Genomic DNA, 57,671 nt, shown 5'->3' on the forward strand with positions numbered 1-57,671 from the left:
TGTGAATTGATCAATAGAAAGATCAGATTTTCTGGTTTTGTGATATTCTTCTAATAATATCTCATGCTGATTTTTCATACCAAGGGCGGATTTTATTTTGTAGCCTAAAGATAAAACTGTTTGAATACATACCACACTTTTAATGAAGTAACCTTACGATTTTTCAAGCAACGGGTGCTACTATTGAACAATGGCTTCAATCACACTCCCCTGGTCCAAGATTTCTTTATAGTTCTGATAGATGTCAAATATCTGAATTACATATTCAACTGGCTCAGAGCCTCTGCAATAGCCATATTCTACGACCGGATCATTAAAATACTTGGACCTTGATTTTTTTAATAGAAAGCCGCTTACATCTTCCCAACTTTGAATATTCCCACCATACTTTTCCGTCAATCTTACGGCATCTTGTAAGTGTCCAAGACCGACGTTGTATGAAGCTAAAATAAATTTCATTCGCTCATCTTCATCATCAATTTTCTCTTTCCATTGGTTCTGAAGCCATTCTAAGTGCTCTCGCCCAGCATATATATTTTGAACCGGATCATACAGATTTTTCACACCATAATCCCGACCTGTCCTAGGCATCACCTGCATAAGTCCAATTGCTCCTGCCCAGGATTCGGCGTTTTCATCAAATTTAGACTCGCGATATATCTGTGCTGCAAGCAGTAGCCAATCCCAATTTAACACATCTGCTGCTTCTTGAATTAAGGAGTCATAAGGGGAAATAGCTTCCCCTCTGATGGAGGAATATTTACTTTTTGAACGTCTCAAGGCGGATTTAGAGCTCCTGAAATATTTATCATAGATAACATAATAATCTGTTGTTTTCCGCATCCTTTCAATCCAGTCATTTAGCGCTTTCAATAATCCGTCTGCGTTTTTCCTAACACCCCAGGCAATTTGAGTTGGGAAGCTCACTGGTGTTCTAATATCCAGATTTCGATAGTACGTGGAATTAACCAGTGCAATGTCTTCCTCAGCTACTGTATAGTCGATTTTACCTTCAGCCACCTGCTTGATCAATGTCTCTGTTTCAACATTTGTATCTCCCGGGACAATTAATATATCTCCTCCTATTTCATCAGATAGATTGACCATTCGATCATAGTAGGAAGAATGAGGACGTACAACTACTTCTTTTCCAATTAGATCAACTGGATTTCGGATTAGATGTGCTTCTATTTCATGAAGTTTCATTTGCCTCCAGCTATCAGGCTTTCGCTGAATTAGTACTTGTCTCTGAAGATTGTGGTAATGAGTAAAGGCAATTCTCTTTTTTCGCTCTTTAGTTACTGTCAAATTATAGGCAAGAATGTCTCCTTCTCCGGTGTTGAGTTTATTGAAGCCTTCACCAATATTTTGAGTGATATTGATTCTAAGCTGTAACCCTTGCTCTTCGCAAAATAATTTTAAGAGTTCATATTCATAGCCCATGGTCTTGCCTTTGTACACAAATAGTCCTGTTGAACTGTTGTCCATGATGGCCGTAATATATCCTCGTTCCTTAATTGCATCTAAATCAAGGTCGACGATAAATTCATCTCTTTCTGGATATTGATTATTGCTTACTTTGCTTGAAGTTGATTGCTTACAGGAAACAACAAATAGCAATAGGGCGGAGAATAAAACGGCGGCTTTTGAATTACTCCTCATTTGTATCTCTTAAAATAAGAAAAAAAATTCTCTTTTTAGGCTTATATAGAGAGTGGTTTCGGTTTTTAGATCACAGACTCCTGATGCGCGATAAGCTGATATACAGCTCTCTTGATTGCTTCCGTGTCATATTCGCATTCACGATGCAACTGTGGCTGGTCACCATGCTCAACAATACGGTCTGGGATTCCTAATCTTTTGACTGAGGCCTTATACTCATTGTCAGCTGCAAATTCCAAAACAGCAGATCCAAAACCTCCCATAATACATCCATCTTCCACTGTAATGATTGATTTATGATTTTGGAAAATTTCATGAAGCAATTCTGAATCCAATGGTTTAACGAAGCGCATGTCATACACCGAAGGGTTTAAGCCTTCTTTTCTGAGGTCTTCTGCTGCGTCGAGTGCGTAGTTTCCAACTTGACCTATGGAAAGAAAAGCAATTTCTTCACCCTTGATCAATCTCCTACCTTTCCCTATTTCAATTTTCTCCATGGTTGTTTTCCACTCCGGCATTGTTCCAGTACCTCGTGGATATCTGATGGAAAAAGGACCCTTATACTCGCTTGCTGTAAGCATAAGGTTTCGAAGTTCAACCTCATTCATAGGTGCGGAGACTACCATATTTGGAATACACCTCATGTATGCTACATCGTAAGCGCCATGATGTGTTGGTCCGTCAGCGCCCGCTACACCAGCTCTATCCATACAGAATACCACGTGTAGGTTTTGAATGCATACGTCATGAATGACCTGATCGTATGCACGCTGCATAAATGTGCTGTAGATGTTACAAAACGGGACCATTCCTTGTGTAGCTAGACCTGCGGAAAACGTAACAGCATGCTGTTCTGCAATACCTACATCATATGCTCTCTCAGGAATAGCCTCCATCATTATCTTCATGGAAGATCCAGAAGGCATGGCTGGTGTAATCCCAACAATTTTTTCGTTTTTTTCAGCTAATTCAACGAGTGTATGTCCAAAAACATCCTGAAATTTAGGAGGCTGAGGAGTCTCATGCATTTTCTTGTTTATAGCTCCAGTGATCTTATCAAAAGTTCCTGGCGCATGCCACAAGGTTTGATCTTTTTCTGCCAGCTCATAACCTTTTCCCTTGACCGTCAGGCAATGAAGAATCTTCGGGCCAGGAATTTTTTTCAAATCCTCCATTACATCCACTAAATGATTTACATCATGACCATCAATAGGTCCGAAATAGCGTAGGTTCAGAGATTCAAAAAGATTACTCTGCTTAAGCAAAAAACTTTTCATTGAGTTTTCTACTTTGGCTGCAATATCTTGAGCGTTGGGTCCAAACTTGCTGATTTTGCCAAGCAGTTTCCAGATTTCATCTCTAACCTTATTGTATGTTTGACTTGTGGTTATGTCTGTTAAATAATCTTTGAGGGCTCCCACATTTGGGTCAATAGACATGCAATTGTCATTCAACACAATGAGCAAATTCGAATTACTCACTCCAGCGTGATTCATTGCTTCGAATGCCAACCCTCCTGTCATAGCTCCATCTCCAATTACGGCTATGTGCTGCTTATCGCTATCGTCTTGGAGGCGTGAAGCTTCCGCCATTCCAAGGGCCGCAGATATGGAAGTGGAAGAATGTCCAACTCCGAATGTATCATACTCACTTTCACTTCTCTTTGGAAAGCCTGAAATACCCTTATATTTTCTATTTGTATGGAAAGATTCCTTTCTTCCGGTTAAAATTTTATGGCCGTAGGCCTGATGGCCAACATCCCAAACCAGTTGATCTTGAGGTGTGTTAAAAACATAGTGAAGGGCAACAGTAAGTTCTGCAACACCCAAACTGGCGCCAAAGTGTCCTCCGTATACAGATACATTGTCAATAATAAAATCTCTCAATTCTTGACAAACTTGGGTCAGCTGTCTCACATCCAATTTCTTCAAATCGTCAGGTGAGTTGATTTCAGCTAAAAGAGGTCCTGGTTTAATCTCCATTTTTTCAGTATTTCTTCCAAACGCCACTGAGCTCAGATTGTTTGAAATAAGCTATCTATTTATCAAGATAGTTTGCAAAACTAAGCATTCGACAGAAAGGTAAATTAATCAGAGGGAAATTCCATATTGTAGGTAATTTTGAGTTTGTGGTAACGGAAGAAAAATTCGAAATAAAACTTGAGCTCTTCGAAGGGCCTTTTGATCTACTTCTCTTTTTTATTGAGAGGGATGAATTGGATATATATGACATTCCAATTGCAAAAATCACCAATGATTTCTTACAATATCTCGATCATCTCGAAAAGCTGAATGTTGAAGTAGCAAGCGAATTCATATTAGTAGCTGCCACATTGATGCGAATTAAAGCCAAAATGCTCCTTCCGCGACCCGTAATAGATGAAGAAGGTAATGAAATAGACCCTAGAGAGGAGCTCATCAAACATCTACTTGAATATAAAAAATACAAGTCCGTTGTTTCTACCCTGGTACAAATGGAGGCAGAGCGGCTGGATAGAGAGAAGCGTGGTAACCTAAAAAAGGAGATTAAAAAACTGTCCGAGACCATTAATGTAGAGGCAGAAATGCAGGACTTGGATTTATATAAGATGATGAAGGTCTTCCAAAAAGTGATGAAACGATATGAATTTGAGCAGAGTAAACCAATTCATAAAGTAGTTCAATATCCATATACAATTGAAAAGCAGAAAGCCAATCTTATGGAACGATTGGTATATGGTAAGAAAGTCTCATTTACAGAGATGATTGAAGAAAAGCCTGAAAAAATTCTGGTGATTTTTAATTTTCTGTCTATTCTTGAACTGCTCCAATTGAAGCAAATTGTCATCTCCCTTGGTGAAGGATTTAATAACTTTTGGATCGAGCGCCGAGACGAATCCGTAGCTGAAGCCAAATAAAAAAGCCTGTGTAAATAACAGGCCTTCTCTCTTTTTTCTGCAGAAATTACTTAGAATCTTTCAGTGGCAGCGAAAAAGAAGCCACCTTCTATTGCTGCATTCTCATCAGAATCAGATCCATGAATTGCATTCGCTTCTATGGAAGTTGCAAATTGCTTTCTAATCGTGCCTTCTGCAGCCTCTGCAGGGTTGGTAGCTCCAATTAGATTTCTAAAATCCTCAACTGCATTATCCTTCTCAAGCACCATCGCAATAATAGGTCCCGAAGACATATAGGAAACCAAATCATTATAGAATGGTCGCTCTTTATGTACCTCATAAAACTGACCCGCTCTCTCTGCAGATAACTTTGTCAACTTCGCAGCTTCAATTTTAAATCCTGCTTCTTCGATTATTTTGATGATTGCACCAGAATTTCCTGCAACAAATGCATCCGGTTTAATCATTGTAAAAGTCTTTTTTCCAGCCATTATTGTGTTTTTTATCACTTCTAAAATTCGCCGCAAAAATAAGAGATTATTAAAGAGTTTACTCAGCAATCGCTGGTTTTATAAATGTTACTAATTTTGCCGTTCACTTTTGCCCACCTTGGGCATTTTTTATGAAGGACACACAGGCGCTAAAGGACTTCTTACATACCCCTAGAAAGATCGTCATAACCACTCATGCAAATCCTGATGCTGATGCATTAGGATCTTCATTGGGTCTTCATCTTTTTTTGACCATACTAGGACAGCATGTCAATACTATCGTGCCTAATAGCTATCCAGATTTTTTAGAGTGGATGCCAGGTAATTCACTAGTTATCAATTATGAAAAGTCAAGAGAACAATCTGACAAGCTCCTGAATGAAGCAGAACTTTTATTCTGTCTTGATTATTCCGGATTCGGTAGGATTAAGGATATGAAGGGTGTTGCGTCAAGTGTAAATGCTAAGGTAGCTTTAGTCGACCATCACTTAAATCCCGAAATCAAGCCAGATTTTAATTTCTGGAATGACAAATCTGCCGCAACTGCTGAACTCATCTTTGATTTGATTATTAACTATGGAGGGAAGGATACTATCAATCAAGACATTGCAGAATGTCTATATGCAGGGGTCATGACAGATACTGGATCTTTCAAGCACAATTCCACAACGTCAAAAGTACATCGGATGGTTGCTGATCTTATTGATCTAGGCGCAGATGTGAATAAAGTCAGTCGCCTCATATATGATACAAACTCTCTTCATAGACTTAAATTCCTTGGTCATGCTCTTGCAGAAAAATTGCAAGTTATTGAGGATGCGCGGGTTGCATATTTTGTAATAGGAGAGGAAGATTTTAAAGACTTCAGACTAAAACAAGGAGATACCGAAGGTTTGGTGAATTACGCCCTATCAATCAAAGGTATGGTAGTTGCTGCTATCATAATTGAGCGTGAAAATGAAATAAAACTCTCTTTTAGGAGTATTGGTGACTTTGCTGTGAATAAATTTGCGGAAGAATATTTTAGTGGTGGAGGGCATAAAAACGCATCTGGTGGTATGTCAGAGCTGTCTCTGAAAGAGACTGAAAAGAAATTCAAAGAATTAATAAAAAAAGACATTTTAAAAACACGTATTAAATGAAAAAATTAGGATATATCGTTCTTGCGCTCATGTTCGTAGCATGTGGTAGCAATTCTTTCCAAACTGAAGGCGGCACAACTGTCACTTACCTGCAAAAGGGTGATGGAGAGACGCCAGTAGATAGTTTGGTCTCCATGTTCAAAATCAAATACACTACTGAGGAAGGTAAAGTTATGATGGATACGGACGAACCTATGCCACTTAAAATTGATGCAAATAATATTGCTGACCAAGGTGAGCTTTTGTCATGTCTTACCATGCTAAAAACTGGTGATAGTGTCAGTTTTGAGTTAACTGCATCTGAACTGTTTGAAAAAACGTTTAGAGCTCCCCTTCCTGATTCGATTGCGCCAGATAGTAAGATTAAATTTCAGATAGCATACGTTGATCAACTAACTGAAGACGGCTATTTCGAGATGGTAGCAAAAAAAGCTGAGGAAGCAGCTTCAAAACAAATAGTTGTAGACAATGAAATTCTAGATACCTATTTAGCTGAAAATAACATCGAAGCTGAAAAGACAGAAAGCGGATTGAGATACGTTATTACTGAAGAAGGTAGTGGATCTAAGCCAGAGCAAGGACAGGCTGTAAGTGTGAACTATACAGGGTGGGTTCTTAATGGTGATTATTTTGATTCTAGCAATAAGGAGATTGCGATCGAAAAAGGATTATATGATCAAAGACGAGAACCATATGTACCTTATACATTCCCACTTGGGCAAAATCAGGTGATCAAAGGATGGGACGAGGCAATTGCTTTGTTAAACGAGGGCGCTAAAGCAAGAATTTATGTACCCAGCACTCTTGCATACGGTAGCAGAGACAGAAGCCCAATCATCCGAGCAAACTCGATTTTGGTTTTTGACGTAGAGTTAGTAGAAATAGGAGATTAGTAGAAATAAGAGATTACAATTATGAAAAAGGGATTATTTACAATAGTAACAGCCCTAATATTGTTGGCTTGCGGAGATGGAAATGTCGTAGTACAGGTAGACCCTGCCCTCCAATTTACTGAAGACAGTATTACCATTGCTGAATATATGGAAGATAAGGGCTATACTTTCGAAACCACGAGCTCTGGGGTAAGGTATGTGATTCTAGAGGACGGCTCTGGTGATCCTATTGATGAAAGCGACATTGTAACTTTTGATTACATCGGTATGCTCACAAATGATTCTATTTTCGACACTTCTATAAAGGCTGTTGGTGACAGCATAAGAAATGTGGAGGATATTCCAGCCAAGTTTACATCAACATTTACTGAGACTAGAAATTATTCTCCATTTACAATTACCTATTCATTTTCCGGGTGGACAATCAATGGGCAATTTGTTCAAGGATTCTCAGATGGAGTCTCTGCTTCCTTTAGAGAAATGAATGTTGACGGGCGTGCATTAATTGTAATGCCATCTGCTTTGGCTTATGGGACCAGTGGTTCTGGTTTAATTATTCCGCCAAATACTGTCATTGCATTTGAATTGTTACCCACTGACGTTATCAAACAGTAATTATGCATATCTGCTTTGCCTCGCATAATGAAAACAAGGTGAAGGAGATGAATGCTATCATGCCGAAGGGTATATCCATTATTGGATTAAAGGAATTGGGTATTACTGAAGAGATAGCTGAAACGGGTAAGACGCTTGAAGAGAATTCACGAATCAAGGCTTCTCATGTATATGAAAGAAAGGGCATGCCTGTATTTGCTGATGACAGTGGGCTATTAGTAAAGGCGCTGAAGGGCGAGCCAGGTGTATACTCTGCACGATATGCAGGACCAGAGCGTGATGACAATAAAAACATGGACTTACTTCTTGGTAGACTTACAGATCATATAGATAGATCAGCTGAGTTTCAGACCGTGATTACCTTTATTAATCAACATGGTGATACAAAACAGTTCAAAGGGGTTGTAGAAGGTACAATTACCACAAATAAGAAAGGTCGCAATGGTTTTGGTTACGATCCAATTTTTCAGCCCTTAAATCAAACACAGACTTTCGCAGAAATGTCTAATGAGATAAAAAACAGGATCTCTCACAGGGCTAAGGCAGTTCAAAAGCTACTTGAATACCTACATCAACACCATGGCTAAACCAATAATCGTAGGCATCACCGGGGGAAGTGGATCCGGTAAAACACTCTTCATGAATAGTCTCATGTCTCAATTGAAGGACGCCTCTCTTCTTTCAATGGACAATTACTATGTAGATATAACTAAGCAAAAAAAAGATATTGAAGGAATTGAGGACTTTGATCGTCTAGAGTCAATTGATCATGAAAAGTACATTCATGATTTAAAAAGACTAATTAAGGGCGAGTCGATTTCTTTCAAAGAATACACCTTTAATAAGAATGATTCTAATGCCAAGACAATCACTGTAGAGAGCAAACCAGTCATTCTTGTAGAGGGTATTTTCGTTCTTCATGTCGAAGAAATTAGACAACTCCTTGATTTGAAACTCTATGTAGAGGCGCCTCATTATTTGATGATGAAGAGACGTATTATAAGAGATTCAAATGAGAGGGGCTATGATCTCGATGATGTCTTATACCGATATGAGCACCATGTAACGCCCTCATTTAAAAAATATATAGAGCCTTCCAAACAATGGGCGGATCTCATTATTCCTAATCATGATAATTTTGATACTGCACTAAAAGTAGTTTCTACTTTTCTTAACCAGTGATTTACTACATTTGCCGCACTTTGAAGAATTCTAGGTTCATATCGAGGAAATTTATGCAGGCCACTTTTGGCATAATGTTAGCACTTTTTGTGCTCACGCAGGCAGCAATTGTCCCTGAGCAGATTTCAGATAACCAAGAACAAGCTGATTCTGAAGAGAATGAAGCACAGCTAATCACCAAGTCTGCTGCCGTACCTTCATCATCTTTTCATATCAATCTTGACTATCAATCATATCTACTTACAGAAGTATTTTATCAAGATCTGGAGAGAGAAAAGGTTCCTTTTGTTAAGCTCCAGGTACCTTCAGCTCTAAAAGCACTTAAAGTGCTCTTTCGGCAGATCATATCTCCTAATGCACCCTGAGTAACTACTTACTCTAACTTTCTTTCAAACAAAATTTTAGAATCTAAAAAGGCCTGTCATAACAGGCTAAACCATAAATAATCATGAAAAACAAAGGATTTATTGTCTTCCTAACGATACTGATCTCATTGCTCTGTATCTATTACCTGTCATTTACATACATCTCGCAGAATATTCAAAAAGACGCTGTTGCAGCTACACAATCAAATGATGGTACCCTCAATGTTTCAGAGAAACAACGCTATCTGGACTCCATCTGGAATGAGCCAGTCTACAACCTATTCGGAATCGATTATACCTATAAGGAAATAAAAGAAACCGAACTCAATCTCGGACTTGACCTTCAAGGCGGAATGCATGTTACGCTTGAAGTATCTCCAATTGATATAGTAAAGGGTATTAGCGGAAATAGCACTGATGCTGATTTTATCGCTGCACTTGAGCAGGCAAAACAAAACGTAAGAGGAACTCAGCTCTCTTTTGTAGAGGAGTTTTATAGTGTCTTTAAGGGAAGAGCTCCACAAAAAGAATTGGCTCAAATTTTTGCCACCGCAGCAAATAGAGGCAGAATCAGTCTGCAAAGTACCGATTCCGAAATCCTCGATATTATCAACACAGAGGTAGAAAGTGCTATCGATCGATCATTTAACATCCTGAGAACACGGATTGATAGATTTGGTACTTCACAGCCAAATATTCAGAGACTGCAAGGAACTGGTAGAATCCAAATTGAATTGCCCGGTGTGGATAACCCAGCTCGGGTAAGAAAACTGCTTCAAGGAGTTGCTAAACTTGAATTCTGGGAAGTTTATCAGCAACAAGAGGTTGCACCAGTACTTGTTGCTATGAACAAGGTGATTGTTGATGAAATAAGAAGCAATCCTTCATCTGTAAATATTTCAGAAGAGGAGCAGCAGACCAAAGACGATCTTACTGCATTACTTGGTGCTGGAGATGATTCAGATTCTTTAGCTACAAATGAGGGTGATTCTTTGCAAAATGCTCGATTAGATTCGCTGATCAGCACAAGAAATTCACCACTATTTGAATTGATGGTGAATGCACAGTTTGGAGGACTTATTTACAATGTGAAAGATACGGCTAAGGTCAACAGAATGCTTGAACGTGAGGATGTCCAAGCCGTAATTCCTGCAACAATGAAATTCCTTTGGGACGTACAGCCTAAAGAAAAAGGTGAAGATCTGACCGGTCCAGATTTACTGGAACTTTACCCAATAAGAACCAATAGAAGTGGAAAAGCTACCCTTACTGGAGAAACCATTTCAAGTGCATCGGCTTCACTAAATGAACGAGCGGAGCCTGAAGTAACTATGCAAATGAATTCTTCCGGTTCCAGAACCTGGGCAAAAATGACCAGAGAAAACGTTGGTCAGCGGATTGCTATCGTACTGGACAATTATGTTTTCTCCGCACCATATGTTCGCGGAGAGATTCCAAACGGAAGTTCTTCTATCTCAGGAGGTTTTCAGGAAATTGAGGAAGCCAAAGACCTTGCAAATATTTTGAAAGCAGGTTCGCTCCCAGCACCTACCACGATTGTAGAAGACGTGGTAGTAGGGCCTACACTTGGTAAAGTAGCACAAGAACAAGGATTGAATTCTATTTTAGTTGGTTTAGTTATTGTGATCATCTTCATGGTGATATACTATGCAAAAGGAGGTTTGATCGCTAACCTGGCATTATTCTTCAATGTATTCTTCATCATGGGGATTCTTGCCCAATTCGGTACGTCTTTGACCTTGCCAGGTATTGCCGGTATCGTACTTACTATAGGTATGGCCATTGATGCAAACGTCTTGATTTTCGAGCGTATTAAAGAGGAACTAAGAAACGGATCGGGACTTAAAGCAGCGATTTCTTCAGGCTATTCAAAAGCATACTGGTCGATTTTTGATGCCAATGTGACTACACTAATTGTAGGGTTTATCCTCTTCACGCTAGGACAAGGACCAGTGAAAGGATTTGCCATCACTCTAATGATTGGTATCGTTTGTTCATTCTTTAGTGCTGTATTTATCACACGTGTAGTTGTGGAAGCATTCTCTAAGAAGGGAGATAATTCGAAGCTTTCCTTTGCAAATGCTTTTTCTAGAAACGCATTAACCAATCTCAACTTTGATTTCTTAAGTAAGAGAAAGTTGGCGTATACCTTCAGTATCATTTTCATTGGTATTGGTATTGTAGCAATGATTGTGAAGGGAATTACCCTTGGGGTTGATTTTAAAGGAGGTCGCTCATATGTTATCACCTTCGATGAGGCGAAAAGCCCAACAGAAATCAAAACTTCACTTGGAAATTATTTCGAAAATGCTGGAACAGAAGTAAAAACGTTTGGTGCTGACAACATTCTTAAGATCACCACATCGTTTAAAATTGATGATGAGAGTGATGAGGCGGATACTCAAGTACGAGCAGAACTTATCAGAGGTCTTTCAGAATCAACAGGATTGATTTATATCGAAGATGGATCTCAGCTGAGTGATGGAAACTTCACGATTTCAAGTTCATCTAAAGTAGGAGCAACTATTGCTGATGACATCAAGAATTCATCTTACAAATCAGCAGTCTTTGCCTTGGTTTGTATCTTCATTTACATCGTATTCCGATTTAGAAAATGGCAGTTTGGTCTGGGTGCAATCATTGCCCTTTTCCATGATACCATGTTCGTATTATCTGCTTTCGCCATCGCCAATTTGATGGGAATCTCATTTGAAGCTGACCAAGTTTTTGTTGCAGCTATTCTGACTATTATTGGTTATTCCATCAATGATACGGTAGTTGTGTTTGATAGAATCAGAGAAAACATGGGAATCAAGTCAGGTTCCGAACTCATCCCAGTTTTCAATGAATCTTTAAATAGTACGATAAGTAGAACCTTCATCACATCAATTACTACTTTGATTGTAGTGATAGTATTATTCCTTTTTGGTGGTGCTGTATTACAGGGCTTCTCATTCGCACTTCTGGTGGGCATTATTGTAGGTACCTACTCTTCAATTTTCATTGCAACTCCTATAGTTATTGATTTAAATAGGAAGAAAAGCTAAGGATTAGTAGCGCTTACCTTCTCAAGCCCTCATTTGCACTTGTTGTGAATGAGGGCTTTTTTGTGCCCCATGAGTATTTTCCTTAAATTCAAGCTACCAAATCACTACAACGCAAATGGGTAAATATCCAATCTATGCCATTGTGGCAATCGTCTTCATTGGGATGATAAAGCTGCTTCAAGTCACAACCTTCGACGTTGAACAATATAATAAGAATAAAAAGTTAAGTTTTTCCAAGCCTGAGAGTAAAGCGGAGATTCCTTATAAAAAAGGAACCGAAGAAATGAATGACAAGGAGATTCTAAAAGATGCAGATACCCTCGTAAAGAAAGAAGAAACTCCACTACTGTCCGTGGAATCCGGTGAAAGTGAGCAGCCAGAACAAGCCGAAGCAACTGATGATTTTGCTAAAAATGTTGAGGAATCCACATTTGAGACCCCAAAAGTAGATGCAACCAAAGAGTCTTACGCTAATCTCTCAGATCTTAAAAACCGCTATCTAGCCCCAAAGATTGCAAACCTCCCTCCAGGCCAATTGAGAGAAGATGTAGTTATTAGGTACTATCGTCACGATCAAGATGGAGAAAAGGTATACATCCTTAAAGAACTTGGATACTATATCCATGAAAAAGAAGCCAATGAAACAGTAGGGCTTGGTAGCAATGTCGTGTATTACGGTAGCGATGTAAGTATTGAAGATGTTCAGATTGTCGCTTACACCCTGCTTGAGAAAGGATTGCCAATAAAAGCATTAATACCATCACAATTCAGCTGGAAGTCCAATTCAATTGAAATCGGAACAGATACTCTTCTTTTAGATAACACCATTCTTTCAATGGCTGATATTAAAAATTTCAGTAAATAGTATCAGTCAGTACTTAATGTGTGATTTTGAAATCCATAAATCCTTGGGAAATATGTTCTTCTATATCAACGTCTTCTACATTTGATGCTGGGGGGCCCACAGAGCACCATTCAATGAGTTCGTTAACTTTACCTTCAGGTCCTTCCACCTCAATAAGAACAGAACCATCTGGTTGATTTCTAACCCACCCGTTCAATCCCAGTGCAATTGCTTTTTCCTTTGTTGATACTCTAAAGAATACTCCTTGCACTCTTCCCCTTACATGAATGCGATAGCATTTCATATCGATTTTTTAGCTACTCGCTTATGCATTTCTCCTGCTTTCATCAATGCAGCACTTCCATACCATGGATGTAATTCCATCACTAATCTTCCTGCCTGAATTGCTGGATCGCTCTTCGTTAGTTCTTCTGCCTCCTCAATAGTTTCCACAGCAAAAATGTAGATTCCTTTCACTTCCCAGTCATCAAAGAAAGGACCCGCCATTACTAGTTTTCTCTCTTCAGCCATTCGTGTGATATTGTCAAGATGTGCTCGTTGCAACCTTGCTGTTTCGGTTGAATCCTGATCTCTGTTTGGTCCTTCTTTTAAAAAAGCCATCACATACTTGCGCATGCCATAGTCATCAGCTCCCGTCTCAGTTGCTAATAAAGAATCATATCCTACCGTGTCATTAGATAGAGTCTCTTGCTGAGCCTTCTGTAAATCTTCACAGGCTATAATCCCAATAAATAATACGGATTGTAAAAACAGATTTTTCATGAGGAGATTGGTTTTTCTCCTAATTTCTACAAATCAACCTTCTTCTGCAACCACTTCTTTCACCTCTGGTACCATTCTTTTCAAGAGATTTTCAATACCATTTTTTAAAGTAATAGTAGAAGATGGACACCCACTGCATGAACCCTGCAGTGTTACAGTAACAATTCCATCTTTGTATGAGGACAGTTTAATGGCTCCTCCATCCATCTCTACTGCCGGTTTAATATATTCTTCCAAAACCCCTTTGATTTTAGCCTCTGCATCATCACCGGTCAATTCTTCATCAATGTTGTCTTTAATTACTTCTGTTAAAATTGCTTTTCCTTCCAAAAGAAAAGCTTTGATGAATTCTTGAATACCTGATTTCACTTCAAACCACTCAATTTCTTCCTTTTTGGTTACCGTGATGAAATTACTCATATAAAATACTCCAGTAACAAAGTCGAATTGTTCAAAAAGTGCTTTTGCCAATGGTGCAGCATCGGTACTCCCAACATTCGGATAGTCTCTACTAATACCTTCCGGCATGAGCATAAAGTTTACCACAAACTTCAATGAATTGGGGTTTGGGTTAGATTCGGTATAGATATTGACGGCTTTTGGAGCCTCTGTCGTCTGCATAGTCAGTCTGTTTAGCATTACAATGGCAAAGTTCGTAGAAAAGTTCGAAAGTTGCCTGAGGGTTATACGTTAGATATATACCATACTTATAATAATCGTTATTTATCACCCTAAATCACAAAGTTATGGATACTAAACGAATGCAGGTATCGCTATTTATTGGAGCGCTCACCATTGTTACTCTTGGCCTCTGTTTAATGGTCTCGATTTATGTCCTTACTTAACATCAAATCGAAAAATCTGGAAGTTTAAAGACATAAAAAACCGATTGTCGAATTTTTTTGCATGCCTGAATAGCCTTATGTACCATTAATTACAAATAAGGAATCATGTACACAAAGAAAAACTTAATAAGTGTATTCCTGACAGTTTTAACACTGATGGGTTTCGGATTGATGTTTATGCTACGCTTAATTTTGGGTGCCTAACTCTCTTGGGGAGTCAATTCACCTTCTGATTTTGCAATAAGAGTAGCTACAGTGGCATCACCAGTCACATTGACAACCGTTCTACACATATCCAAAAATCTGTCTACCGGGAAAATTATAGCAACCCATGCCGGATTTAAGCCCACAGATTGTAGGACTACTATCATCATAATCAACCCAGCACTTGGAACTGCAGCTGCACCAATGGAAGCCAATGAGGCTGTTAGAACTATCGTTAGCTGTTGACCTATTGTAAGATCAATAAAATGTAATTGTGCCATAAAAATTACTGCTACTGCCTGATGCAGGCTTGTGCCATCCATGTTTACGGTAGCTCCGATTGGTAAAACGAAGCTTGAAATCTTTTTAGGAACTCCCATCCCTTTTTCCACACATTCCATTGTCACAGGAAGTGTAGCAGCACTTGAGCTTGTAGAGAATGCTAGAAACTGCGCAGGACTCATCTTCTTAAAGAACTCCTTATAAGAAAATCCTGACACCAATAATTTCAAAATCATTGGATATAATATGAAAACAACAAAGAACAAACCTCCTAAAAGTGTGAGCGAATAAGAGCCCAATCCAAGAAATATCTCGAAAACCTCAGCAGGTGTATCAGCCATTTTGGCAACTACTCCAGCAAGCAATGCAAATACAAAAAATGGAGCTGCCTTCATTACTATGTCTACCATTTTAAGAAAGACAGCGTTCACACTTTCTACGAATGCTATCACAGGCGCAACTGTATCTTTTGGAAGCAAAATGATAGTCACTCCAAAGAAGATTGCGAAGAAAATCACCTGAAGCATTAATTGGTTATTAGAAATCGAAAGAATGATGTTTTCTGGCACCATATCTACGACAAACTGTAGCGGAGAGCTTTCTTTTGTTTGCTCAGCCTTTGCCATTTTATCTTCAAGATCCTGGCGCTCTTTTTCAGACATTTCACGTTCTGCTTGCGCATTTGTCAGGTATTGGCTGTATTTAGGGTCTGACAAGAATGATTGACCATCTTGAGAAAGGCCCATGTTATTGTCTTGTAGCCAAATTTCGTAGGAGAGTCTATTCTTTATCCTTTGTGTTTCATCGACATGCGACCCTGGTTTGATAACATTAACAAAAAGAAGCCCCACACCAATTGCTAAAAAGGTTGTGATCATGTAAGCTGAGACAGTTTTCGCACCCAGCCGACCTAAGCTAGACACATCACTCAACCCAGAAATGCCATTGATTATAGAGAAAAGTACCAATGGAACTGCAATAAACTTCAGCAACCGAATAAATATGGTTCCAAAAGGATTGATCCAATCAATTGTAAACTCATTCCACCCGAGATAGCTAGACGCAAACGCCCAAATAGTGCCGAGCACTAGTCCGATTACAATTTTGGTATGTAAAGGTATTTTTTTCATTGAGTTCTTAGTCATTAACGTGCTCCTTCAGCACTTCTTCATCAATCGCATTTTCTGTCGAAGCTACAACAACAGAAACTGCTGCATCCCCACTGATATTTATCATGGTACGAACCATGTCTAAAATTCTTTCTGGTGCCATGATAAGTGCGATTCCTGCCGCCGGAATACCTACAGCTTCCAAAACAATTACAAGCATTACAAGTCCTGCTCCAGGAACTCCAGCGGTTCCTACTGCTGCCAACGTCGCTGTAAGCACGATCATCAATTGAGAGCTGAGAGACAGGTCCAGCCCTAATGCCTGAGCTATAAAGACAGCAGACACACCCTGATAAAGGCTTGTGCCATTCATGTTAATAGTTGCTCCGAGTGGTAAGACGAAGCTACTGACCTCTTCTGAAACTCCGAGGTGTTTCTCCACTCGTTCCATAGTCACTGGAAGTGTTGCTGTACTCGAGCTTGTACTGAATCCAAGCAGCATTGCTGGCCTCATTCCTTTAAAAAAGTCTAGGACATTAATCTTCGTAAAAGACCTTAACAGAAGTGGATAGATTACCACCATCATGATAAGCATGCCTCCAATCACGGTCAATGAATACCAAAGAAGCGCATAAAGAAGCTCCCATGCTTTAGTTGGATCATCACCGGCTATTTCTATCATCAATGACGCTATCAGTCCAAAAACACCATAAGGTGCAATGAGCATTATGAATTCAACCACCTTTATGATGACATCATTTAGACCGTCGAAAAAGGCAATGACAGGAGTACTCTTTTCCTTAGGAACTCTTAGCATTGCGATCCCAATAATGATTGCGAAGAAAACAACCTGGAGCATCGCACCATTATTGGTTGTTGCCATGAAAATGTTATCAGGCACCATATCTACCAATGGTTGAAGGGGTCCTCTCGATTTTACCTGTTCTGCAAAATCAATCTTCCCTGCAGCATTGGAGTTGTAAAGCTCCATGAGATTCGTACGTGTGGCTTCTGGTAGTTTATGTCCCGGCTTTACAATTGCAACAATTGAAAGTCCAATAGTTATTGAAATAATGGTAGTGACGATAAATATCAATAGTGTCTTACCTCCCATTCTTGTGAGTTTAGAGATATCTCCGATGTTTGCCACACCAATGATCAATGAAGCCAATACCAATGGTACTGCTATCATTTTTAAGCCTCGAATGAATATGGTTCCGATTGGTTTGATGTAGTCGATGGTAAATCCTGACATGGCTGGAAACTGGATGCAGAGCATGCCAAATCCAAGCCCCAATGCCATTCCTATCAAGATTTTGGTGTGGAGGGGAAGCCTTTTAATCATTTGGAAATGTTGGGTTCAAGTAAAAACTATTGTTTGTTCAGCCTCGCAATTTATTGGTTTGAGCTAATAAATAGAAATCTGCCATGACGATTGCCGACATTGCCTCCACAATTGGTACTGCGCGTGGTACTACGCAAGGGTCGTGACGTCCCTTTCCTTTTACAGTTGCTGACTTTCCTTCTTTATCAATGCTTGCTTGATCTTGCATGATGGTAGCAACAGGCTTAAATGCAACATTGAAGTAAATGTCTTCTCCATTGGATATCCCTCCTTGTATCCCTCCAGAATGATTAGTTGTGGTTTGAATCTTACCTCCTTGATTCTCAATGGAATCATTATGTGCCGAACCTCTCATTTTTACTCCCTTAAAACCGCTTCCCAACTCAAATCCTTTGACGGCATTGATGGATAACATAGCGTGTCCTATCGCTGCATTAAGTTTACTAAATAAGGGTTCACCAAGTCCTACAGGCACATTAGAAATCACACCTGTAACCACACCTCCAATTGTATCCCTTTCCTTTCTCGTTTGATCAATTAATTCAAACATTTGTTGCGCTAGCTCATTGTCTGGGCATCTCACATCATTTGACTCTGTATTGGAAAGGTCAAGCTCTTTGTATGATTTTGATAACCTCAAGTCTCCAACTTGTGAAACATAAGCCTGGCAGTTGACTCCAAGCTGTTTCAATATCATTTTAGCTACTGCTCCTGCGGCTACCCATCCAGCAGTGATTCGCGCTGAACTTCTTCCACCCCCACGGTAGTCGCGGATACCGTACTTTTCCTGGTAGGTAAAGTCAGCATGAGATGGTCGGTATACGTCTTTGATGTGATCGTAATCTTTACTTTTTTGGTCTTGATTTTTAATGAGAATCGTAATCGGGGCACCTGTTGACTTTCCCTCAAAAACTCCGGAGAAAAATTCAAAACCATCTGCTTCTTTCCTTTGAGTAGTAATGCGAGACTGACCGGGCTTGCGTCGATCCAGTTCGGATTGGATAAACTGCTCATCCAACTCGATTTCAGCAGGACAACCATCAATGGTAACACCTACTCCAGGTCCATGCGATTCACCAAATGAGGTGATTTTAAAAATATTACCAAATGTATTGCTCATGTACTTATGCCGTTTTTCTAAACAGCAAATAGGCTGTAAATCCCAATGTTAAAGCAATAAAGATATTAACTATGATGGTAACCCAATCATTCCCATCAATTGGCTTTAAATCATTATCCGCTTTTACAATCTGATCATAAAAATCACCTAAATCGTTCGAAGCGATGGACAGGTTTTTTCTACTTTCACCTTTTACAGATATCGTATAATCTGATCTTAATGTATCGTAAGTTTCTGCTTCAGGATTAAAGAAAATCCACGAAAAGTAATCGGATAAATTATACTCTCCAGGCTCATTTGGAATTGCGTAAAAATCGTAAGCTTTTACTCCTCGTACTTTTCCTCCTGCTCTATTTACTTGCTGAGTTACATTTGGCGCATAAAAGTCAAAATCACTTTCTGTTTCAGGCTTTGGTGGTTCGATAGCTGTTACATTTCCTTCACCAGCAATGTTAAATTTGTAGGTAAAGCTTTGCCCTGTATTTAGTTCGACGGAACTTATTTCTTCTTCTAGCTGGTAGTCTCCAACAGCTACTTGATCTCTAAGTGGGTGAGGTGGAAGTTCTTTTACTTTTACCTTCTTTTCTTTGGAATAAAACGTCTCATAATCTTCTTGTCTATTTCTTCCAAAGAATGATGGATTTTTCGCAACCTTGTATTTGATCATCTTCAATCCAATCGATTGAAATTCTATGTCCTGTTGTGTGAGCGGATAGTAGGCTGTTTGATAGATCTTGTATCGTGTGTAGTTTCTTCCGCTAATGGTAACCGGGTCGCCGGAAATTTGATCAATGCTAAAATTCTCCTCCCAGCAGCTTGGTGGTTTAACAGTTTTTACTATTTCGGTAATCTGATTGGCTAAATCGTAAAATCGCATTTCTGCTCGATTAGACTCTGCTACATAAAATGCTAATGTGGCCGTAAAACCTTCGCCAACATATACTTCATCCTTATCTAGTGTAAGAGCAACAAATGCATCGGCTTTGATGTCTACAAATTCGTCTGGTTCAGAGCTCCGACCAAAAAATTCCTCGAATGGATCCCGCGTAGAACGACCTGCCCTTCCTTGTCGCTGTACTGCATCACCAACGACAATTTGGGTTGCTTCCGATTTTACTTCTTTACCATTTATTGTCATGAAAAATGGCTCGAGTAAGAAAGTTCCTTTTTCAGTTGCCTGATAGTTTTGGGTCAAACTTTGCGTGGATGACATCTTACCATTCACGTAGTTTGTGGTGGTAGATGAAGATGTACCTCTTTTGATAAATCCTTCAATTGATGGGAAGTCACTGTATTGTTTTAGCCTGTCATTTTCTACTTGAATAGTTACGGTAAAGTATTGATTGATCCCTATCTCATTATTACCCAAATTGACTGACACTTCCTGAGAAAAAATATTTGTTGCAGATATTAAGATGACTGCACAACCTATCCAAAACTTGTTCGTTAATCTCATGTGTATTGTAATTTCAATGCATCTTTGAAATGAGTCAAATTATAAAGACGCATTTCATACAGCCGCAAATTTTTACTCAAACTAAATGTTATAATTAATCATTCGCTAAACCAAACGCCAAATTTAAGGTGTGGGTTTGGTCATTAACAATTATTCACATGCTAGAGTACTTCAAAACTATTTTATCGAAAGTAAGCTTTGATAGGCGGCTTTTCGAGAAGGAGCTTAGGAAAGCTATCAAGGCGCTAATTCCGGACGAAGTGTATGAATTGAGGGAATGGTGCTTTGCCAAATTTGGTAAAAAGTATGAACCCATTCTGATATCCTGCTTCTCCGAATAATATAAAAGCCCCGATGTATCTTCATCGGGGCTTTCTTTTTTACTCCTAATCGATCTTATTTTTTGTTCTGAAATTTCTTGAGGATTTGCTCCATGTGTTTACCAGCAGCTTCTCGACCTCCCAGTCCGTAAGAAAGCGCTACTGCAACTGCTATTGCTCCGAGAGTGAGTCCAAATGCCAGCTCAACAATGCTATTTGCAATACCCATGGTTCTCAAAGCAATCGCTAAGAAAAGTCCTACAATGGCAACTCGTGCTATTCCCGCTACAAAAGCGTTGTTTTCTGAGGCACTCATGGACTTGTAAATGATGGAGCTTAAGAAGTTACCCATCACCAGAATGATTAACCCGAACAACACATTCCCTGATAGATTCAAGATGGTGTGAAGCACTTCCGCCAGACGATCAAGCCCTAACATCTCTACACCGGATATCACTCCAAAAAACACAATGAAGAAGAAAAGGATACTGGAAACTATAGATGATAGTTTTTGCTTTCCAAGAACAGTCTTGAGTTGTAATTGTTCGATTAATTTATCTATGCCCACGTTGGCAAGAAGATCCTTGACAAAGGATGTAATAAATCGTCCCCCGAGAACAAAAATAGTAATTATCAATATGGCGCCTATGATATTTGGAACCGAATCAAGCATTACGTGAAGAACATTATTTGCAGGGGTTGTTATAGCGTCTAAATCCAGTGCGTTAAGTCCTTGAATTGCTATCGGGATGAGAATAATGAAGAAAACAATTTGTTGGATAAAGTAAACAAGCTTTTCTGTTTCTTTAAAACCAATCTTATTAGCCAGTCGATCTATAACACTACCAGCCATTTTAACCAAATTGGAGACAAATTTGGCTACTACATACCCAACAAAGAAGGTAATTATGCTGACAATTATTTTAGGTATAAACTCAATGAACCCTGAATACATCCCTTTGATTGGATCCAGCACATAACTGACTCCCAGCATTTCGAGAACTATTAAGAGAATGATGAAGAGTAAAATGTAGTAAACAAAATTCGCGATAAATTTATTTGTGTCAACAATTGTATTTCCTAAAAGGCGCTCATCCCATTCGGTTTTCTTCATGAGCCCATGTACAATTCTCCTGACAAGTAACGCAAGCAGCCATCCAACAATGAAGACTATAACTGCTCCTAAAACTCCGGGCAATGATTCATTAATAGAATCAATGAAGCTTCTTACATATTCTGGCATATTCATGGTAAAGGTTGATTTTGTTAAAATTAATCTTCTATAAATCCAAATATAGACATTTTAACAACCAACTTTTACGCTGAAGTTTGCTATTAATTCATCACCCGACCGTCTTCCAACTGGATGACTCGCGAACCATATTCAGCAAATTTTTCATTGTGAGTAACCTGTATGATACTCATGCCTTCCTTATGAAGCTGTTTAAGTATATCCATAACCTCTTCACCTTGAGAAGAGTGCAGATTCCCTGTTGGTTCATCCGCCAAAAGGAGTTTGGGCTTACCTATAATCGCTCTTACCACACCAACCAATTGTTGCTGGCCTCCCGAAAGTTGCTCTGGGAAGAGGTCTTTCTTCGCCACCATATTGAATCTATCAAGCATCTCAGCTATCATGCTGGCTCGCTCTTTGCCTTTAATTCCACGATAGATTAGTGGCGTTTCGATGTTTTCATAAACTGTCAACTCATCAATCAGGTGGTAGGCCTGGAAGATGAAACCGATGTGTTCTTTGTGGATTCTTGAGATTCTTTTTTCGCGCAGCTTATGCACCGGCTCATCCATGAAGTAATATTCTCCCTCAGATGGCTTATCAAGCATCCCAATGATGTTGAGTAATGTAGATTTTCCTGAACCAGAAGGTCCCATTATGCTTACAAATTCATCTTCTTTAATCTCCAGGTCTATACCTTTCAAAATGAAGGTTCGCTGGTACTTCGACTCAATGAATTTGCTTACGTCTTTTAGGTTGATCATGTATTTGAAGTTTTTGACAAGCTAAACCTAACGAAATCGGATGAATTTAGATACACTATTCATACTTGTATCCGCCAGGATTTTCTTCCAGATTGACACCAAGGCCTAAAACAATTCGATTTACAAAATTGAAATAGGCTATTACGAGCGTGGCATCTAAAATTTCTCTATCTGTAAATCCAACTTTCTTTAAAGGATTCACTAATCCGGCATCTTCTGACATTCCAGGAGATTCCGTCAGTTCTTTTGCAAATCGGCATAAGGATTTCTCTTTTGTATCTAAAGGTGCTCTTTCAAAATCTTCTTGGAATGCTTTCAACTTGTCGTCATCTTTCCAAAAGTTTTTTACTGCCTCCAGGTGATGTACCTGACAGTATTGACATTTGTTGGCAATGGATACAATGACTGCCATCATTTCTCTATGCACACGCTTCAATGGCGATTTGCCAAACATAATGGTCATGTACAGATCCATATGATTAACAATTGACTTGGGGTTTAGCGATTGTATCTTGTGCACCTCCGCTATTTTCCCACGGCTTTTGATTAAATCATCATAAATTTCTTTAAGCGATCCTTCGGCATTCTCAGGTTGTATTGTATCAATATATGGCATTACAACAGTTCATTTGCCAGGTTTGCTAACTCTGACCTTTCGCCTTTTTCAAGTGTAATATGAGCAAACATTGGATGGTCTTTGATTCGATCGATCAAATAAGACAACCCGTTTGACTGGGAATCCAAATACGGAGTGTCTATCTGATAGATGTCTCCGGTAAAGATGATCTTGGTATTTTCTCCAGCTCTGGTAATGATGGTTTTCACCTCATGAGGTGTCAGGTTTTGTGCCTCATCTACAATGAAAAAGATATTAGACAAACTTCTACCTCGTATGTAAGCAAGTGGCGTGATCATGAGTTTTTCCTGATTTACCATATCCGTTATCCTTGTAAACTCTTTATCGTTTTCACGGAATTGGTGCTGGATGAACTTGAGGTTGTCCCAAAGCGGCTCCATGTAAGGATTGAGTTTGGATTTAATATCACCAGGTAAATACCCTATGTCTTTATTACTTAAAGGCACGATGGGTCTGGCCAGGTAAATCTGCTTATAATTTCTTCTTTGCTCCAGTGCAGAAGCCAGCGCAAGTAATGTTTTTCCGGTTCCTGCGACACCATTGATACTAACTAACTTAATGTCTGGATTAAGCATGGCATGCATGGCGAACGTTTGTTCTGCGTTTTTGGGCTTAATGCCATATACCATCTGCTTTTCAACTTTCTCCACAGTATCAACTGCTGGATTGTAGTAACCAAGCACTGAATTTTTTTCGCTCTTTAGAATAAAATAGTTGTTAGCTGGAAATTTTTTACGCATCAAAATCTTCTTGCGATCAATGACATTCTTTTTGAAAAGCTCATCGATGTGTTCTGAATTGATGTCTTCTAACTCTGTCATCCCTGTGGTGAGGGTGTTTACGTTTTTTATTTTCCCAGTTTCATAATCTTCTGCTGGAAGTTCAAGAGATTTTGCTTTTAAGCGTAGGTTTATGTCCTTCGAAACGAGTATGACTTTTCGTTTTGGCTCTTGCTCTTTTACTGTCAGCGCTGCATTAAGAATTCGATGATCATTTTTTCCGTCGTTGAAAATCTGAGTTGCATCTATTGTGCTGTCTGAATCCATGATCACTTTGAAGCAACCTTTGGTTTTACCATTGAGTGGAATCCAATCCTGAAGGCTGTGATCTTTTGCTAATCGATCAAGCAAACGAATAAATTCTCGTGCTTCGAAATTCTTAGTGTCATTTCCTTTTTTGAATTGATCAAGTTCCTCTAAAACTGTAATAGGTAACCCAACATCGTGCTCAGCGAAATTAAGAATGGAGTCATGAGCAAATAAAATGACGGAGGTATCAAGTACAAAGATTTTCTTCTGCCTGGAGGATTTAGCCATGCGAGTGTAGTGGTTTATAGTTCCGATAAGGATTGACCGTAATATTGGAGTTTCGCCTGAAAAAAAGAAGCGAATAGAAAGGAATTTCAGGAAAATTATTCGGCTGGCATGAAAATATCTCCGCCTTCTTTTGGTTCGATTTTTAAAGCACCGGATAAAGCGAGCTGGATTAACTTATTAGAAGCAAGCTTTTTATTTAACCCTGTGAGTTGCATATACTCAGATAATGTGATTCCAGGATTACTTTCGAAATACTTGAAGAGCGCCTTTGTCTTATCTTCAAAGACAATAGGTTGATGAGCTTGCTTACTTTGTTTTAAAATCTGCCTTACTTCATAGCTCGCCTGAATGGAATGATCTGCAGAACGAACGAATGCTTTTCCATATCTGTGCTTCTTTTCTAAAAAAGCAAAATGAGGCTTTGCCGGACTTTCTTTTATGTGATAATGTAATATTTCCAGATCGGCACGGACTTGGATCAATTCTACTGTAAAATCAACAGCAGGTCTACACAGTTCATCAATCGCCTTGGTCAGGACAAATTCATCGTCTTCAGGATATTTCAGTCCCGCCAATGAGCCATCATCATTGACGCCAATGAATAGATGTCCACCATTTGAGTTTGCAAAAGCAACTACCTCACGAATGATTTTCTCCGGATGATTGGCTTTCTTCTTAAACTCTACATACTGAGATTCTCCACCTTGAATTAGTCTTAGTATCTCCTTGACTTTTTCATGTGCATTGCTTCTGTGCTGTGGCCATATGGAAATTCCATCATTCTTCATCTCCTAACTCAGGCAAATTGAACATGCTAGTGAATAAATCCTTGAACTGCATGCCATGCTCAAGTTGATGTTTACTGAGCATGCTGTATTCAGCTAATCCAAATAACGCAAATTCCATCAAAAAATATCGAAACCCTTCGTGCGAGGTTTTCTGGTATTTATCTACCAGTTGCTCAAGTCCGGGTATATTTTTTAACTCTTTGCGATACTCGATTTCGTTGGCATCAAAAATCATGTCAACCATATTCCCTTTTTCGAACCAGTCTTTCAGCTGTTCATATGGACTGCCTTTTCCTTTCTTTCGTTCTTTTTCAGGGTCAGGAAAGTAATTGATGAATTGGGATCGAATAGCTTTACCTACCAAATTATTTGCTACAATTCCGGGACCTTCCTGCTCTCCTTCGTACACCAATTCAACCTTTCCGGTAATCGCAGGTATTACCCCAATAAAATCCGTTAGTCTGACATTGGTTTTTTCATCTCCGCTTAAAAGCATGCGACGCTCACAGGAACTCACCAGGTTCTCATAAGCAGAGATAGTTAGCCTAGCGGAAACGCCACTTTTTGCATCCACGTATTCACTATCACGCGCTTCCATTGCAATTTGCTCTACGAGATCTTTTGCCAGATCAAAGATTTCTATCCCCTCTTCTTGTTCATTCGTCAGATTGGCCTCCTGATCCGTAATCTTTTTACCAATCTCGATAGAAGCCGGATAATGAGTAATTATCTGGCTATCGATACGATCTTTGAGCGGAGTTACGATAGAACCCCTATTAGTGTAGTCTTCCGGATTAGCTGTAAAGACAAACTGAACATCTAAAGGCATTCTTAGTTTAAATCCACGTATCTGAATATCACCTTCTTGCAAAATGTTGAAGAGTGCTACTTGAATTCTAGCTTGTAAGTCTGGCAACTCATTGATTACAAAAATTCCTCTGTGTGATCTTGGTACCAGGCCAAAATGAATGACGCGTTCGTCTGAATAAGGGAGTTTCAGGCTGGCTGCTTTGATGGGATCAACGTCTCCAATCAAATCAGCGATGGTTACATCAGGTGTTGCTAATTTTTCCGTGTATCGTTCATCCCTATTCATCCAGCTAATCGGCGTATCGTCTCCAAATTCAGTTACCTTATCTCTAGCAAATTTTGAAATCGGAATCAAGGGGTCATCATTGAGAGGGGCATCTTTAACCACAGGGATATACTCATCCAGTAGCATCGTCATCATCCGTGCCATCCTGGTTTTTGCCTGACCCCTCAAGCCAAGGAAGTTGATATTGTGCCTAGAGAGTATGGCTCTCTCCACATCAGGAATGACAGTATCTTCATATCCCCAGATTCCATCAAATACATGCTTGCCAGCTTTTTTTGTTTGGATGAGATTATTCCGCAATTCTTCCTTAATTGATTGCGCTTGATATCCTGTGCTTTTAAGCTCTCCTAATGTATTAATCTTCAGTTTCTGCTTCGCAGATAGCTCTTGATAGTTCATTGATAATGTTATTATAAATGGCTGATTGCCTTAGAGATTTTTTCTTCGATTTCTTCTGTAGTCTTCAAAAATGAGATTGCCTAAACCTTGCAGACTGCTATAATATGCATTGCCATTGTTTACTTCTGTAAATTCCCTGACAAACTCTTGCAAGTACGGATCTGAAGCAATCATAAAGGTGGTGATTGGTACATTGATTCGCCTGCATTGCGCTGCCAGATTCAATGTCTTGTTCAATATCTTAGGATCTAGCCCAAAACTGTTTTTATAGTATTTGATTCCTTCTTTTAAGCACGTGGGCTTACCGTCGGTAATCATGAATATTTGTTTGTTCTTATTCTTTCTACGCCGCAACAAATCCATAGCAAGCTGCAATCCTGCTACAGTATTGGTATGGTAAGGCCCCACATTCAAGTAGGGTAAATCTTTAACCTCTATTTGCCACGCATCATTTCCGAAGACGATCACATCAAGTGTGTCTTTTGGGTATTTCCTTTTGACAAGTTCCGCCAATGCCATTGCTACTTTCTTGGCCGGGGTAATTCGATCCTCACCATACAAGATCATGGAATGACTGATGTCAATCATCAAAACTGTTGACGTTTGGGTTTTGTACTCTCGCTCTCTTATTTCCAGATCATTTTCTGTCAACATCAGATCGTTGAGTCCATGATTGATTTGAGCATTTCTCAAGCTCTCTGTCATTTCTATCTGCTCAAGCGAATCTCCAAATTGAAATTCACGATAATCTGAAGTGATTTCATCTCCGGCGCCTGTATAATTGGTTTTATGATTTCCTTTTCCAGACTTTTTCAGCTTCCCAAAAATTTCTTCAAGCGCACTTTTTCTAATTTCCTGCTCGCTTTTGGCAGTAATTCTAAATTCACCTTTTTCATTCTTATCATCGATGTATCCTTTATTCTTTAGATCGTCGATGAAATCGCCTATGCCATACTCTGCATTAGAAATACTGTGTTCTCTGTCCAGGTTAGTCAACCAACTAAGAGCTTCATTTACATCACCTGAGGTGATGACCATTAATTGCAGAAAAATATTAAGCAGATTGTCGAAAGTGGTCTGCTCTGGATTTTTCTCAGGAATGAATTCAGTAAATCGATATCCGATCATAGCATTAACTTAACTAAAAAAGGACAGGAATGATTTCCTGAAGGCGAAGAATAATAAAATAGAAAGAATTTGAAAAGCATCAAACTGAGAATAAAACGTAGATGATACCTATTTCATTTGGCTTCAAAAAAATATCAACACAATGAATTGAGAATTTTTTCCGTTAAATTAACGTGAGATAATCACCAAATTATGCCTGGCAGGAGACCCATATTCGCTTCATTGATATCCAATTTATTTTGGGGAACAAGGGATTTTTTGTTCAAAGCTACACTTGAGCCTGCCTCGCCTGAGAAAAGAAAAGCCAAGGAGGCAAAAAAAGCTGCTAAGAAGAAGGAAAAGGAAAAATGATTATTTCCTTGGCATTGTTCTAAATACTACATCCCAGAAAGGAGATGATACTCCGAAGGCATTGCCTGGGTCTTTGTAATGATGGATGCCATGGTGAACCCACAAAACTTTCCAGAAATTCTTAGGAGGCTGGAATGCGTGAACCATGTAATGAACCCACAAATAAGATGCATAGCCCATTAAGAAGCCTGGCAAAAATGCAAATACATTGACTCCCATAAATAACTGAAAGAAGAAAAAGAAGCCTGTAGAAAGAGCGAGGCTCAATGGAATTGGCATAGCTAATCGATCTCTATCTTTTGGATAATCATGATGTACGCCATGAACAGCATACGCAAACTTTTCCTGCTTTTCCGTTTTAGGATTTAGATGGAATACATATCTGTGCATCATGTATTCTACCAGTGTAAATGACATGAAGCCTCCAACAAATAAGAGTGATGCTCCTAATGCAGTCATGTAGGATTGCTGAAAGCCATACACCAACAGAATAGCAGAAATGGTCGTGAATGTGACTAGCGGAACCGCAATATGGGTTCTAGTTAGCCTTTCCATGAACTTGTTTTTGAAAAGTTTTTTCGTTCCTTTAGCGTGAGGCTTATTCTTTAATTCCATTGCATATTTTAGTTCAAGGCAAAATTAGGGAAAAGAAACCCTAATTTTTTACAAACTCTCTGTTAATGACTTTTTATGTTTCTCTAAAACGGATTGATAATATTCTTCATATCTCGGCAAGATATTGTTCACATCAAATTCTTTAGCTCTAGCCAAGGCACCTTTTTTAAAGGACTCTAGATTGTTATTATCCAAAATATGAATTGCTCGCTCCACCATCGCATCCACATCACCTACATTACAGACATAACCAGATTTACCCTCATGATTCAACTCGGGAAGCCCACCTGCATTTGTTGAAATGACCGGCACCTCGCATGCCATGGCTTCCAAAGCCGCTAATCCAAAGCTTTCTTTTTCGGAAGTCATTAGGAATAAATCACTTACGGAAAGTACCTCCTCTACAGCTTCAAGCTTTCCTAAAAATCTGATATCCTCAGTACATATTTCTCTAGCCATGTCTTCCATTTTCTGACGCTCAGGTCCATCTCCAATCAAAAGAAGCTTTGATGGAACGACCTTTCTCACTTCACAGAATACCTTCAACACATCATCTACGCGCTTTACTTTGCGAAAATTTGACGTATGGACAACCAGTTTTTCATCATTCGGGCAAATAGCTTTTTTGAAATGCTCCTTGGGTTGCTTTTTAAATCTCTCTAAGTCAATAAAGTTAGGAATCACATCGATTGGCACCGAAATATCAAAGTGCTCTAACGTATCATTTTTTAAGTCTTCGGAAACAGCCGTAACGCCATCTGATTTATTTATAGAGAATGTAACAACTGGCTCATTGGTGGCATCTTTTCCAACAATAGTGATGTCTGTGCCATGCAATGTGGTAATGAATGGGATTTCGTATCCCTTTGTCTTCAAAATTTGCTGCGCCATATAGGCAGCAGATGCATGAGGAACTGCATAGTGGACATGCAATAAGTCTAACTTTTCATTCAAAACCACATCGACCATTCTACTAGCAAGCGCTAGCTCATATGGTGGATACTGAAAAAGAGGATATGACTTAACACTTACTTCATGATAGTACAAATTGGGATTGAAGAAATCGAGCCTGGTAGGTTGAGAATAAGTGATAAAATGGATTTTGTGTCCTTTTTTAGCAAGTGCCTTGCCAAGTTCAGTGGCCACTACTCCACTACCGCCATACGTGGGATAACATACTATTCCTACCTTCATTTATTAGGTTATTTCTTCAGAGGAGTTAAACCCCAAGACTTCTGAATTAGTTTCGCAATTCAAAATTTTCAAGAGATTGATAAAGTACATCGTGAATATGAGTACGTGTATTTAGCTCCATCAATTTCCAATTATTGGCGTCTGGATAAATACGATTCGAAAGAAAAACATAAATCAAATCCTCTTCCGGATCAGCCCAAACCATGGTGCCAGTAAAGCCGGTATGGCCAAAACTTTGATCACTTGCCATCGATGATGCGGCATCCTTTTTTCCATCTTTTTTGTCCCATCCTAAGCCTCTCCTGTTGTTTGTAAAATAACGCACATTGAGTTGCTCAATGGTGGCTTTAGATAGATATTGTTTCCCTCCATAATAGCCATTATTCATAAACATGTACATCATTTTAGCCAAATCTGTTGCGGTAGAAAATAAGCCAGCATGACCTGCAACGCCACCAAAAACAAGCGCGTTTCGATCATGTACTTCTCCCCACACCTGATAGCTTCTGTAGCGTTCATCGTATTCTGTTGGCGTGATGTCTTTAGGAGAAATTCCTTTTTGTATCGGGTTAAATGTTGTTTGAGTCAAACCCATTGGCTGATAAAAATTTGATACCAGAAATTCTTCAAATGGCATACCTGAAACATGCTCTACCAACAGATGCAGAATCATAAAACCAAGGTCGCTATATCTGTATTCTTGAGGGTTTTTAATAAGTTTCGATTGTACGATGAAGCTCTTTAGAGAATCCACCATGTTTGGATGAGGCTCTAATCCATAGGTACGGATGTCTTTCGCTTCATCGTCAGGAGTTTTATAATAAAAGGCGTCCAAACGATCTCCGTCCATCATCATACTCCAAAAAGGCACATAAGACAAAAGGCCCGCATTGTGTGAGAGTAACTGCCGAACAGAAACCGATGATTTGTTTGAATTTTTAAAATTATCCAGATGCATACTCAATGAATCGTCCAGATTGATTTTACCTTGATCTACTAAAAGTGCTATCGCTGGAAGTGTCGCTATTACTTTGGTTATGGAAGCGATATCATAAACTGTATGCTTTGATACAGCTCGCAGGCTATCGTAAGTAAAAAATCCATACGATTTTTCTGCCACGACTGACCCGTTTTTAATCACCGCCAGTTGAATACCTGGGGTGGCATATCTTTTGATTGCATCAGCAGCAAGTGAATCTATCCAAACCAAATGGTTTGAATTAAAACCTTCTCTCTCAGCGTCACTATACCCCAGGTATTTTAGGTTTTCTATTTGCCTAGCATTTGGATGCTCGCTTCTACCCACCATTTCATGTGAGCCAAACAGCATCTTGGCAATGAATATGTCCACGTTTGAAACTGAAACCTCCGGCAAAGAAATGGCTGTCTCAGTATCTTCCGCAAACCCGTACTGAAGAGTAATGTCGCCATTTTCTAACTGAGCATTATAATCCCGTCGGTCTACTACACAGGTCACTCCAGGAATCCTGTAATCCAATACCTGAACATATTGCCTAAGTCTATTTCTCAACTTCTGGTCCATTCCAAGGTACGTGATCACCTCATCTTTTAGAGGAAACTGTTGATATGGGTCAAATGCAATTACACTTGATGAAAAGATTGCATCAGATAAAGACGCTGGAAGCTCGTATGCCGGAATAAAAGCTACTAACTTAGATTTTTTGAGTTGATCGTAGAAAGAAGCAATATCCTTTGATACAAGTTTACTGCTCCATCTTTTCAACTTACTCATATTATCGTCTTGCTCAGTTATCCAGATTGTCGGTTGATCGACTACCTCATTTTCAAAATCCTTCTTAGACTCAGGAATTGTGTACGACAAACAAGACTTGTTTAAATAAAATAAGGGTGAATGCTTATTAGCTTCCAATATGATTTCTTTCTCTAATGCTGTGAGACTTGTGGTATCGGGCAATACCACATGATTTACTCCTTTGGTTCTACTAAAACTCTCCAGAAAACCATAATAATTGTGTCTAAGGTTTCTATCCGCAATAGCTGCCACAGTGGTTAAAGATGGAAGATTTATCCCATCATTTGGAAGAGGGTCAAAGCTCACATTGAGCTGTAGCGCCACATAATAATCTTCATCTTTGAGAAACTGATCAACATATGGTGACCAATCACTAAAGTAGATCGTAGATTTTTTCTTGTGCTTTATTGATTTGTAAAAAGAACTGCCATCAATCCATACACCTTCATTGATTTCTGCATCCATTGCAAAAATTGAGGAGCACATAAAAACAAGTACCAGATGAATAGCTTTCATAAACGGCAAATTCAAATCGAATCTAAGTAATTGATTCATTCTCAATTGAGAGGATTAAATTTGAACAATTTTTCATTCATGTCGTGTTCAATATTATAACATTCGATCAATAAGTATACCTCATGCGATTTCCATCCCTTTTTCGTCTACCAAAACATCAGCAGTTTCGAATAAAACCGAGGTATTACGATCCAGTTAAAGAAGAAATTAAGGAACGAACCGCACGAATTAAAGAACGAATGGACGGTAATGTGGAAGAAAACTATCAGCCATCCAAAATCAATTTTAAGCGCAAGACCAAATCTGCCCCTGCAACATCGATGATACAGCTTGGTATTGCCTCGTTACTTGGCCTTATGGTACTCGGCTGGCTCCAGTTCGGAAACGAAGTATTCTTTTATGTACTCTGGGTTATAGTTCCAATTTATCTGATCTATCGAATTAAAACTTTGAGGAGACGCAAATGAGTGATATTATTCACTTACTGCCTGACGGTATCGCCAACCAGATAGCTGCTGGAGAGGTAGTTCAGCGCCCCGCGTCTGTGGTGAAAGAGATGCTAGAAAATAGTGTAGATGCAGGAGCAACTTCAATCAAATTAATTGTAAAAGATGCTGGCAAATCGCTGATTCAGGTGGTCGACAATGGTTTTGGTATGAGTGTGACTGACGCCAGAATGAGTTTTGAACGGCATGCTACATCAAAAATTCGAACCTCTGAGGATCTTTTTAAAATCCGTACATTAGGATTTCGTGGAGAAGCTATGGCCTCTATTGCTGCCGTTGCACAGGTGGAGTTGAAAACCAGACAAATAGAAGATGAGTTAGGCACTCAATTGATTATTGAATCCTCTGAGATCAAAAGTCAAGAACCGATTGCTCACAATCAAGGAACCTCTATTAGCGTAAAGAACCTCTTTTATAACGTTCCTGCCCGAAGAAATTTCCTAAAATCAAACCCCGTAGAGCTCCGTCACATCAATGATGAATTCCAACGTGTGGCGCTAGCCAATCCTAACATTGCTTTTTCCATGGCTCAAAATGACCTTGAAACCCATAAGCTTGATGATGGTAAGCTGAGTAAACGCATTGTTCAACTTTTTGGAAAAAACTATCAGCAGCAGTTAGTACCGTGCAGTGAAGAAACTGATTTAGTGAAAATCAACGGATATATAGGCAAGCCTGAAAATGCAAAGAAGACGCGCGGTGAACAATTCTTTTTTATCAATAATAGATTTATAAAAAACAGCTATCTCAATCATGCGGTGACACGTGCATATCAGGGGTTGCTGAAAGAGGATTACTTCCCGTTTTATGTGCTCTTCATAGAGATAGATCCTGTGCATGTGGATATCAATGTGCACCCAACTAAAACAGAAGTGAAGTTTGATGATGACCGCATGCTCTATGGTGTGATCAACTCTGCTGTGAGGCAAGCACTTGCTTCATTTAATGTGACTCCATCATTAGATTTTTCTGCTGATGTGAGTTTTGAGCATTTGAATATTCAAAGAGAAAATCCTTCCTTTTCTACCAAAAAAGATAGGGACTATGGTTCCTTCAAGTCACTTGAAAGTAATCAAGAGAGGCTTGAGAAGTTAAATGAATTGTATGCTTCAGCTTCACAAGAAGAAATAGCAACCATAGAAGAAGCTGAAAAGGAACGTGTGGTTCAAACAACATTTACAAGCTCCATCAACCAATCTGCTGAAGTAGATGGGAAAAAACCAACATATCATCTTCATGGACGTTATTTGCTTCGACAAGTAAAGAGTGGAATGGTGGTTTTGGATAAAGTTTCTGCTTTTGAGCGCATTCTATTTGAGCAATATCAGAAATCAATGCAGTCAGGGGCAGGGGCTTCACAATCATGCATGTTTCCGCAGCAGGTGGCATTAAACCCTTCGGACTTTGCTTTGACCATGGAGCTTAAAAGTGAAATTAATCAGTTGGGCTTTGAGTTTGAACAGATGGGCGAAAGTATGATTGTGATTCAAGGAATACCATCAGAGCTAGCACCATGCAACGAAAAAGAGGTATTTGAAGGTCTAATAGAGCAATACAAGTTCAATGCTCAGAAACTAGACCTTCCAAAGAATGAAAGTTTAGCCAGAGCATTGGCAAAACGAACAGCGACCAATAGATGCAATAAGCTAAAGGAAGAGGAGATGGATCATCTGATGGATCGACTGTTTGCCTGCGAACAACCAAATTATACGCCGGATGGAAATCCAACTTATGTTTTGGTTAGTTTAGAGCAAATAAATGATTGGTTTAAGAAATAGTTAGAAGTTAGAATAATAGAAAAGTGTTTAGAAGACTCACACCTGTAGCAAAGAATATTTTGATTATCAATGTAGCAATTCTGCTACTCACGTCTTTTCTAAGGCTCCCACTTGCTGAGTGGTTTGGCTTAAGAGTGATCTATTCCTCAGAGTTTGCACCTTATCAGTTTCTTACTTACATGTGGCTTCATGGTGGTACGTGGCACTTGGTTGGTAACATGATAGCCGTCCTGGTATTCGCACCTATGCTTGAAATGGTATGGGGTTCCAAGCGTTTTCTTATATTCTACTTAATATGTGGGATAGGTGCGGGCTTACTATATGGCACAGCAGATGCATTTGAAAAGCTGTCGTTGAAAAATGCTGCTGAAGCATATATGGTAAATCCAAGTCCTGAAGCCTTTGAGCAGTTTATTATTGAGAACAAGTCTTTCATAAATGTTGCAAGAGGTGGGGAGCTTTTAGATCTCTATTATGATAACCCTGCTTATGAAGCTGAGACTGTTGCAGCCGTAAGAAGTATATATGAAGGAGTAGTTACCAATGGTAACATGATCGGAGCTTCTGGAGCTGTCTTCGGGATTTTATTTGCTTTTGCTTTCTTGTTTCCGAATACTGAGCTTTTTCTACTCTTCCCACCAATACCTATTAAAGCAAAATATCTCGTATTTTTCTATGCGATGTATGAATTGTATGCAGAATTTAACCGGACGCCAGGCGATAATGTTGCCCATCTTGCCCACTTAGGTGGAATGCTGATTGCATTTATATTGTTAAAGTTCTGGAAAGACAATACTAAGAGATTTTATTAAAGAATGAACGGAGGAATAAAACAAGAATTTACTAACGCCTGGAGCAAGCCAAACAATTCAGTTGTTCAACTTATTTTGATCAACCTTATTGTTTTTGCTGCCGCTCGAATCTTTAAAGTATTTTTTGATTTAAGTAATGCAACTGATACTTTTTTCTGGATATTCCGAAAACTTCAACTTCCGGCAGATTTGGGGACTTTCTTACTTCAACCCTGGTCGATAGTAACATACTTCTTTACGCATTACGATTTCTTTCATGTTCTTTTCAATATGCTCTTCCTTTTCTGGTTTGGACGGATCATTCAGGAATTTCTAAATAGCAAAAGAGTAATAGCATTATATGTTTTAGGCGGGTTGGCAGGCGGCCTTCTGTACATGTTTATTTACAATTTTATTCCATTCTATTCTGACCGAGTCGCGGAATCCATGATGCTTGGTGCCTCGGCTGGCGTTTTTGCGATAGTAGTTGGCGCAGCTGTATTTATGCCTAACTATACTTTCTTTCTAATTTTCATTGGGCCTGTAAAAATTAAGTACATCGCCATTTTCTATGTGTTCTTGTCTTTTGTCGGGTCAACAGGCTCCAATGCTGGCGGCGAAATTGCTCATTTAGGTGGAGCGTTGGTTGGCTGGCTTTACATCACTCAACTCAACAAAGGTACCGACCTTGGTGGTTGGGTTATCTCCGTTATTTCCTTCATCAAGAGTATGTTTAAGCCGCAACCAAAAATCAAGGTTACTCATCGTTCTGGAAATAGAAGACCAACGACAAAAGCCACAAAGTCGAAATCCAATGACGCCAGCAGTACACCTCAGGCTGAGATAGATGCTATTCTTGACAAAATATCTGAGAAAGGATATGAAAGTTTGAGCAAGGATGAAAAGCAGAAGCTCTTTAACGCCAGCAAGAAATAGCATGAATTTTGCTTTGGTTTCTTTAAAATAGATCCATCATGAGCAAGTATGTAATGATTATCAGCCTTTGTTTCTTGTTTGCTTGCAAAGAAGAAAATACACCAACAACTCCAGACGATTTATTGTCACAAATGTCGGCCATCAATGATCAAATAGAGGCGCTGATCTCCACCTCATGCTCCACTACTAGTCAATGCATGTCTACTGCCTATGGTGCAAAGGCATGTGGTGGCCCAATCAAATATCTTATTCACTCAACGAATATGGATCTTCAAAAATTTAATGAACTGGTGGCTCAATACAACAATCTGAATGCACAGTATAACGAAGAGACAGGAGTTTATTCGGATTGCTCCATTGTGACCAAGACAGAAGTGGAATGTGTTTCTGGTAACTGTCAGGAAGTAGTAGCGAATTAACGCATGCGCTTGAAGAAGAGCATTTCTTGAGGCTTCCCAATATTTTTCTCACTGATGGTATAAAAATCACCGTTGCTCCAGCAGATAGCTTCGCCTTGTGGTTCGGGGATGTAGTCTACCATAATTGCATCCCATGCTAAAATTCGATCAACGGCCGATTGGTTTGATGGCCCCCAATAGTAGATAGCACCATAGTGTTTAAGTAGAATTTCTCCCTGTTCGTTCATATCTGCGGCAGTGAAAAGCTTTGCAGGGATTGTACCCTTAGATTTAATTGCAACTGCCTCTTTATTTGGTTCAAACGGAAAAGCATATACCAATGCATTGTCTTCCCTCTTAGTCACAAGAACGAATTCTTTTTGGGTGTGATCGTAAAGAACCGCTTCTGCGTCCCTTGCTCCTTCTGCATAGGTGAATGACATAATATCAATTTTGGAGATATCTATCGTAATCTTCCTTTTCCCTTCGAAGATCGGTTCTGGAAGCCTGAAGATCTTTACATCTTCATGAACCGCTTTGTTATCTCCAATTTCTCCTACATAAATAAACGCATCATCGCCCTGTTTTGCTGTCACGATCTCTTCCCAATCACGATTGTTTACTCCCTGAAGATCGACTTCCATGATAATTTGTGCCTTGTCATTGATGAGGTATAATATAGGCTCAGAACCACTATCGTTGTGTGTCCAGAAGTAACCGGGATTTAGGTAAGATTCTTCAATGCCAGACGCTTCTATTAATCTCCCGTCCTCAATGGTTGCCACTACTTGCTGACTGTAGAAAAATCGCTCTTTTGGAGCCGCTGAGAAAATTATTATTGAGAGAAGAAAGAGAACTCTGATTCGCATTCGAAAAAAAATTAAAAGCCCACAAAAATAATAAAATCGAATGACATGCGAATGGTTAAAGACATTTACGCGATAACAAAGCTTAAGATATAATTAGCAGCGCTATGCTACTTTTGATTTATTCGCCAACTGGCCGCAAGCGGCATCAATGTCTTTACCTCTACTTCTCCTTACACTGGTATGTATTCCGCCTTTTATGAGGTGATTAGCAAACCTGTCAATTGTATCCGGATCTGCTTTAGCGAAAGAAGCTTCAGATATTGGATTGTACTCAATGATATTGATTCTGACACCAGAGACTTTTCGTGCGTATTTAAGCAGCTTCTCCGCATCTTCAATGGAGTCATTGAAATCGTAAAAAAGGATGTATTCAAACGTAATTCGATTGCCTGTTTTGTCATAAAAATATTGGAGTGACTTAAGCAGTGCATCCAAAGTATTCGTTTCGTTGATTGGCATGATTGTGTCGCGCTTTTTGTCGTCAGCCGCATGAAGCGATAACGCCAAGTTGAACTTCACCTCATCGTCTGCCATCTTTGTGATCATCTTAGCAATACCTGCTGTAGAAACCGTGATACGTTTTGGCGACATATTCAGCCCGTCTTCAGAAGTGATCCGGTCGATTCCTTCCATCATACCTTTATAGTTGAGCAAGGGTTCGCCCATCCCCATAAATACAATGTTGGAAAGTGGTTTTTGATAATGTTCCTCAGCTTGATCACGAATGGCTACCACCTGATCATAGATTTCGCCAGCGTCAAGGTTTCTTTCACGTTTCATATATCCAGTGGCGCAGAATTTACAGCTAAGTGAGCATCCAACCTGTGAAGAAACACAAGCGGTCATCCGCTCATCAGCAGGTATCAGCACCCCTTCTATCAAGTGCTTGTCGTGCAACCTGAAGGCTGATTTTATGGTACCGTCATTCGAAAGTTGAGAGTTGTCAATTGAGATGTGATTAATCGCAAATTCTTCCTTGAGTTTGTCTCGGAGAGGTTTAGAAATATTAGACATTTCGTCAAAGGTCTTGGCAGATTTTGCCCACAACCATTCCCAAACTTGCTTGGCGCGAAATTTCTTTTCGTCATTTGCTTCAAACCAGGCCATCAATCCCTCCAACGTTTCTTTCCGAATGTCCTTCATCCTGCAAAGGTAGGAAGTAATTAGACTTAAAGAATGGTTGCCGTTTGATACCTTCCAGTTTTAATTTTCACTTAAGGTGAAAAAGAAAGTGGTTCCCTCATCTACAGTTGACTCCAGCCAAATTTGACCTCCATGCAATTCGATTACCCTTCGTGCAATGGATAGTCCCAACCCCATTCCATCGTATTCATCCTTGGAATGGAGCTGTCTGAACAATTGAAATGCGCGAGGAATGTCTTTCTTGGAAATTCCTATCCCATTGTCTTTAACTGCAAACAGCCAATTTCCCTTTCTCTTTTGAGCCGATACGCAAATTTGCGGAGCCACATTTTTACGCTTGTATTTAATGGAATTGCCGATCAAATTTTGAAATACACGCTTGAGTTCCATTTTGTTTGCATTCAAATCCGGCATTGGTCCAACCTCTATTGTAGCCCGCGAATTAGACACAGAGCCATTCATAGAGTCAATTACTTCATGAACAAGATTTTTCACATCTACGTGTTCTCGTTTAAATTCAAGTCCAATGCTTAAATATTCCGAAAGTGCTGACACGAGCTCCGACATGCGATAGGCCGCCTTCTTGGTAAACTGTACTAGTTTTTGACCATCCTCATCCAGTACCTGCAAATAATCAGATTCTAGTAACGTGGAGCACCCAAGTACCGTATTAATCGGCTCGCGCAGATCATGTGTCGTTGCATAATTGAATTGAACTAGCTGGTCATTTCTTGTCTTTAAGATTTTCATTTGCTCTTCTAAAGCTTCGTTTGAGTCTTTCAAAAGCTGGCATGTTTTAGCACCCATAGACACCACGATAAATACAAACACTGATCCCATAAGAAATATGACACCAGTTAGGATTGGTAATGCTTGATGGTGGTCCCCCACGATAACGTACACCATCCCGAAATAACCCAATTCAAAGAAGGACATGAGCACGACAAGCTTACGCCACCCTTTGCGAAAATTGTCATGCTGTAATAATTGAAATATGTCTCGGGTCTTTAGAATGGCAAGAAAGAGTATTGCAGCACCGAAAAGAATAAGTGTAATTATCAAGTTGTCCATATCGTCAAGTCTTGAATTGACTTGCAAAGAAGAGTGATAAGAGGTATTTAAGTATTAAAATGTGGTATACGTTTGGTGGACATACCAGAGTGAACCACATTTTAAAAGTAGAGAGTGATTAGCTGAAAACTGGGTAGGATCGGAAAGGTTCGCTATTTTCGTCTGGTGACCCTAATTGATAAACTGAATAGTGCTGTTGGGAAGGCTACTTCATGGCTAACTCTAATTTTAGTTTTGGTGATAGTTATTGATGTCATCCTGCGATACACATTTAGCATCACCTCAGCAGCTTCCTTCGAATTAGAATGGCATCTTTTTGCCGGCATCTTTCTATTAGGAGCTGCATATACACTTAAAGAAGATAAGCACGTCAGGGTTGATGTATTTTACGATCGATTTTCTGATAAGACGAAGGCCTGGGTTAATCTTACCGGTTCTGTTTTTCTTTTACTTCCATTTTGCGCTGTTGCATTTTGGGAGTCATTGTCATTTGTACAGAACTCATATCAGTTGGGAGAAACTAGCCCACAACCTGGTGGCTTGCCTGCTCGGTGGATTATTAAATCAACTATTCCGATTGGATTTTTTCTGCTTGGACTTCAGGGTATTTCATCAATCATCAAATCAATAACCACCATTTCCTATGGAAGAAATTAAGAAGAAAAAAGAATCAAAAGGGGAACAAACCCCTCAATGGCTGAAGACAATCCAACTGAATAGCTGGGAGGCAGAACTTCTTATTTCAGCATTGGTGCTGTATGCATTATTTCAAATTCCAGATTACCTGAGCTTATCCTCCCTTCAATATTTTGAGAGAGGTAGTAGAATGCATAGTCTGATTAACCTTTTGGTTGATGCCATTCAGCTTCTCAGTTTTGGCTACATTCTCCATATTCTCGTACGAGGGATTTGGGTTGCTTCGGTAGGGCTTAGCTATGTCTTTCCAGGTGGAGTGGATCAGGAATCTCTGAAATTCAAAGGAAATTTTAAAAAGGAATTAAACTCCACGGGATCCTTAGTGAAAATGGTTCTAAGGCTAGAAGAATTATCATCTATCATTTATGGAATTTCATTCATATTTTTTGGGACTTTAGTTGGCTTTGGTACCCTTTTGTTTACGTTTTTAGGCTTTGTGGAATTGATCACTCCAGCCATGGAAAATTATCCTTATTTTGCCGGCGCAGCTGGAATGATAATTCTTTTCTATTGCTTCTTATGCATTCTAGTTTTTATCGATTTTATCACTAACGGTATTTTTCGAAGAAAAAACTGGTCAGCTGATTGGTACTATTGGGTAGCTCGTTTTTTCCGGATTGTAACCCTTTCATTTCTATATAGAAGATCACTACTCGTACTAATTTCAAATACCAAAGGCTGGAAATCATACCTCATCCCATTTATTGTTTTAGGCGTGACAGCAGGGTATATGTACATCAATGATTTAAGTGATGATAATGTTAGAAACAGCTACTACAAGCGCATGGCTTCAGGAGATTATTCTAGTGTTAATTATGAGAATACGAGGAATGAAAAAGATTACATAGTAAGTACCATCCAGTCAGATATCATTCATGACAATACATTAAAGGTATTCCTTAAGGATCTAAGTTCATTTGATGCGATATATATGTTTGAAGGAAGAAAAAAGATAGAAAAAGGTATGTGGGATAAGCTTCCCTCCGACAGTATTACGCAGTATTTTAAAAGTCGACTTATTGTCAAAATTGATAGTATTGAAATTGAAAACCTAAGCTGGTTTAAAACTCAGCATCCTACAACCTATCGGTTTGGCTTTACAACATTTATTGACCTAGACACTTTCAGTCGAGGAGCGCACTTTTTGAAAATTGGGATTGATACTTCAAACATGAAGCCTATTGCAAAAAACATTGTTCAAAGAAAAGATTATTCGCTTCAAACAATTAGTAATATCTATTTTATCTATGATAAACCGTGATTGAATATTTACCGCTGATATTATTCGGAGCGATATTTCTCCTCATCCTTTTTGGCTATCCGGTGGCTTTTACTCTTGGCGGAATATCTGTCGTTGTTGGTTTGTTGGTATTTGACATGGACTTCTTTTATCTACTCTCCCTGCGTGTATATGGTACCATGCAAAACTTTGTTTTGTTAGCTGTTCCGCTCTTCATCTTTATGGGCATCATGTTGGAGAAGTCTGGCATAGCTGAGCGTCTCCTTCACACTATGAGTATGCTTTTTGGAAACATCCGCGGTGGGCTGGCCATTGCTGTGGTAGTTGTAGGTGCAATGCTTGCGGCTTCTACCGGGATTGTAGGAGCAACTGTTGTAACAATGGGTCTGATCAGCTTACCTACCATGCTGAAAAATGGATACGGCCCCAGGATAAGCACCGGTGTTATTGCATCATCCGGCACGCTTGGGCAAATCATTCCGCCATCGGTTGTTTTGGTACTCCTTGGAAGTGTGCTTAATGTGTCAGTAGGAGATCTTTTTTTAGGTGCGGTTTTGCCGGGTTTTTGCCTTGTGATTATCTATCTCCTTTACATTATAGTTTACGGTCAGATCTATCCGGGTAGAGTTCCCAAAGTTTCAAAAGAGCAATTGAGTGAATTTAGAAGTAAGGGGTTTACGATGGAAGTAGTAAAATCATTCGTGTTTCCCTTAATCCTCATTTTGATCGTGCTGGGATCGATATTTGCCGGTATAGCGTCGCCTACAGAAGCAGCTGGTGTGGGTGCTTTTGGCGCAATGATTCTCGCAATAGCTAGTAAGAAATTTGACCTTTCCATGCTCAAAGACGTGATGAAGGAAACTACCATGCTTACCTCCATGGTGTTTATGATCCTTGTGGGCGCTACGGCATTCTCACTGGTATTTAGAGGCTTAGAAGGTGACAAGTTTCTTCTCAATCTGATTCAAAGTGCAAATATGGATGCTACTACTTTTCTTATAGTGGTGATGATCATTGTATTCATTTCTGGCTTCTTCATTGATTTTATCGAAATTGTATTCATCATTGTGCCGGTGGTTGCACCAATCTTTGTCTCGCTTGGGGTCGATTTGGTCTGGATCGGAATCTTATTGGCCGTCAATTTACAGACCTCATTCCTGACTCCTCCTTTCGGATTTGCACTATTCTATCTAAAGGGAGTTGCACCTCCTGAGGTCAAGACGCGTCATATTTATCAGGGGATAGTTCCCTTTGTTATTATTCAGTTGCTGTTTTTAATACTATTGATAGTCTTTCCTGGGTTGGTTAACTTGGTTGGATGAAATCCACCACTCTCACATTTAAAGGCACAATGTTACTGATAGGATTTTTCTTTCAATTGACATCCTATGCCTTCTTTCAGAACCCGAACTTAGATAGCATCAAAGCTGCAAAAAATTACGAAATCGGTGATCGGTATTATACAACAGATAGGAATAAAGTGGATTCGGCACTCATGTTTTTCAAGTTAGCTAAAGATCAATTTAAAGGTGTGAGTTTAAAGGGGTATGGAAAGAGTCTTTACAAGATCGGTTTAAGCGAAAGATATCTTGGCAATATGACCCAATCGATTCTGTCTTTAAACGAGGCAATTGAGATCGGGAATCAGTTGATGAAGCAAAATGACGATCCTACTTTGAGACATGAGGCGTTACTTGCTTTAGGCTATTCTTACCTCTATAACAAAGAATATGACCCGGCAAATAGTGTGCTAAAGGAACTACTTAGGACATGCAGACTGGAAGAAAATGGATTGGCAAAGGCGACTACTGCATATGGCTTAGTCGTATATAATTATGTTCAGGTTGGAAAATTTGATTCTGCAGTACATTTTTCAGAGAAAGCACTCAACGGTGCAGACTCTTTGCGCAGCGATACAGTGAGAAACAATGAAATTATTCATGCCATTGGCAACGCATATAGCGGTGTTGGAGACTATTATGGAAGAATTGGGCATTTTCCGAATTTCAAGAAATACAACACAAAACACTATGATTTTCTTGTAGAGGAATATGGTGAAGGGCATTACAGTTTGATGTGGCCATTACTTGGATTGGGAAGTCTTGCATTTCATAGTTCCAATCACTTGGAAGGCCTGGAGTTATACAATAAGGCATTGTTTATTGCTAAATCATATAAGGACTCCACATCCGATCGGTATGCGCTTATCCATGATAATTTACATCAAATTTATTCCGAGCTGGAACAGTGGGATGCGGCTCTTTTTCATGTCGAAAAGGCAATGAAAGTTTATAAAATAAGAGAGCATTTGAAGTTAGATTTATTCAAACTATATGCCGTAAAAGCAAGGATATTAGCAATAACAGGTGATCTAGCAGCTTCCGAAGAAAATTTCAGGCTTGCCAATCAGGCATTTGAATCAGAAACAGATGACTATTTCTTAAATGCTATAGCGATCAATCTTGTTGGTTGTTTAAGTGAAATGAAGCGCTTTGATGAAGCTGTGGAAATGTCTCAAAAAGCGCTTCGTCTCGGAAAAGCAATTTTTCCGGAACGGAGTTTTGAACTCAGTCAAAATTATCACTCAATAGCCTTGCTCGAAATGAAGAAGGGTAATTTTGATCAATCAGATATTTATCTGGATAGCGCACGAACGGCAAACTTGAGAAAAGATTCAACTCACATCTATACACAGCTGACGATCGATATGTATGCTTTAGAGATGACGCTTTTAGATAAAAGGATTCAAAATGGTGGCGCTGTTCCCAAAAGTGCAATCGCGATGATCAGAGAGGCGCAGCAGTTTGTAAGTGGAGTAAAATCAAACCTGGAAAGTGATCTGGGTCAAGTGTATGAGCCTAACTCATTTTACAATAATGCAACAAAACTTTGTGTGTCATTATACCAAAAGACCAACGATCCAATATACTTTGAATTGACACTTCGATTAACTGAAAATGACAGATCCTTCGATCTTAAAAATTACATTAGAAAAGCCGATGCCTTGGAAGCCGCAAACATTCCAAGTGCACTGGAAAAAGAACGAGATATTCTTCTCAATGAGATTTTAACGTTGAAATATGAGATAGATAATAGTAGTGAGGATTTATCGCCTAAAAAAGGTCTTGAACTACGAACAGCATACGACAATGTCAAGTCAGAATATGATAAGCTCAAACAGAAAATTGCTGAGATAGTACCAAATTATTTCCACTACAAATACAATATCAATGCTTTTAATCTACGTGATCTTGAAGATCGTCTACGCGACGAAAACACTGCAATGATCTCCTATTATGCAACAGATAATCAACTATTGACATTAGGTAGTAATGGTGTCGAAAGGGTCCTAAAAACTATTCCCTGGAATGATCAGATCAGGGAGGATATCCTGGCCTTTAGAACATCTCTAAGTGATCCTAATCTTGCAGACACCTATCTATCGCTTTCCGAAAAATTGTTTCGTTCTTTATTGGATTCTTCTTTTAACAAAATTCGAAAGGAAACTCTTCTGATCATCCCTGATGATATATTAAACTATGTTCCTTTTGAGTTGCTTACATTTTCAAGTAAAACATTGTTTGAAGAACAAAATGTGAGATATGAATTTTCAGCAGAGACCTTTCTTAGAAATAACTTCAAACGAGCCAAAAATGAAATGCTGGCAATGACTCCTCATTTTGAGTCTGAAAAAATACCGACAGATGATCTGGTAAGATCGGAAATTGCCAAACTACCCGGAGCTACCAAAGAGGTGGAAGATATCTCAAAGATTATGTCTGCTCGCACCATAATAGGGCTTGATGCCACCGAAACTCGGTTTAAAAATCTATCAAGTGAATTCTCAATTTTACACATGGCTACACATGCTATCATAGATGATGAAAATCCAAATAATTCCAAGTTGATATTCAGTCTTGAAGGTGACTCACTTAATGATGGATACCTAAAGTCGTATGAGATATACAACATGAACCTTACTGCTGGCTTGGTTACTTTAAGTGCCTGTAATACGGGCTTTGGCAAAATACAAAAAGGCGAAGGTGTAATGTCACTTTCTCGTGCATTTGCCTATGCTGGAGTGCCTTCAACCGTTGTAAGCCTTTGGCCAGCATCTGATAAGTCTACACCAGAGTTGATGAAGTACTTTTATGAAAACTTGAAAGAAGGCCAAACCAAGGATGTAGCACTTAACAATGCTCGCAAATCATATTTAGCCACTGCGCAAGGGAAAGCTCGACACCCCTTTTACTGGGGAGGATTTGTATTAATAGGAGATAACAGCCCAATTCAGGATGATAGAAATTTACTTGTGTACTTAATTCCTGCCCTGTTAGTAATAGTGATGATTCTGACCATATATCGACGAAAGAAAAAAAGTATTTAAAGTTGGGCTAAAAGCTCTCTGGAAGTGGCTGCAAAGTCAGATTGACCAGAACCTAATTTTTCGAGTAGTGGAATGGCTTTTTCATTATTCTCCAGTTTAATGTGAATAAGAGCCGAATACCAAATCGCAGCGTTTTCATAGCTTTTATCTCCCAATACAATTACTTGTTGGAAATCGATAAATGCAGCCTCAAAATTTTGTATCTGGATATAAGAAACACCTCTAAAAAAATGATCTGGAGCACCTAGTGAGTCTAGCTTATTGAATTCAGCAATCGCCACGGTATAATCTCCAACATCATATGCTGCATAGGCCAATTGTCGATTAGAGAGGTTTTCCTCGTTTCTTACAGTGGTCAACTCATAATTAGGATACACCTGATAATACTGATCAAAAAGAGGTTGCTGATTTCCTGTGAAATAGAAAACCAATGTTGCTGCCAAAAAGATTGATGCCGCTATACCGATGTATGCTGGATTGATCTTTCTTACGTGGGCATTCTTATCCTTAAATCCTTGTATACGAGAACGAATCTCTCGTAAGGTTGTCTCATCTCTTACTCCTAGCTCATACGCCAACTCCATTCTCTCCTCATCAGAAAGATTCTTTAAGAAAGCTTCTTCTTCTGCCTCAGTAAGTTTCCCCTGAAGATATTTATCCCTTAATTCATCCATCAGATAATGGTTTTTTTACTTGAGATCTAAGTTTTTCCAGGCATCTTTTTTTAGTTGTCCTGGTTACAGCCTCGCTTTTATATTGCATAGCATTTGCTATCTCACCCATAGATTTCTTTTCAAAATAAAACAGCCTAAGAATTTTCCGACAAGTCTCGCCAAGCGAATCAAACAGTTCTCTGGTTTGGTTTCTTGCCAATTCATAAGCCTTTGATGCATCTTCATCATTGGCCAGAAATTGGTAATGTTCTGCCAAGCCTTCTTCATGTTTCTCATCTCTACTTTTAGCATCAAACTGCTGTCTGATTCGATTCTTACCAATTCCAAAAATGTATGTCTTCAATGAACTGCCAATTTCGGTGACTTTTCCATTCATTGCCTTCTCAAAGAAGATGGTCATTGTGTCCTGATAATGATCAAGCGCATCGTCTTCCGTAATTCCAAACTTCCCTACGCTCCAGTTTACAAACTCCGATCTATACTGTAGATACAAGCTTTCCATTGACGCGGAGTTCCCTCTTCGTATATCGGCAATTATTTCTTTCTCACTCTTTCTAAAACTGACTTTCACTGATTAGTCGTCAAAACATGATTTTGTGAACACATCCCAAATAAAAATAAAAAAATCATGACATGATGTTCACATTCTAAGAATAGCCTGACTAAGGGTACGAACTAAAATCACAATGCCATGACAAATGTCTTAGTTAAAAAAACACTTCTGCTTGCATTTATGCTTATTATGATGAGCAGATCAAACGCACAATCAATCTCATATGTAGGAGATTTCGATCTAAACAATTTGCAGTCCTATAGCGGAGTGCCACTAGCCATTGGCTCTGAAGAGGGGATCCCTGAAGGGATCACTTTCAGTCCAGATGGATTGAAAATGTTTATTTCAGGACAATCAGGGGATGAGGTAAATCAATATAGCCTAACCACTCCTTTCAACACCAACAGTGGAGTTTCACACGATGGTTTTTACAGTGTTGCAGCTCAATATAGCGTTGGCAATCCGCGCGCTTACGGAGTTGCTTTCAGCAACAATGGGACTAAAATGTTTGTTACTGGTACTGGCGGTAGTCATGAAATCACCCAGTATGATTTGACAAGCGCTTTTGATATCACTTCAACTGTCGCATTCAATACGAGTTACGACCTTCCATCAGGTGATCCTAATTTCATTGAGTTTAACAACGATGGAACCAAGATGTATGTAAAATTTGGTTCTGGAATATCTCAATACTCACTCTCCGTTGGTTTTGATCTTTCATCTACCATAATCAATGAAGGGTCTTATTCAGTTGGTTATACTCCTGAAGAAATGGTTTTTTCTGCAGATGGTAAAACCATGCTGGTTTTAGAACAATCAACTAGTCTAATTCATCAATATGATCTCACAGCTCCTTATGTAATAACCTCCGGGGTAACCGATAACTCAATATCAGCTGGAGTTGTAAGCTTCGCTTCAGGTATTGCTATTAGCAACGACGATGCTCACCTTTTTATAGTTAGCCTGCCATCAGGAAATCAGCGAATTCGTCAGTACGATATGCTCATCCCTGGATTCACAGAAGCAGCTGCTAACGATGGCACTGTTGATGGCTCTTCCACTATAAGCATCTCTGAAGATACTTTCACCAATCAGGGTAGCACTCTGGCCTTAGGTTCTGACTATTCAATAAGCAATCTTCCTGCTGGTCTTACACCTTCAATCGCTGTTACCTCAGGAGGTCAATCAGCTACACTGACAATTACTGGAAATGCTAATGATCATCAGGATAGTGATGATTTACACGGTCTGGAAATCATCTTTGAAAATTCTGCTTTTACAGGTAACGACGCTTCCCTCATTTATAATAGTGACGCTTCTGGCAGTTCCCCTGGAATTGATTTTGAACAGAATAAGATAATCTCTTACGGAAACAACTTCAACATTGAATACGGGATACAATTTGATGGTTCTTCTTATACACACGGAACTTCTGAACCATATGGCATCACCTTCAACAATGACGGAACCAAAATGTACTACATCGATCAACGAAGTACACAACGGGTCTATCAATATAGCCTGGCTCATCCTTACCAACTTTCAGGAGGTGTGACTTCCGATGGAGGGTTGGCCATAACCGGAGAAACATCGCCTCGAGATGTTACATTTAGTGCCGACGGTTCCAAGATGTTTGTAATCGGCCAATCTTCAGACAATGTTCATGAATACACGCTTAATACATCTTTTGATATTACCGACGGGTGGACTTATGAAGGGAGTATATCTGCAGGCACAAATCCAAGAGGGCTAGCATTTAGTCCAAACGGAAGTAAAATGTTCGTTATAGCCGGCTCAAGCAGCTTAGAAGTATCAACCTTCGAACTATCAGAGCCTTACAACATTCAAACAAGAACTTCTATCGGTGCATTTTCTTTAGGTGCTACTACAAGTAATCCTGCAGGATTGGAATTCAGTCAGGATGGTCACAAGATGTACATTCTTGATTCTAATACAGACGCCATATTGCAATACAGCCTTGATAATGCTTACAATACATCTTCTGGAGTTTTCTATGATGATATTTCTATTCCTTTACCGTACCTGCCTGGTGGTTTACCATTCGGCTTGGCTGTAAATGGAGATGGCACCAGTTTTTACGTAGCAGACTATTGGAATCATAATATCATGCAGTACAATATTGAGAGCAGTGGCTTCAAAGAGGCTGGCAATAACAAGGGTTCGGTCAGTGGGTTTGCATCAGCCAGTATCAGTGGAGGATCATTTAGCAATGCCGGAGGAATGCTTACGCTTGGATCGGACTTTACTCTTAATGTTGTTCCATCAGGTCTGACACCGTCACTATCTGTCAATGCAAATGCAAAAAGTGCTACGTTGGAGTTCTCAGGAAACGCAGACTCCCATATGGATGTTGACGATCTGGCTGATCTGGAGATCACGTTCCTTGATGGTGCTTTTTCGGATAATGATGCTTCCGGAGTTACGAACCCAACAGGCAGTCTTAAAGCTGGCGTTGACTTCAGAGACAACAATGCAACCGTCATTTATGGAAATGGATTTGATCCATTTATCGCAGAACAATCTACCAGCTTTTACATGGGAGACGAAGAGCAGCTTCCACTGGGTATTACTTTCAATACCGATGGCACAAAAATGTACATGGCTGGTTATTATGAAGCGTCTGTTTTTCAGTATTCACTATCCGTGGCATTTGATGTATCTACTGCCGCATATGATGAAATTTCCCTTGACGTCTCTGAACAAGAAACTAGAATAACCGGGCTTATTCTTGATCCAACCGGAACTACTTTGTTCGTTGTTGGAACAGCAGTTGGAATGGTAAATCAGTATAGTTTAACCACACCTTTCGATCTTTCTACCGCATCATTTACTATAGCTTTCGACCCAAGCGCACATGGGGATGTACATGGAGCGATCACCTTCAATGATGACGGTAGTAAAATGTACCTAGTAGATCCAAACGACGATCAGATCAATCAATATAGCCTTGAAACACCTTATGATGTAAGTGGTAATGTCGATTTTGATGGTAATCTGAATATAGGAAGCTACGGAGGTAATCCAAATGGAATTGCATTGGTAAAAAATGGTAAATGGCTAATTTTTTCAGGCAGCTTAACCGATAGAATAAGACTTATTGAGCTAGAAATACCTTTTGATATCACATCGGAAACGACATACATCGATGATATCTATGTTCAGAATATTGACCAAAGTGTCAACGATGTTCTTTTTAACCCCGACGGTTCTAAAATGTACATGCTCGGAGCATCAAATGGCCGCATTTATGAGTTCGACATAGAGTTGGGTAAGTTTAAGGAATCGGGAATCAATGACGGAAGCATCGACGCTTCCACTTCAATTCCACTTTATCTATCGGACGAATTATTCACCAACGCAGATGGTATATTAACACATAATGTTGATTACACAATCAACAACTTGCCATCAGGGTTAACTCCATCACTTTCCATAGATGCAAATGGTCAAAACGCCAGTCTTAGCTTTACCGGAAATTCAACCAGTCATCAAAATTCGGATGATGTGGCAGGCTTGATTTTCACCTTCAATAACTCAGCTTTTGAAGGTGGAGATGCCTCAGCGGTTGCTAATGCTTCAGCAACACTAAGCTCTCTGGGAATCGATTTCAGAGACAATAATCCAGCGCTTTACTACGGTGATGCACTCAACTTGGCTAATACAACCTTTTCAGGAAACACAGTAGATATTCTAGCTCAAGATGGATATGCCACTGGCATTTCGTTTAACAATGACGGCACGCGATTCTTCATTTCAGGTGGAGATAATAGCATGGTATACGAGTACAGTCTTTCATCTCCATATGATTTGTCAAGCACTTTTGCCTACACTACCAATTCTTTAGATATTTCAACAAATGCTAGCTATCCGGAAGATTTAACCTTTTCACCAGATGGTACGCGCTTATTCATTGTTTCATCGGATAACTACGAAATAGTCCAGTATAATCTTTCTATTGGTTTTGATCTTTCGACAGCTACTCATAGTTCTAGCTACAGTGTTGAATCAATTGATCAGTCTGCGTATGGTTTGACGCTCAGTTCAGATGGAACAAAAATGTACATATTGGGATCGGACAACTATAACATCTATCAGTTTAGCTTATCCACTCCATTTGAATTGTCAACCATTTCTTACGATGGATCGCCATTCTTTGTGGAAGACGAAACCTCCGGTGGCTCAGGCTTGACCATCTCCCAGGACGGCAGACATATTATTGTGGTTGGGGACGATGGTGTGATGGTAAGATATAGTTTGTACGTACCCTTTGACATAACAGCTGGTGCCGATTTCGATGGAGTTTCTTTCGACCTTACAGGACAGGATGAATATTCCACGGGAGTAACAATATCTCCTAACGGCGGCAAAATATTTGTTGTAGGCTATGATGCAGGTATAGTCAGCCAATATGATGTCGACCTGGGTGGATTCACTGAATCTGCAGGTAATGATGGGACTATAGAAGGTGATGCTACGATTTTTATTGCGGATGATCAATTTACAAATGCTGGTGGCACTCTTACTCACGGCGTTGATTATAGCATTAACAATTTGCCAGCAGGTCTTGCCCCATCATTAATTGTTGAAGCTGATGGATATTCTGCTACTTTGACATTCTCGGGCGTCGCGAGTAGTCATGGAGATGCGGATGATGTTTCAGGGCTGCAGTTTACGTTCGCTAATTCAGCCTTTAGCACCTATGAATCGAGTGCAGTTGCCGCAGCTACAAATTATGTGTCCACGCTCAGCATTGAGTTCTTGCCCTATACAGGTACTGATATTCTTACCTTCGAACTTGCTGAGCAGAATGGGCCTGCAGTAATTGATAATGACGGATCCAGCACGGTCACAATGGAAGTGATGGCAGGGACAGACATTAGTGCCCTTACTCCTGACATCACTGTATCTCAGGGTGCAACTGTTTCACCAGCTAGTGGCGCGGTACAAGACTTTACATCATCGGTAACATATACAATCACAGCAGAAGATGGTGGAACAGCTGATATGGAAGTAACTGTAACGGAAGAAATCGCTACTCCAACAGATATCTTATTGAGTTCTACTTCCGTAGATGAGAAAAGCTCTTCAGGCGCTATCGTTGGCACGCTTTCCACTCTTGATGACAACTTTGAAGAAAGTTTCAATTTCTATGTAGTCGCTGAACTCGAAAGTGATGACTGGCAATCATTTGACATCTCAGGTAATAATCTGATCACAACAGATTTTATTCCATTGGATTTCGAAACCAAGAATTCGTTCACATTTAACATTTCTGTTCAGGATAATGACGGAGAGATTTTCGAGAAAGAGTTTACAATTACGCTTAATGATGTCAATGAAGCGCCAACAAACATTTTTCTTTCAAACACGACAATAGACGAAAGTAATCCAATAGGTACCTCTGTTGGTTCGCTAACTGCAGAAGATGTAGATCAGAGTGATGTTTACGCCTATTCCTTGAAAGAAGGAAATACAGATAATGCCTCATTTGCTATTGATGGTGATCAACTGGTCACAGCTGAAATATTAGATTTTGAAACAAAGAACACCTATAACCTTGAGATTATTGTCTCTGATCAGGGTGGACTAACATTCGAGCAAGAGTTCGCCATTACTGTAAATGATCTTCCAAAACAGATTACCTCCATTACGCTTAGCAATAACCTTGTGGATGAAAATCTATCAGTAGGAACTGTGGTGGGGACACTCTCTACTTTTGGTGAAGATCTGTCTGGCAGTTTTACATATGACCTGGTGTCTGGATCAGGAGATGTTGACAATGGATCCTTCTCTATTTCAGGAGATCAGCTTCTCACTACAGAAATCTTTGATTATGAATCTCAGAACAGCTACAGTCTACGTGTAATGACTGATGATGGTGACCAGTCAGAACCGTTCATTCTTACTGTCTCAGTTAACGACATTTCTGAGGCACCAACTGATATCATGCTGAGCACAAATTCCATCACAGAAAACAATGCCATCAATGACGTGATTGGTCTGATGTCTTCAGCAGATGATGATGCTGGTGAAAGTTTTACCTATGATTTAGTCACTGGAACGGGAGACACCAATAACGCTTCATTCAACATTACTGGGGATGAACTGATAGCCAATGAAATCTTTGATTTTGAAAGTCAGTCTAGTTATTCAGTTCGCATCGAGACGAACGATGGAAATGGTGGAACATATCAAAAGGCATTTACAATCTCCATCTCTGACGAGAATGAAAGCATAGTTGTAGTAAATCCACTTGCTGATCAATCATTAAATGAAGGTTTTATAACTCTTGAGATTGATCTGTCAAATGTATTCGAGGATGAGGATAATGATGCGCTGAGCTATTCCGTTTCAAGCTCCAATACATCTGTGGCTACTGTAAGTAATTCCGGAGCGACACTTACCATTACAGAAGTTGGATTTGGTACATCATCTATCACTGTAACCGCAGATGATGGATCGGGCATAACCACCTCTGACGCTTTTGAGGTGACTGTCATAGAAGTCAATGAAGCGCCAATTGTTGCAAATTCTTTTCCTGATGGATTTAGCGGAGAGGAAGGCTTTGGGTCTACTCAGATTAGTTATGCCAACGTATTCTCTGATCCAGATGGTGATGAGCTTATAATCACTGTATCAAGTGGCAATGAATCGGTGGTTACAACGTCACTAATAGCGAACAATCAGATCCAGATCTCTGAAGTTGGACCAGGTGAAAGTACAATTACAGTTACTGCAGATGATGGTAATGGAGGAACGGTTAGCGACTCATTCACATTTACTGTAACAGAAGCACCACTAGGATTCGAAGATGAGATCGCAATAGAAGTATATCCAAATCCAACAGTAGATTTTGTAAATATCAGAGCGAACGGGCAAATGACCATTCATCTGACTGATTTACGTGGACAAGCCATCAAGTCAGGGACAGGTGAATCGGTTCGGATGGATTTAAGACAACTTAAATCAGGCATCTACATTGTTAAAATCAGTACTGGTAAATCCACCTCATACAAGCGAATTATAAAGGCAAACTAAGGCAGCATTAGCTATGGCTATTGCGATAGGGTGGCTCAAGGAGTCGCCCTTTTTTATTGCACTCGATCTAGAAAATGAACCTCTTGAATTTTATTAAATCCAACTTTATACATCACGATAGCATAAATTTTTCTCCCTTCTCCAAACACAACTTCTTCATGTTCAATCACTGTATTTCCAACAGCAATACGATTAAGTAGCTTACAATTTAGGTTTGGTGTACGATCAAACATGGCGCCATATTGGGACTTCATAGTTTCCTTGCCTTGATAAAGCATTTCGCGCTTGCCATTGTAAACTTTAACTGAATCTGAATACGGTTTCAAAAAAGCCTCAATATCACGGTTATTGTAAGCTTCTAATTGTGCATTTGCTAGCTCTTCCGGCGATTGACATAATGCCATCAATCCAAACATTGTTACTAAAAGTGAAAGGTTGATTCTTGTTTTCATTTGGTTACATGATTTGGTCATAAAATACGCGTTCGCTTACATTCATCCAGACGCTGATATCTTTACGAAACTTATCGAATGCTTCGAATACTCTCTTACTCGGTGCGTCCTTTTCGCAAAGTTCCGCAATGGTTTCTTCTGTGTATCCTTTGAGTGCCTTCAATACTTCAGGTGGGAAAGGCGCAACCTTAACGTCAGTTTCGTTGATGATCTTTTGAAGGTACTTACCATTTCTAGCATCAAATTCAGCTCCCATCCACCTACTCGTTCGATAGCATGCAGTCCTAACAATCTCTTGAAGATCTGATGGCAGAGCGTCAAACTTTGGCTTATTGATAAGCATCTCCAACGCGGGACCGGGCTCATGCCAACCTGGATAGTAGTAGTACTTAGCCACATTGTAAAAGCCCATGAGGTAATCGTGAAATGGCCCGATCCATTCGGTAGCATCAATCACGCCGCGCTCCAGATTGGTGTAAATTTCCCCACCTGAAACCAACACCGGAGTTCCTCCAGCTTTCTCCAAAACCTTAGCTCCAAGCCCTGGAATTCGCATCTTTAGTCCCTTCAGATCGTCTATAGTCTTGATCTCCTTTTTGAACCAACCAGCCATCTGAACACCTGTATTCCCGCAAAGAATCGGCTGGATATTAAATGGCTCATACAATTCCTCCCAAAGTTCAGCTCCCCCACCTGAAATGATCCACGACCCCATTTGCTGCGCATTCATCCCAAAAGGAACCGCTGCAAAAAACTGAGAAGCTGGAACTTTGCCAGACCAATAATAAGCTGCACCATGATTCATTTCCACAGCTCCGTTGCTTACCGCATCAAAGCCCTCAAGCGCAGGTATTAGCTCACCTCCACCGTACACCGTAATATCCATTCTCCCACCAGACATCTGTCTGACCCAATCGGCCAGAAGTTTACAGCCTTCTCCCACCACTGGGAAGTTTGGCGGCCAGGTAGTAGTCATTTTCCATCTGTATGTATTGTTAAAGTTGATGTAGGGTCCTTGACTCTTCTCTTCGGATTTGACACACGAAGCTAAAGTGGTAGCTCCTGCAGCAGCAAGAGCAGATTTGGTTAGGAACTTACGACGTTTCATGGAAGCACTATCATTTTCCTTCCGAAGTTACCGTGTCTTCAACGGTATGACAAACGTTTATTTAACCTCCTCTTCCCCATTCGCATGCAGTGCAAATCGTCCCTTTTCTCGTGGGTGAACAAACTCATTTTTGGGCCATGGCCATCCACCAAACTGTGTACGCTGATATTCACGAATGGTGTCATAGATTTCTTCCTGACTATTCATCACGAATGGCCCTTGCTGCACTACCGGCTCGCCAATTGGCTTGCCTTGCAAGAGCAGCAAATGAGCTTCATTGTTTCCATTTTTAATATTAGCTTCTTGATCGGCATGAAGGTCTGCGCCTTGTTGCTCATTCAATGCTTGATCATTGATGGCAATGCTTTCCCCTTTGTAGAAGTAAATGGATCGATTCACTCCTTTGTCTGCTACAGGTAATTTCAATTCCCCATTGGCTTGGATTTTAATTAGCCAGATGGCCACACCGTTTTCAGGGTTGGCTGCCCAAGAATCTGGCGTAGTATCTAATGATTTCGTTTCATTAAAATCTCCTGCTACGATTGTTACTTCTGCATCTGATGTTTTATGTATTGGTATGTCTTCAGCCCAAAGCATCTTGTAATGAGGTTCTACAAACTTACTTTTGCGCGGTAGGTTTAACCAGATTTGGAAAAGTAACAGTGGATTGTCTTTGTCGTCATTAATAAGTGGAAACATCTCGGAGTGAAGCACCCCTTTGCCTGCAGTCATCCATTGTATATCTCCATGACCAAACCGTCCTGTTGCTCCCATGCTATCCGAGTGATCTACTAAGCCTTCTGGCACCACAGTTATTGTTTCAAAGCCTCTGTGCGGATGTTGTGGAAACCCAGGCACTTGCTGCCCGTGATACATCCTCCATCCATCTTTTATGGTGAAGTCTTGCCCAATCATTCTCCCTTTCAAATGCGCGACATCCGGTCCCATGAGTTCATTTCCCTCAGGAAACATATCCCGGTGATACACGCAAAAAAGAAATGGATCTTGCGTTTCCCAGGGAAAGCCAAGTGATTTGATCTGTTTGATTACACTCATAACGTATGGTTTTTAGATTAACTATGAACCGTATTGTAGAGTTCAAACCAATATCTTTACAACCATGAAACGTGTCGCCATTTTTTGTGGATCTAAGATGGGAAATGATCCAAAGTATGCAGGAGCTACGAAGGAATTAGTAGAGACTATTGTAGCCAAAGGAATTGAAATCGTGTATGGCGGTGGTGCTGTTGGTTTGATGAATGTGGTTGCTGAAACAGCGTTAGCTTATGGCGGAACAATTACTGGAGTGATTCCTGACAAACTCTACGAAATGGAGGTGGCTCATACGGGACTGACTAAGCTATATCGAGTTCGGGATATGCATGAACGAAAGGCTTTGATGGCAGACTTATCGGATGGATTCATTGCTTTACCAGGAGGTGTTGGCACGCTGGAAGAAATGACCGAAGTGATGACTTGGGCACAAATAGGGTATCATTCCAAACCGTGTGCTTTTCTCAACACCAATGGCTATTACGACCACTTCATCTCCTTCTTCGATCACATGGAAGAGCAAGGCTTTTTATATAAATCGCTG

At 39.7% G+C, this 57,671-nt stretch carries 51 protein-coding genes (2 of these 51 only partly in view); 22 read left to right on the top strand and 29 right to left on the bottom strand.

Annotated elements, in window-relative coordinates; translation table 11 throughout:
• The 3 genes from ABJG98_RS18600 to dxs form a co-directional block, all read right to left on the bottom strand.
• A protein-coding gene (locus ABJG98_RS18600; protein ID WP_348281060.1) for a hypothetical protein crosses the window boundary here: on the bottom strand, window positions 1-78 show its start. The gene continues 369 nt to the left of window position 1, outside the view; only the first 78 of its 447 coding nucleotides appear in the window; it begins with the start codon at window positions 76-78; its stop codon lies beyond the left edge, outside the window.
• A gap of 102 nt (window positions 79-180) precedes the next feature.
• Window positions 181-1,662 carry a transporter substrate-binding domain-containing protein gene (locus ABJG98_RS18605; protein WP_348281061.1) on the bottom strand — a complete coding sequence of 494 codons (1,482 nt, stop codon included), beginning with the start codon at window positions 1,660-1,662 and terminating at the stop codon, window positions 181-183.
• A gap of 65 nt (window positions 1,663-1,727) precedes the next feature.
• Window positions 1,728-3,644 carry a 1-deoxy-D-xylulose-5-phosphate synthase gene (gene dxs, locus ABJG98_RS18610; RefSeq protein WP_348281062.1) on the bottom strand — a complete coding sequence of 639 codons (1,917 nt, stop codon included), beginning with the start codon at window positions 3,642-3,644 and terminating at the stop codon, window positions 1,728-1,730.
• A gap of 146 nt (window positions 3,645-3,790) precedes the next feature.
• On the opposite strand from dxs, the gene ABJG98_RS18615 reads away from it, so the two are divergent.
• Window positions 3,791-4,558 carry a segregation/condensation protein A gene (locus tag ABJG98_RS18615; protein ID WP_348281063.1) on the top strand — a complete coding sequence of 256 codons (768 nt, stop codon included), beginning with the start codon at window positions 3,791-3,793 and terminating at the stop codon, window positions 4,556-4,558.
• Between the two features lie 50 nt (window positions 4,559-4,608).
• Here the strand turns inward: ABJG98_RS18615 and ABJG98_RS18620 are convergent, their stop codons facing one another.
• Window positions 4,609-5,028 (bottom strand): nucleoside-diphosphate kinase, encoded by a 420-nt coding sequence (locus ABJG98_RS18620; RefSeq protein ID WP_348281064.1) that lies wholly within the window; start codon window positions 5,026-5,028, stop codon window positions 4,609-4,611.
• A gap of 131 nt (window positions 5,029-5,159) precedes the next feature.
• Here ABJG98_RS18620 and ABJG98_RS18625 point away from each other — a divergent pair, with 131 nt between their 5' ends.
• From ABJG98_RS18625 to ABJG98_RS18660, 8 genes are all read left to right on the top strand, one after another.
• Window positions 5,160-6,170, top strand: a complete 1,011-nt coding sequence (locus ABJG98_RS18625; protein WP_348281065.1) for a bifunctional oligoribonuclease/PAP phosphatase NrnA — start codon at window positions 5,160-5,162, stop codon at window positions 6,168-6,170.
• The gene (locus tag ABJG98_RS18630) at window positions 6,167-7,063 is read left to right on the top strand and encodes an FKBP-type peptidyl-prolyl cis-trans isomerase (RefSeq protein WP_348281066.1); all 897 of its coding nucleotides are present in this window, start codon (window positions 6,167-6,169) and stop codon (window positions 7,061-7,063) included. The genes ABJG98_RS18625 and ABJG98_RS18630 overlap by 4 nt, the downstream gene beginning before the upstream one ends.
• 21 nt (window positions 7,064-7,084) lie before the next feature.
• The gene (locus tag ABJG98_RS18635) at window positions 7,085-7,678 is read left to right on the top strand and encodes an FKBP-type peptidyl-prolyl cis-trans isomerase (protein WP_348281067.1); all 594 of its coding nucleotides are present in this window, start codon (window positions 7,085-7,087) and stop codon (window positions 7,676-7,678) included.
• 2 nt (window positions 7,679-7,680) lie between these two features.
• Window positions 7,681-8,265 carry an RdgB/HAM1 family non-canonical purine NTP pyrophosphatase gene (gene rdgB / locus ABJG98_RS18640; RefSeq protein ID WP_348281068.1) on the top strand — a complete coding sequence of 195 codons (585 nt, stop codon included), beginning with the start codon at window positions 7,681-7,683 and terminating at the stop codon, window positions 8,263-8,265.
• Window positions 8,258-8,860, top strand: a complete 603-nt coding sequence (locus ABJG98_RS18645) for a uridine kinase (protein ID WP_348281069.1) — start codon at window positions 8,258-8,260, stop codon at window positions 8,858-8,860. The genes rdgB and ABJG98_RS18645 overlap by 8 nt, the downstream gene beginning before the upstream one ends.
• 53 nt (window positions 8,861-8,913) lie before the next feature.
• Window positions 8,914-9,225 carry a hypothetical protein gene (locus ABJG98_RS18650; RefSeq protein WP_348281070.1) on the top strand — a complete coding sequence of 104 codons (312 nt, stop codon included), beginning with the start codon at window positions 8,914-8,916 and terminating at the stop codon, window positions 9,223-9,225.
• An 83-nt stretch (window positions 9,226-9,308) separates the two neighbouring features.
• Window positions 9,309-12,293, top strand: coding sequence for a protein translocase subunit SecDF (secDF, locus tag ABJG98_RS18655; RefSeq protein WP_348281071.1), 2,985 nt, complete (start codon window positions 9,309-9,311; stop codon window positions 12,291-12,293).
• A gap of 115 nt (window positions 12,294-12,408) precedes the next feature.
• Window positions 12,409-13,158: a hypothetical protein gene (locus ABJG98_RS18660; protein WP_348281072.1), complete on the top strand. Its 750-nt coding sequence runs from the start codon at window positions 12,409-12,411 to the stop codon at window positions 13,156-13,158.
• Window positions 13,159-13,171: 13 nt separating this feature from the next.
• Here the strand turns inward: ABJG98_RS18660 and ABJG98_RS18665 are convergent, their stop codons facing one another.
• The 7 genes from ABJG98_RS18665 to ABJG98_RS18695 form a co-directional block, all read right to left on the bottom strand.
• Complete coding sequence (locus ABJG98_RS18665) at window positions 13,172-13,441, bottom strand: acylphosphatase (protein ID WP_348281073.1); 270 nt, start codon at window positions 13,439-13,441, stop codon at window positions 13,172-13,174.
• Window positions 13,438-13,920 (bottom strand): YciI family protein, encoded by a 483-nt coding sequence (locus ABJG98_RS18670; RefSeq protein ID WP_348281074.1) that lies wholly within the window; start codon window positions 13,918-13,920, stop codon window positions 13,438-13,440. The genes ABJG98_RS18665 and ABJG98_RS18670 overlap by 4 nt, the downstream gene beginning before the upstream one ends.
• A 33-nt stretch (window positions 13,921-13,953) precedes the next feature.
• Window positions 13,954-14,541 (bottom strand): NifU family protein, encoded by a 588-nt coding sequence (locus ABJG98_RS18675; protein ID WP_348281075.1) that lies wholly within the window; start codon window positions 14,539-14,541, stop codon window positions 13,954-13,956.
• Window positions 14,542-14,965: 424 nt separating this feature from the next.
• Window positions 14,966-16,381, bottom strand: a complete 1,416-nt coding sequence (locus ABJG98_RS18680) for a dicarboxylate/amino acid:cation symporter (RefSeq protein ID WP_348281076.1) — start codon at window positions 16,379-16,381, stop codon at window positions 14,966-14,968.
• A 7-nt stretch (window positions 16,382-16,388) separates the two neighbouring features.
• Window positions 16,389-17,705 (bottom strand): dicarboxylate/amino acid:cation symporter, encoded by a 1,317-nt coding sequence (locus ABJG98_RS18685; RefSeq protein ID WP_348281077.1) that lies wholly within the window; start codon window positions 17,703-17,705, stop codon window positions 16,389-16,391.
• A gap of 37 nt (window positions 17,706-17,742) precedes the next feature.
• The gene (gene aroC, locus ABJG98_RS18690) at window positions 17,743-18,825 is read right to left on the bottom strand and encodes a chorismate synthase (RefSeq protein WP_348281078.1); all 1,083 of its coding nucleotides are present in this window, start codon (window positions 18,823-18,825) and stop codon (window positions 17,743-17,745) included.
• A 4-nt stretch (window positions 18,826-18,829) separates the two neighbouring features.
• Window positions 18,830-20,281, bottom strand: a complete 1,452-nt coding sequence (locus ABJG98_RS18695; protein ID WP_348281079.1) for a BatD family protein — start codon at window positions 20,279-20,281, stop codon at window positions 18,830-18,832.
• Window positions 20,282-20,439: 158 nt separating this feature from the next.
• On the opposite strand from ABJG98_RS18695, the gene ABJG98_RS18700 reads away from it, so the two are divergent.
• Window positions 20,440-20,622 (top strand): hypothetical protein, encoded by a 183-nt coding sequence (locus tag ABJG98_RS18700; RefSeq protein ID WP_348281080.1) that lies wholly within the window; start codon window positions 20,440-20,442, stop codon window positions 20,620-20,622.
• 55 nt (window positions 20,623-20,677) lie between these two features.
• Here ABJG98_RS18700 and ABJG98_RS18705 read toward each other — a convergent pair whose 3' ends face one another.
• The 7 genes from ABJG98_RS18705 to ABJG98_RS18735 form a co-directional block, all read right to left on the bottom strand.
• Window positions 20,678-21,844, bottom strand: a complete 1,167-nt coding sequence (locus tag ABJG98_RS18705) for a mechanosensitive ion channel (RefSeq protein ID WP_348281081.1) — start codon at window positions 21,842-21,844, stop codon at window positions 20,678-20,680.
• A 92-nt stretch (window positions 21,845-21,936) separates the two neighbouring features.
• A complete protein-coding gene (locus ABJG98_RS18710) occupies window positions 21,937-22,599 on the bottom strand; it encodes an ABC transporter ATP-binding protein (RefSeq protein ID WP_348281082.1) in 663 nt (220 codons plus the stop codon).
• Between the two features lie 55 nt (window positions 22,600-22,654).
• On the bottom strand, window positions 22,655-23,215 hold the full coding sequence (locus ABJG98_RS18715; protein ID WP_348281083.1) for a peroxidase-related enzyme: 561 nt from the start codon (window positions 23,213-23,215) through the stop codon (window positions 22,655-22,657).
• Entirely contained in the window at window positions 23,215-24,552 is a 1,338-nt protein-coding gene (locus tag ABJG98_RS18720) for a PhoH family protein (protein ID WP_348281084.1), read from the bottom strand. Before ABJG98_RS18720 ends, ABJG98_RS18715 begins: the two co-directional genes overlap by 1 nt.
• A 95-nt stretch (window positions 24,553-24,647) precedes the next feature.
• A complete protein-coding gene (locus ABJG98_RS18725; RefSeq protein ID WP_348281085.1) occupies window positions 24,648-25,340 on the bottom strand; it encodes an ATP-binding protein in 693 nt (230 codons plus the stop codon).
• Window positions 25,330-26,835, bottom strand: coding sequence for a sigma 54-interacting transcriptional regulator (locus ABJG98_RS18730; RefSeq protein ID WP_348281086.1), 1,506 nt, complete (start codon window positions 26,833-26,835; stop codon window positions 25,330-25,332). The genes ABJG98_RS18725 and ABJG98_RS18730 overlap by 11 nt, the downstream gene beginning before the upstream one ends.
• 30 nt (window positions 26,836-26,865) lie before the next feature.
• Window positions 26,866-27,963: a VWA domain-containing protein gene (locus tag ABJG98_RS18735; protein ID WP_348281087.1), complete on the bottom strand. Its 1,098-nt coding sequence runs from the start codon at window positions 27,961-27,963 to the stop codon at window positions 26,866-26,868.
• Window positions 27,964-28,155: 192 nt separating this feature from the next.
• Here ABJG98_RS18735 and ABJG98_RS18740 point away from each other — a divergent pair, with 192 nt between their 5' ends.
• On the top strand, window positions 28,156-28,314 hold the full coding sequence (locus tag ABJG98_RS18740) for a hypothetical protein (protein ID WP_348281088.1): 159 nt from the start codon (window positions 28,156-28,158) through the stop codon (window positions 28,312-28,314).
• On the opposite strand, the gene ABJG98_RS18745 is transcribed toward ABJG98_RS18740, so the two are convergent.
• From ABJG98_RS18745 to ABJG98_RS18755, 3 genes are all read right to left on the bottom strand, one after another.
• A complete protein-coding gene (locus tag ABJG98_RS18745; RefSeq protein WP_348281089.1) occupies window positions 28,315-28,869 on the bottom strand; it encodes a sterol desaturase family protein in 555 nt (184 codons plus the stop codon).
• A gap of 108 nt (window positions 28,870-28,977) precedes the next feature.
• Window positions 28,978-30,123, bottom strand: a complete 1,146-nt coding sequence (gene bshA / locus ABJG98_RS18750) for an N-acetyl-alpha-D-glucosaminyl L-malate synthase BshA (RefSeq protein ID WP_348281090.1) — start codon at window positions 30,121-30,123, stop codon at window positions 28,978-28,980.
• A gap of 46 nt (window positions 30,124-30,169) precedes the next feature.
• Window positions 30,170-32,413 (bottom strand): serine hydrolase, encoded by a 2,244-nt coding sequence (locus ABJG98_RS18755; protein ID WP_348281091.1) that lies wholly within the window; start codon window positions 32,411-32,413, stop codon window positions 30,170-30,172.
• A 122-nt stretch (window positions 32,414-32,535) separates the two neighbouring features.
• Between ABJG98_RS18755 and ABJG98_RS18760 the strand changes: the two genes are divergently transcribed.
• The 5 genes from ABJG98_RS18760 to ABJG98_RS18780 are packed head-to-tail and all read left to right on the top strand — an operon-like array spanning window position 32,536 to window position 36,843.
• Window positions 32,536-32,880, top strand: coding sequence for a hypothetical protein (locus tag ABJG98_RS18760; protein ID WP_348281092.1), 345 nt, complete (start codon window positions 32,536-32,538; stop codon window positions 32,878-32,880).
• Window positions 32,877-34,697, top strand: a complete 1,821-nt coding sequence (gene mutL, locus ABJG98_RS18765; RefSeq protein ID WP_348281093.1) for a DNA mismatch repair endonuclease MutL — start codon at window positions 32,877-32,879, stop codon at window positions 34,695-34,697. Before ABJG98_RS18760 ends, mutL begins: the two co-directional genes overlap by 4 nt.
• Before the next feature lie 23 nt (window positions 34,698-34,720).
• On the top strand, window positions 34,721-35,509 hold the full coding sequence (locus tag ABJG98_RS18770; RefSeq protein ID WP_348281094.1) for a rhomboid family intramembrane serine protease: 789 nt from the start codon (window positions 34,721-34,723) through the stop codon (window positions 35,507-35,509).
• Window positions 35,510-35,512: 3 nt separating this feature from the next.
• Window positions 35,513-36,424: a rhomboid family intramembrane serine protease gene (locus ABJG98_RS18775; RefSeq protein ID WP_348281095.1), complete on the top strand. Its 912-nt coding sequence runs from the start codon at window positions 35,513-35,515 to the stop codon at window positions 36,422-36,424.
• Window positions 36,425-36,462: 38 nt separating this feature from the next.
• Window positions 36,463-36,843 carry a hypothetical protein gene (locus ABJG98_RS18780; protein WP_348281096.1) on the top strand — a complete coding sequence of 127 codons (381 nt, stop codon included), beginning with the start codon at window positions 36,463-36,465 and terminating at the stop codon, window positions 36,841-36,843.
• Here ABJG98_RS18780 and ABJG98_RS18785 read toward each other — a convergent pair.
• The 3 genes from ABJG98_RS18785 to ABJG98_RS18795 all read right to left on the bottom strand — a co-directional run bounded on the left by ABJG98_RS18785 (window position 36,840) and on the right by ABJG98_RS18795 (window position 39,905).
• Window positions 36,840-37,691, bottom strand: coding sequence for a hypothetical protein (locus tag ABJG98_RS18785; protein WP_348281097.1), 852 nt, complete (start codon window positions 37,689-37,691; stop codon window positions 36,840-36,842). The two genes, ABJG98_RS18780 and ABJG98_RS18785, sit on opposite strands and share 4 nt — an antisense overlap.
• A gap of 102 nt (window positions 37,692-37,793) precedes the next feature.
• Complete coding sequence (gene rlmN, locus ABJG98_RS18790; RefSeq protein WP_348281098.1) at window positions 37,794-38,834, bottom strand: 23S rRNA (adenine(2503)-C(2))-methyltransferase RlmN; 1,041 nt, start codon at window positions 38,832-38,834, stop codon at window positions 37,794-37,796.
• 60 nt (window positions 38,835-38,894) lie between these two features.
• Window positions 38,895-39,905: an ATP-binding protein gene (locus tag ABJG98_RS18795; protein ID WP_348281099.1), complete on the bottom strand. Its 1,011-nt coding sequence runs from the start codon at window positions 39,903-39,905 to the stop codon at window positions 38,895-38,897.
• A gap of 237 nt (window positions 39,906-40,142) precedes the next feature.
• Here ABJG98_RS18795 and ABJG98_RS18800 point away from each other — a divergent pair, with 237 nt between their 5' ends.
• The 4 genes from ABJG98_RS18800 to ABJG98_RS18815 are packed head-to-tail and all read left to right on the top strand — an operon-like array spanning window position 40,143 to window position 46,228.
• Window positions 40,143-40,562 (top strand): TRAP transporter small permease subunit, encoded by a 420-nt coding sequence (locus ABJG98_RS18800; RefSeq protein WP_348281100.1) that lies wholly within the window; start codon window positions 40,143-40,145, stop codon window positions 40,560-40,562.
• A complete protein-coding gene (locus ABJG98_RS18805) occupies window positions 40,549-41,862 on the top strand; it encodes a hypothetical protein (RefSeq protein WP_348281101.1) in 1,314 nt (437 codons plus the stop codon). The genes ABJG98_RS18800 and ABJG98_RS18805 overlap by 14 nt, the downstream gene beginning before the upstream one ends.
• Entirely contained in the window at window positions 41,859-43,163 is a 1,305-nt protein-coding gene (locus tag ABJG98_RS18810) for a TRAP transporter large permease subunit (RefSeq protein WP_348281102.1), read from the top strand. Before ABJG98_RS18805 ends, ABJG98_RS18810 begins: the two co-directional genes overlap by 4 nt.
• On the top strand, window positions 43,160-46,228 hold the full coding sequence (locus tag ABJG98_RS18815) for a CHAT domain-containing tetratricopeptide repeat protein (protein WP_348281103.1): 3,069 nt from the start codon (window positions 43,160-43,162) through the stop codon (window positions 46,226-46,228). Before ABJG98_RS18810 ends, ABJG98_RS18815 begins: the two co-directional genes overlap by 4 nt.
• On the opposite strand, the gene ABJG98_RS18820 is transcribed toward ABJG98_RS18815, so the two are convergent.
• Together ABJG98_RS18820 and ABJG98_RS18825 are read right to left on the bottom strand one after the other, a co-directional pair.
• Entirely contained in the window at window positions 46,225-46,902 is a 678-nt protein-coding gene (locus tag ABJG98_RS18820) for a hypothetical protein (RefSeq protein ID WP_348281104.1), read from the bottom strand. The genes ABJG98_RS18815 and ABJG98_RS18820 overlap by 4 nt on opposite strands.
• The gene (locus tag ABJG98_RS18825) at window positions 46,895-47,473 is read right to left on the bottom strand and encodes a sigma-70 family RNA polymerase sigma factor (protein ID WP_348281105.1); all 579 of its coding nucleotides are present in this window, start codon (window positions 47,471-47,473) and stop codon (window positions 46,895-46,897) included. Before ABJG98_RS18825 ends, ABJG98_RS18820 begins: the two co-directional genes overlap by 8 nt.
• 120 nt (window positions 47,474-47,593) lie before the next feature.
• Here ABJG98_RS18825 and ABJG98_RS18830 point away from each other — a divergent pair, with 120 nt between their 5' ends.
• On the top strand, window positions 47,594-54,514 hold the full coding sequence (locus tag ABJG98_RS18830; protein ID WP_348281106.1) for a cadherin domain-containing protein: 6,921 nt from the start codon (window positions 47,594-47,596) through the stop codon (window positions 54,512-54,514).
• Window positions 54,515-54,567: 53 nt separating this feature from the next.
• Here the strand turns inward: ABJG98_RS18830 and ABJG98_RS18835 are convergent, their stop codons facing one another.
• From ABJG98_RS18835 to ABJG98_RS18845, 3 genes are read right to left on the bottom strand one after another with little or no spacing between them, the layout of a single operon-like run.
• The gene (locus ABJG98_RS18835; protein WP_348281107.1) at window positions 54,568-54,966 is read right to left on the bottom strand and encodes a nuclear transport factor 2 family protein; all 399 of its coding nucleotides are present in this window, start codon (window positions 54,964-54,966) and stop codon (window positions 54,568-54,570) included.
• Between the two features lie 4 nt (window positions 54,967-54,970).
• A complete protein-coding gene (locus tag ABJG98_RS18840; RefSeq protein WP_348281108.1) occupies window positions 54,971-56,074 on the bottom strand; it encodes a TRAP transporter substrate-binding protein in 1,104 nt (367 codons plus the stop codon).
• 57 nt (window positions 56,075-56,131) lie between these two features.
• Window positions 56,132-57,130, bottom strand: a complete 999-nt coding sequence (locus ABJG98_RS18845) for a pirin family protein (protein ID WP_348281109.1) — start codon at window positions 57,128-57,130, stop codon at window positions 56,132-56,134.
• Window positions 57,131-57,194: 64 nt separating this feature from the next.
• Between ABJG98_RS18845 and ABJG98_RS18850 the strand changes: the two genes are divergently transcribed.
• On the top strand, window positions 57,195-57,671 hold the 5' portion of the coding sequence (locus ABJG98_RS18850; RefSeq protein WP_348281110.1) for a TIGR00730 family Rossman fold protein. The gene runs 57 nt beyond the window's last position; only the first 477 of its 534 coding nucleotides appear in the window; it begins with the start codon at window positions 57,195-57,197; the stop codon falls past the right edge of the window.

This window comes from Ekhidna sp. (genome assembly GCF_039960695.1).
In the GTDB taxonomy this organism is placed as follows: domain Bacteria; phylum Bacteroidota; class Bacteroidia; order Cytophagales; family Cyclobacteriaceae; genus Ekhidna.

What these genes read in the sequence shown, in the direction of transcription:
- ABJG98_RS18605 (WP_348281061.1), bottom strand. Translation starts at nt 1,662, where the DNA reads ATGAGGAGTAATTCAAAAGCCGCCGTTTTATTCTCCGCCCTATTGCTA.
- dxs (WP_348281062.1), bottom strand. Translation starts at nt 3,644, where the DNA reads ATGGAGATTAAACCAGGACCTCTTTTAGCTGAAATCAACTCACCTGAC.
- ABJG98_RS18620 (WP_348281064.1), bottom strand. Translation starts at nt 5,028, where the DNA reads ATGGCTGGAAAAAAGACTTTTACAATGATTAAACCGGATGCATTTGTT.
- ABJG98_RS18625 (WP_348281065.1), top strand. Translation starts at nt 5,160, where the DNA reads ATGAAGGACACACAGGCGCTAAAGGACTTCTTACATACCCCTAGAAAG.
- ABJG98_RS18630 (WP_348281066.1), top strand. Translation starts at nt 6,167, where the DNA reads ATGAAAAAATTAGGATATATCGTTCTTGCGCTCATGTTCGTAGCATGT.
- ABJG98_RS18635 (WP_348281067.1), top strand. Translation starts at nt 7,085, where the DNA reads ATGAAAAAGGGATTATTTACAATAGTAACAGCCCTAATATTGTTGGCT.
- rdgB (WP_348281068.1), top strand. Translation starts at nt 7,681, where the DNA reads ATGCATATCTGCTTTGCCTCGCATAATGAAAACAAGGTGAAGGAGATG.
- ABJG98_RS18645 (WP_348281069.1), top strand. Translation starts at nt 8,258, where the DNA reads ATGGCTAAACCAATAATCGTAGGCATCACCGGGGGAAGTGGATCCGGT.
- ABJG98_RS18650 (WP_348281070.1), top strand. Translation starts at nt 8,914, where the DNA reads ATGCAGGCCACTTTTGGCATAATGTTAGCACTTTTTGTGCTCACGCAG.
- secDF (WP_348281071.1), top strand. Translation starts at nt 9,309, where the DNA reads ATGAAAAACAAAGGATTTATTGTCTTCCTAACGATACTGATCTCATTG.
- ABJG98_RS18660 (WP_348281072.1), top strand. Translation starts at nt 12,409, where the DNA reads ATGGGTAAATATCCAATCTATGCCATTGTGGCAATCGTCTTCATTGGG.
- ABJG98_RS18665 (WP_348281073.1), bottom strand. Translation starts at nt 13,441, where the DNA reads ATGAAATGCTATCGCATTCATGTAAGGGGAAGAGTGCAAGGAGTATTC.
- ABJG98_RS18670 (WP_348281074.1), bottom strand. Translation starts at nt 13,920, where the DNA reads ATGAAAAATCTGTTTTTACAATCCGTATTATTTATTGGGATTATAGCC.
- ABJG98_RS18675 (WP_348281075.1), bottom strand. Translation starts at nt 14,541, where the DNA reads ATGCAGACGACAGAGGCTCCAAAAGCCGTCAATATCTATACCGAATCT.
- ABJG98_RS18680 (WP_348281076.1), bottom strand. Translation starts at nt 16,381, where the DNA reads ATGAAAAAAATACCTTTACATACCAAAATTGTAATCGGACTAGTGCTC.
- ABJG98_RS18685 (WP_348281077.1), bottom strand. Translation starts at nt 17,705, where the DNA reads ATGATTAAAAGGCTTCCCCTCCACACCAAAATCTTGATAGGAATGGCA.
- aroC (WP_348281078.1), bottom strand. Translation starts at nt 18,825, where the DNA reads ATGAGCAATACATTTGGTAATATTTTTAAAATCACCTCATTTGGTGAA.
- ABJG98_RS18695 (WP_348281079.1), bottom strand. Translation starts at nt 20,281, where the DNA reads ATGAGATTAACGAACAAGTTTTGGATAGGTTGTGCAGTCATCTTAATA.
- ABJG98_RS18700 (WP_348281080.1), top strand. Translation starts at nt 20,440, where the DNA reads ATGCTAGAGTACTTCAAAACTATTTTATCGAAAGTAAGCTTTGATAGG.
- ABJG98_RS18705 (WP_348281081.1), bottom strand. Translation starts at nt 21,844, where the DNA reads ATGCCAGAATATGTAAGAAGCTTCATTGATTCTATTAATGAATCATTG.
- ABJG98_RS18710 (WP_348281082.1), bottom strand. Translation starts at nt 22,599, where the DNA reads ATGATCAACCTAAAAGACGTAAGCAAATTCATTGAGTCGAAGTACCAG.
- ABJG98_RS18715 (WP_348281083.1), bottom strand. Translation starts at nt 23,215, where the DNA reads ATGCCATATATTGATACAATACAACCTGAGAATGCCGAAGGATCGCTT.
- ABJG98_RS18720 (WP_348281084.1), bottom strand. Translation starts at nt 24,552, where the DNA reads ATGGCTAAATCCTCCAGGCAGAAGAAAATCTTTGTACTTGATACCTCC.
- ABJG98_RS18725 (WP_348281085.1), bottom strand. Translation starts at nt 25,340, where the DNA reads ATGAAGAATGATGGAATTTCCATATGGCCACAGCACAGAAGCAATGCA.
- ABJG98_RS18730 (WP_348281086.1), bottom strand. Translation starts at nt 26,835, where the DNA reads ATGAACTATCAAGAGCTATCTGCGAAGCAGAAACTGAAGATTAATACA.
- ABJG98_RS18735 (WP_348281087.1), bottom strand. Translation starts at nt 27,963, where the DNA reads ATGATCGGATATCGATTTACTGAATTCATTCCTGAGAAAAATCCAGAG.
- ABJG98_RS18740 (WP_348281088.1), top strand. Translation starts at nt 28,156, where the DNA reads ATGCCTGGCAGGAGACCCATATTCGCTTCATTGATATCCAATTTATTT.
- ABJG98_RS18745 (WP_348281089.1), bottom strand. Translation starts at nt 28,869, where the DNA reads ATGGAAAGGCTAACTAGAACCCATATTGCGGTTCCGCTAGTCACATTC.
- bshA (WP_348281090.1), bottom strand. Translation starts at nt 30,123, where the DNA reads ATGAAGGTAGGAATAGTATGTTATCCCACGTATGGCGGTAGTGGAGTA.
- ABJG98_RS18755 (WP_348281091.1), bottom strand. Translation starts at nt 32,413, where the DNA reads ATGAAAGCTATTCATCTGGTACTTGTTTTTATGTGCTCCTCAATTTTT.
- ABJG98_RS18760 (WP_348281092.1), top strand. Translation starts at nt 32,536, where the DNA reads ATGCGATTTCCATCCCTTTTTCGTCTACCAAAACATCAGCAGTTTCGA.
- mutL (WP_348281093.1), top strand. Translation starts at nt 32,877, where the DNA reads ATGAGTGATATTATTCACTTACTGCCTGACGGTATCGCCAACCAGATA.
- ABJG98_RS18775 (WP_348281095.1), top strand. Translation starts at nt 35,513, where the DNA reads ATGAACGGAGGAATAAAACAAGAATTTACTAACGCCTGGAGCAAGCCA.
- ABJG98_RS18780 (WP_348281096.1), top strand. Translation starts at nt 36,463, where the DNA reads ATGAGCAAGTATGTAATGATTATCAGCCTTTGTTTCTTGTTTGCTTGC.
- ABJG98_RS18785 (WP_348281097.1), bottom strand. Translation starts at nt 37,691, where the DNA reads ATGCGAATCAGAGTTCTCTTTCTTCTCTCAATAATAATTTTCTCAGCG.
- rlmN (WP_348281098.1), bottom strand. Translation starts at nt 38,834, where the DNA reads ATGAAGGACATTCGGAAAGAAACGTTGGAGGGATTGATGGCCTGGTTT.
- ABJG98_RS18795 (WP_348281099.1), bottom strand. Translation starts at nt 39,905, where the DNA reads ATGGACAACTTGATAATTACACTTATTCTTTTCGGTGCTGCAATACTC.
- ABJG98_RS18805 (WP_348281101.1), top strand. Translation starts at nt 40,549, where the DNA reads ATGGAAGAAATTAAGAAGAAAAAAGAATCAAAAGGGGAACAAACCCCT.
- ABJG98_RS18815 (WP_348281103.1), top strand. Translation starts at nt 43,160, where the DNA reads ATGAAATCCACCACTCTCACATTTAAAGGCACAATGTTACTGATAGGA.
- ABJG98_RS18820 (WP_348281104.1), bottom strand. Translation starts at nt 46,902, where the DNA reads ATGGATGAATTAAGGGATAAATATCTTCAGGGGAAACTTACTGAGGCA.
- ABJG98_RS18830 (WP_348281106.1), top strand. Translation starts at nt 47,594, where the DNA reads ATGACAAATGTCTTAGTTAAAAAAACACTTCTGCTTGCATTTATGCTT.
- ABJG98_RS18835 (WP_348281107.1), bottom strand. Translation starts at nt 54,966, where the DNA reads ATGAAAACAAGAATCAACCTTTCACTTTTAGTAACAATGTTTGGATTG.
- ABJG98_RS18840 (WP_348281108.1), bottom strand. Translation starts at nt 56,074, where the DNA reads ATGAAACGTCGTAAGTTCCTAACCAAATCTGCTCTTGCTGCTGCAGGA.
- ABJG98_RS18845 (WP_348281109.1), bottom strand. Translation starts at nt 57,130, where the DNA reads ATGAGTGTAATCAAACAGATCAAATCACTTGGCTTTCCCTGGGAAACG.